Source organism: Paracoccus panacisoli, from assembly GCF_042435015.1.
GTDB lineage: Bacteria > Pseudomonadota > Alphaproteobacteria > Rhodobacterales > Rhodobacteraceae > Paracoccus > Paracoccus panacisoli.
In genome coordinates, this window is record NZ_JBHMQU010000015.1 from 57,696 (window position 1) to 99,521 (window position 41,826).

41 protein-coding genes are annotated in these 41,826 nt (G+C 70.3%); 10 read left to right on the plus strand and 31 right to left on the minus strand.

The window, feature by feature from the left end; genetic code table 11:
- The 20 genes from ACFHYO_RS03785 to uvrA form a co-directional block, all read right to left on the minus strand.
- On the minus strand, positions 1–433 hold a 433-nt coding region (locus ACFHYO_RS03785; protein ID WP_394318484.1), incomplete at its 3' end, for an NADH-quinone oxidoreductase subunit J.
- The gene (locus ACFHYO_RS03790) at positions 430–837 is read right to left on the minus strand and encodes a carboxymuconolactone decarboxylase family protein (protein ID WP_036707132.1); all 408 of its coding nucleotides are present in this window, start codon (positions 835–837) and stop codon (positions 430–432) included. The genes ACFHYO_RS03790 and ACFHYO_RS03785, both read right to left, overlap by 4 nt.
- Positions 834–1,325 (minus strand): NADH-quinone oxidoreductase subunit NuoI, encoded by a 492-nt coding sequence (gene nuoI / locus ACFHYO_RS03795; RefSeq protein ID WP_036699605.1) that lies wholly within the window; start codon positions 1,323–1,325, stop codon positions 834–836. Before nuoI ends, ACFHYO_RS03790 begins: the two co-directional genes overlap by 4 nt.
- A 1-nt stretch (position 1,326) precedes the next feature.
- On the minus strand, positions 1,327–1,503 hold the full coding sequence (locus ACFHYO_RS03800; protein WP_172645168.1) for a hypothetical protein: 177 nt from the start codon (positions 1,501–1,503) through the stop codon (positions 1,327–1,329).
- Positions 1,504–1,505: 2 nt separating this feature from the next.
- The gene (gene nuoH / locus ACFHYO_RS03805; RefSeq protein WP_394318487.1) at positions 1,506–2,570 is read right to left on the minus strand and encodes an NADH-quinone oxidoreductase subunit NuoH; all 1,065 of its coding nucleotides are present in this window, start codon (positions 2,568–2,570) and stop codon (positions 1,506–1,508) included.
- A gap of 18 nt (positions 2,571–2,588) precedes the next feature.
- Entirely contained in the window at positions 2,589–3,377 is a 789-nt protein-coding gene (locus tag ACFHYO_RS03810) for a YNQ4 family lipoprotein (protein WP_036707130.1), read from the minus strand.
- A gap of 5 nt (positions 3,378–3,382) precedes the next feature.
- Positions 3,383–5,404 carry an NADH-quinone oxidoreductase subunit NuoG gene (gene nuoG / locus ACFHYO_RS03815; protein WP_036707129.1) on the minus strand — a complete coding sequence of 674 codons (2,022 nt, stop codon included), beginning with the start codon at positions 5,402–5,404 and terminating at the stop codon, positions 3,383–3,385.
- 106 nt (positions 5,405–5,510) lie between these two features.
- On the minus strand, positions 5,511–5,966 hold the full coding sequence (locus ACFHYO_RS03820) for a hypothetical protein (protein WP_139305957.1): 456 nt from the start codon (positions 5,964–5,966) through the stop codon (positions 5,511–5,513).
- Positions 5,967–5,971: 5 nt separating this feature from the next.
- A complete protein-coding gene (locus ACFHYO_RS03825) occupies positions 5,972–6,382 on the minus strand; it encodes a DUF5333 domain-containing protein (protein WP_036699597.1) in 411 nt (136 codons plus the stop codon).
- Between the two features lie 110 nt (positions 6,383–6,492).
- Positions 6,493–7,788, minus strand: coding sequence for an NADH-quinone oxidoreductase subunit NuoF (gene nuoF, locus ACFHYO_RS03830; RefSeq protein WP_036699595.1), 1,296 nt, complete (start codon positions 7,786–7,788; stop codon positions 6,493–6,495).
- A gap of 12 nt (positions 7,789–7,800) precedes the next feature.
- The gene (locus ACFHYO_RS03835; RefSeq protein WP_394318490.1) at positions 7,801–8,124 is read right to left on the minus strand and encodes a DUF5337 domain-containing protein; all 324 of its coding nucleotides are present in this window, start codon (positions 8,122–8,124) and stop codon (positions 7,801–7,803) included.
- Positions 8,121–8,993 (minus strand): helix-hairpin-helix domain-containing protein, encoded by an 873-nt coding sequence (locus tag ACFHYO_RS03840; protein WP_394318492.1) that lies wholly within the window; start codon positions 8,991–8,993, stop codon positions 8,121–8,123. The genes ACFHYO_RS03835 and ACFHYO_RS03840 overlap by 4 nt, the downstream gene beginning before the upstream one ends.
- A 27-nt stretch (positions 8,994–9,020) precedes the next feature.
- Entirely contained in the window at positions 9,021–9,896 is an 876-nt protein-coding gene (gene nuoE, locus ACFHYO_RS03845) for an NADH-quinone oxidoreductase subunit NuoE (RefSeq protein ID WP_394318494.1), read from the minus strand.
- A 112-nt stretch (positions 9,897–10,008) separates the two neighbouring features.
- Complete coding sequence (locus ACFHYO_RS03850; protein ID WP_036699590.1) at positions 10,009–11,250, minus strand: NADH-quinone oxidoreductase subunit D; 1,242 nt, start codon at positions 11,248–11,250, stop codon at positions 10,009–10,011.
- Positions 11,247–11,894, minus strand: coding sequence for an NADH-quinone oxidoreductase subunit C (locus ACFHYO_RS03855; protein WP_394318496.1), 648 nt, complete (start codon positions 11,892–11,894; stop codon positions 11,247–11,249). Before ACFHYO_RS03855 ends, ACFHYO_RS03850 begins: the two co-directional genes overlap by 4 nt.
- Positions 11,895–11,897: 3 nt before the next feature.
- A complete protein-coding gene (locus ACFHYO_RS03860; RefSeq protein ID WP_172645167.1) occupies positions 11,898–12,431 on the minus strand; it encodes a NuoB/complex I 20 kDa subunit family protein in 534 nt (177 codons plus the stop codon).
- Positions 12,422–12,787: an NADH-quinone oxidoreductase subunit A gene (locus ACFHYO_RS03865; RefSeq protein ID WP_036699587.1), complete on the minus strand. Its 366-nt coding sequence runs from the start codon at positions 12,785–12,787 to the stop codon at positions 12,422–12,424. The genes ACFHYO_RS03860 and ACFHYO_RS03865 overlap by 10 nt, the downstream gene beginning before the upstream one ends.
- Positions 12,788–13,021: 234 nt before the next feature.
- Positions 13,022–13,363 carry a hypothetical protein gene (locus ACFHYO_RS03870; protein ID WP_394318498.1) on the minus strand — a complete coding sequence of 114 codons (342 nt, stop codon included), beginning with the start codon at positions 13,361–13,363 and terminating at the stop codon, positions 13,022–13,024.
- Between the two features lie 17 nt (positions 13,364–13,380).
- Positions 13,381–14,148 carry an alpha/beta fold hydrolase gene (locus tag ACFHYO_RS03875; protein WP_394318500.1) on the minus strand — a complete coding sequence of 256 codons (768 nt, stop codon included), beginning with the start codon at positions 14,146–14,148 and terminating at the stop codon, positions 13,381–13,383.
- Positions 14,145–17,048, minus strand: coding sequence for an excinuclease ABC subunit UvrA (uvrA, locus tag ACFHYO_RS03880; protein ID WP_052171603.1), 2,904 nt, complete (start codon positions 17,046–17,048; stop codon positions 14,145–14,147). Before uvrA ends, ACFHYO_RS03875 begins: the two co-directional genes overlap by 4 nt.
- 209 nt (positions 17,049–17,257) lie before the next feature.
- Between uvrA and ACFHYO_RS03885 the strand changes: the two genes are divergently transcribed.
- Positions 17,258–18,856: a bifunctional metallophosphatase/5'-nucleotidase gene (locus ACFHYO_RS03885; protein ID WP_394318502.1), complete on the plus strand. Its 1,599-nt coding sequence runs from the start codon at positions 17,258–17,260 to the stop codon at positions 18,854–18,856.
- A 248-nt stretch (positions 18,857–19,104) separates the two neighbouring features.
- Positions 19,105–19,584 carry a hypothetical protein gene (locus ACFHYO_RS03890; RefSeq protein ID WP_394318504.1) on the plus strand — a complete coding sequence of 160 codons (480 nt, stop codon included), beginning with the start codon at positions 19,105–19,107 and terminating at the stop codon, positions 19,582–19,584.
- Between the two features lie 5 nt (positions 19,585–19,589).
- Here the strand turns inward: ACFHYO_RS03890 and moaA are convergent, their stop codons facing one another.
- Positions 19,590–20,594, minus strand: coding sequence for a GTP 3',8-cyclase MoaA (gene moaA, locus ACFHYO_RS03895; protein ID WP_394318506.1), 1,005 nt, complete (start codon positions 20,592–20,594; stop codon positions 19,590–19,592).
- Between the two features lie 159 nt (positions 20,595–20,753).
- Here moaA and ACFHYO_RS03900 point away from each other — a divergent pair, with 159 nt between their 5' ends.
- Positions 20,754–21,290, plus strand: coding sequence for a hypothetical protein (locus tag ACFHYO_RS03900; RefSeq protein WP_394318508.1), 537 nt, complete (start codon positions 20,754–20,756; stop codon positions 21,288–21,290).
- 21 nt (positions 21,291–21,311) lie between these two features.
- Here ACFHYO_RS03900 and ACFHYO_RS03905 read toward each other — a convergent pair whose 3' ends face one another.
- The 3 genes from ACFHYO_RS03905 to ACFHYO_RS03915 form a co-directional block, all read right to left on the minus strand.
- Positions 21,312–21,674, minus strand: coding sequence for a hypothetical protein (locus ACFHYO_RS03905; protein WP_394318510.1), 363 nt, complete (start codon positions 21,672–21,674; stop codon positions 21,312–21,314).
- 29 nt (positions 21,675–21,703) lie between these two features.
- Entirely contained in the window at positions 21,704–22,870 is a 1,167-nt protein-coding gene (locus ACFHYO_RS03910) for a M20 aminoacylase family protein (protein WP_394318512.1), read from the minus strand.
- Positions 22,871–23,152: 282 nt separating this feature from the next.
- Positions 23,153–25,024, minus strand: a complete 1,872-nt coding sequence (locus ACFHYO_RS03915; protein WP_394318514.1) for an ABC transporter ATP-binding protein — start codon at positions 25,022–25,024, stop codon at positions 23,153–23,155.
- A gap of 387 nt (positions 25,025–25,411) precedes the next feature.
- Between ACFHYO_RS03915 and ACFHYO_RS03920 the strand changes: the two genes are divergently transcribed.
- From ACFHYO_RS03920 to ACFHYO_RS03930, 3 genes are all read left to right on the plus strand, one after another.
- On the plus strand, positions 25,412–27,112 hold the full coding sequence (locus ACFHYO_RS03920; protein ID WP_036699566.1) for a peptide ABC transporter substrate-binding protein: 1,701 nt from the start codon (positions 25,412–25,414) through the stop codon (positions 27,110–27,112).
- 69 nt (positions 27,113–27,181) lie between these two features.
- The gene (locus ACFHYO_RS03925; protein WP_036699563.1) at positions 27,182–28,189 is read left to right on the plus strand and encodes an ABC transporter permease; all 1,008 of its coding nucleotides are present in this window, start codon (positions 27,182–27,184) and stop codon (positions 28,187–28,189) included.
- Positions 28,182–29,216 (plus strand): ABC transporter permease, encoded by a 1,035-nt coding sequence (locus ACFHYO_RS03930; protein ID WP_081969340.1) that lies wholly within the window; start codon positions 28,182–28,184, stop codon positions 29,214–29,216. Before ACFHYO_RS03925 ends, ACFHYO_RS03930 begins: the two co-directional genes overlap by 8 nt.
- A 52-nt stretch (positions 29,217–29,268) precedes the next feature.
- Here the strand turns inward: ACFHYO_RS03930 and ACFHYO_RS03935 are convergent, their stop codons facing one another.
- From ACFHYO_RS03935 to ACFHYO_RS03950, 4 genes are read right to left on the minus strand one after another with little or no spacing between them, the layout of a single operon-like run.
- Positions 29,269–29,928 (minus strand): thiamine diphosphokinase, encoded by a 660-nt coding sequence (locus ACFHYO_RS03935; protein ID WP_394318517.1) that lies wholly within the window; start codon positions 29,926–29,928, stop codon positions 29,269–29,271.
- Positions 29,925–30,143 (minus strand): DUF2842 domain-containing protein, encoded by a 219-nt coding sequence (locus tag ACFHYO_RS03940; protein WP_036712147.1) that lies wholly within the window; start codon positions 30,141–30,143, stop codon positions 29,925–29,927. Before ACFHYO_RS03940 ends, ACFHYO_RS03935 begins: the two co-directional genes overlap by 4 nt.
- The gene (locus ACFHYO_RS03945; RefSeq protein WP_394318519.1) at positions 30,140–30,778 is read right to left on the minus strand and encodes an NAD(P)H-dependent oxidoreductase; all 639 of its coding nucleotides are present in this window, start codon (positions 30,776–30,778) and stop codon (positions 30,140–30,142) included. The genes ACFHYO_RS03940 and ACFHYO_RS03945 overlap by 4 nt, the downstream gene beginning before the upstream one ends.
- A gap of 4 nt (positions 30,779–30,782) precedes the next feature.
- Positions 30,783–32,075 (minus strand): adenylosuccinate synthase, encoded by a 1,293-nt coding sequence (locus ACFHYO_RS03950; protein WP_036734443.1) that lies wholly within the window; start codon positions 32,073–32,075, stop codon positions 30,783–30,785.
- A gap of 259 nt (positions 32,076–32,334) precedes the next feature.
- On the opposite strand from ACFHYO_RS03950, the gene ACFHYO_RS03955 reads away from it, so the two are divergent.
- The 4 genes from ACFHYO_RS03955 to ACFHYO_RS03970 all read left to right on the plus strand — a co-directional run bounded on the left by ACFHYO_RS03955 (position 32,335) and on the right by ACFHYO_RS03970 (position 36,897).
- A complete protein-coding gene (locus ACFHYO_RS03955; protein ID WP_394318521.1) occupies positions 32,335–33,381 on the plus strand; it encodes a glycosyltransferase family 2 protein in 1,047 nt (348 codons plus the stop codon).
- Positions 33,382–33,537: 156 nt separating this feature from the next.
- Positions 33,538–34,356, plus strand: coding sequence for a hypothetical protein (locus tag ACFHYO_RS03960; RefSeq protein ID WP_036734445.1), 819 nt, complete (start codon positions 33,538–33,540; stop codon positions 34,354–34,356).
- A gap of 5 nt (positions 34,357–34,361) precedes the next feature.
- Entirely contained in the window at positions 34,362–35,063 is a 702-nt protein-coding gene (locus tag ACFHYO_RS03965) for an FkbM family methyltransferase (RefSeq protein ID WP_394318523.1), read from the plus strand.
- A gap of 25 nt (positions 35,064–35,088) precedes the next feature.
- Positions 35,089–36,897 (plus strand): glycosyltransferase family 2 protein, encoded by a 1,809-nt coding sequence (locus tag ACFHYO_RS03970; protein ID WP_394318525.1) that lies wholly within the window; start codon positions 35,089–35,091, stop codon positions 36,895–36,897.
- A 479-nt stretch (positions 36,898–37,376) separates the two neighbouring features.
- Here ACFHYO_RS03970 and ACFHYO_RS03975 read toward each other — a convergent pair whose 3' ends face one another.
- The 3 genes from ACFHYO_RS03975 to ACFHYO_RS03985 all read right to left on the minus strand — a co-directional run.
- The gene (locus ACFHYO_RS03975; RefSeq protein WP_394318527.1) at positions 37,377–39,698 is read right to left on the minus strand and encodes a sulfatase-like hydrolase/transferase; all 2,322 of its coding nucleotides are present in this window, start codon (positions 39,696–39,698) and stop codon (positions 37,377–37,379) included.
- Entirely contained in the window at positions 39,698–40,468 is a 771-nt protein-coding gene (locus ACFHYO_RS03980) for a hypothetical protein (RefSeq protein WP_394318529.1), read from the minus strand. The genes ACFHYO_RS03975 and ACFHYO_RS03980 overlap by 1 nt, the downstream gene beginning before the upstream one ends.
- Positions 40,461–41,826: hypothetical protein (locus tag ACFHYO_RS03985; protein WP_394318531.1), on the minus strand; the 1,366-nt coding region annotated here is incomplete at its 5' end. The genes ACFHYO_RS03985 and ACFHYO_RS03980, both read right to left, overlap by 8 nt.

Here is a 41,826-nt window from a genome sequence, read left to right on the forward strand (position 1 = left end):
GGAAATAGCGGTCATAAAGCACCCCGCCCAGGGCGTGGGTGTTCAGCGTGTTCTCGACGATCGGCACGCTGCGGGCGGCCGCGGCGCCCGGGGCGGACTCCCACGCGCCGAAGGCGATGCCGAGCTGGGCCATCATCACCACCGCGATCAGCAGGCCGAGCGGCAGGTAGCGCGCCAGCTCGCCCTTGAGCGCGGCGAAGTCCACGTCGAGCATCATCACGACGAACAGGAACAGCACCGCGACCGCGCCGACATAGACGATGATCAGCAGCATGGCGACAAACTCGGCGCCCTGCAGGACGAAGAGCCCGGCGGCCGAGAGGAACGCCAGGATCAGCCACAGCACCGAGTGCACCGGGTTGCGCGAGATCACCACCATGAAGCCGGCGACCAGCACGGAGATGGCGAAGAGGTAGAAAGCAAAGACCATCATGCTGCGTCATCCTCCTCGGCGAACACCGCCTGCGCCAGTTCCAGCGCCTTCTGCATGGCGGGCAGCCCGCCGAACATCGACATCTGCCAGATCGTCTCGGCGATCTCGCGCTGCGTCGCCCCGGCCTTCAGCGCGTGGCGCACCGCCAGCCGCAGCTGCGGCTCGGCGACAGCGCCCTGCACCGTCAGCGCCCCGATGGTCAAGAGCAGCCGCGTCTTGGCGTCCAGCCCCTCGCGGTTGAAGGTGCGGCCGAACCACATCTCCATCATGTCGGCGGGCATGACGGGCAGCATCTTCTCGAACGCGCGGGTGTCGAAATTCTCGAGCCCCGGGTTGAAGGCGCGCGCCATCTCCTGCCCGGACTGGAGCATCTGCTGGAACAGCCTGGCGAAACCGTCGCTCATCGATAGGGCGCGTCGAGCTGGAGGTTGCGGGCGATCTCGGCCTCCCACCGCTCGCCGTTGGCGAGCAGGCGGGCCTTGTCGTAGAAAAGCTCTTCGCGGGTCTCGGTGGCGAACTCGAAGTTCGGCCCCTCGACGATGGCATCGACCGGGCAGGCTTCCTGGCAGAAGCCGCAATAGATGCACTTGGTCATGTCGATGTCGTAGCGGGTGGTGCGGCGCGAGCCGTCCTCGCGCGGTTCGGCGTCGATGGTGATCGCCTGCGCCGGGCAGATCGCCTCGCACAGCTTGCAGGCGATGCAGCGCTCTTCGCCGTTCGGATAGCGGCGCAGCGCGTGCTCGCCACGGAAGCGAGGCGAGAGCGGGCCCTTCTCGTGCGGGTAGTTCAGCGTCGCCTTGGGGGCGAAGAAGTACTTCATCCCCACGCCGAAGCCTTTGATGAAGTCCCACATGAGGAAGTATTTGGTGGCGCGGACCAGATCGAGGGCCATCTCAGACGTTCCCCTCCTCGTCGGCATAGCGGTCCATCGCGCCGACGATCAGCCGCTTGGCGGCCGAGTCGTGCGGGACGCCCGCGCGCTCGAGCGCGTCCAGCACGTATTGCGCCAGCGTCGCCTTGTCGGTTTCGGACGCCGCGGCCAGTGCTGCGGCAAGCTCATGTGCGGCCATGGTCAGCCCCCCACAATGGTGGTGCCGATCGGCACCAGATGATCCCAGCGCGCCCAGGCCCCGCCCAGCACGTCGAACCGGGCCAGGAAGGCGACCAGCACGACCCAGAACAGCGACAGGGGCAGGAAGACCTTCCAGCCGATCCGCATGAGCTGGTCGTAGCGGTAGCGCGGCACGATGGCCTTCACCATCGCGAATATGAAGAACCAGACCCACATCTTCAGGACCATCCACAGCGCCCCGTCGGGCAGGCCGGGGATGGGCGACAGCCAGCCGCCGAAGAACAGGATCGAGATCAGCGCGCACATCAGGAAGATCGCGATGTACTCGCCCGCCATGTAGAGCAGGTAGGGGGTCGAGGAGTACTCGACCATGTGCCCGGCCACGAGCTCGGATTCGGCCTCGGACAGGTCGAAGGGCGGGCGGTTGGTTTCGGCCAGCGCCGAGACGAAGAACAGCACCAGCATCGGCAGATGCGGCAGCCAGTACCAGTTGAACATCCCGTAGGCGCCGCGCTGGCTCTCGACGATGCCGCTGAGGTTCATCGTGCCGGCCGAGATGATCACCCCGATGATGATCAGGCCCAGCGACACCTCGTACGAGATCATCTGCGCGGCCGACCGCAGCGAGGCGAGGAACGGGTATTTCGAGTTCGAGGCCCAGCCGCCCATGATCACGCCGTACACCTCGAGCGAGGAGACCGCGAAGATGAACAGCACGCCCACGTTGATGTTGGCCATCACCCAGCCGGGGGCGAAGGGGATCACCACCCAGGCGAACAGCGCCAGCATCATCGACAGGAAAGGCGCGAGGAAGAAGACGAACTTGTCCGACCCCGCCGGGACGACGATTTCCTTGACGACGTATTTCAGCGCGTCGGCCACCGACTGCAGCAGACCCCAGGGGCCGACCACGTTCGGACCCCGGCGCATCTGCACCGCGGCCCAGATCTTGCGGTCGCCGTAGACGAGGAACAGCAGCGAAATCATCACGAAGGCGATGATTCCCAGACCCTGCGCCAGCAGGATCACGGCAATGCCGAGCGGGGACGCCAGAAAGTCAGCCATGCGGAACGTGCCCCCTCGTCATGCGGCCGGAATGCCGCTGTCCCTGCAGGCGCGCAGGGTGTCTTGTGTTTCCATGACCCGCAAGCCCATGGGCCGCGTGTCCGACAGCGTAAAGACCGACCCGACGACCAGCTTGCCGTCGCGCCGTTCCTGCAAGGTGCGGATGTGCCGGCCGAACGGCTTGTTCTGGCCCTTGGCCCACCCGGCCAACGCGCAGGTGGCATAGGCGAACGCCACATCGGCGTCCACCCCCGGCCTGAGGTTCGCGCTGACCTCGACGAGGTCGCCGCGCCGGTCCCCGGCCAGCGGCTGGACGCGGGCGGCCACGAAATCCTGCGGGTCGGCCTTGAAGCCCTTGGGAAAGGCGGGCAGCGCCGGCCGGGTGCGGGCGGCGAATTCCTCGAGCGCCTTTTCCTGCGCCGTCGGCAGGCGTGGCTTTTCAGGCGCAACGACGTCGAAATTCGCCACGTCCGCCGGCTTCAGCTTGAGACCGAGATTGACATTCAGCGCCTCGAGTTCCGCCTCGGTGACCTGGAACGCCTCCTGCCCGGCGGGGCTGTCGAGCGCCACTTCGGTCACCGATCCGTCGTGCTCGAGGATCAGGATGTCGCCCGACTTGGTCGAGACGCGGGCCCGGCTCAGCTTGGTGCCCGCAATGCTGCGATCGACGATCTTGACCTTGACCTCGTCCGGCTTGGCACGGGGCGGCGTCGCCAGCCCCTGCCCGCCCGACTCGCGCTGGCCGCAGCCGCTCAGCGCCCCGACCGAGACCGCGACCGCCACCAGAAGGGACAGCCCGCCGCGCACGGGGGTTACTCCGCCGCCAGAGCCGTGGCCCGCCGGGCCATGGCCATCGCCGACAGCTCGCCCATCAGCGCCGAGGCGCGGGCAATCGGGTTCGAGAGGTAGAAGTCGCCGACCGCGCCGCGGAAATCGGCCCGGCCGAGCGGCCCGGCCTCGACCGGCTGCCAGACGTTCGCCGGCACCTCGTCGATCTGCGCCAGATGCGGCACCGCGTCGATCAGCGCCCGGCGCAACTGGGCCAGGCTGTCCCACGGCTGTGTCTTGCCCAGACGGGCCGAGAGCGCCCGCAGGATCGCCCAGTTCTCCTTGGCTTCGCCGGGGGCGAAGTTCGCCCGCATCGCGAGCTGGGGACGGCCCTCGGTGTTGACGAAAAGCCCGTTCTCCTCGGTGTAGCAGGCGCCGGGCAGGATCACGTCGGCCCGGTGCGCGCCGCGGTCGCCGTGGCTGCCCTGGTAGATGACGAAGGCGCCGGGCGCCACGTCCACCTCGTCGGCGCCGAGGCTGTAGATCACCTCGGCCCCCTCGACGGCGGCCGCAAGACCGCCCTCGGTCACGGCACCCACGTCCATCGCCCCCACCCGGCTGGCCGCCGTGTGCAGGATCAGCAGCTTCGAGTTCGAGTTCTCGGCCAGACGCATGGCGTGGCCCAGCACCGCCGCCCCGTCCGCCTCGCGCAGCGCGCCCTGTCCGACGATCACCAGCGTCTCCTTGCCGCGCGTCTCGTCCGAGATCTCGCGCGAGGACAGGCTCTCGAGCGCGGCGCGGTCGCTGCCGACATGGGCGTAGTCATAGGTCAGGTCCACCGCCGGGCCGACCAGCCCGACCTGCGCGCCCCGCGCCCAGGCGCGGCGGATGCGGGCGTTGAGGACCGGCGCCTCGGTCCGCGGATCGGTGCCGATGAGCTGGATCATCTCGGCCCGGTCGATGTCGGCGATGCTCGCCGTGCCGACGTAGCCGGCGCGGTTCCCGGCCGGCAGCCGGGCGCCGTCCGTCCGGCACTCGACGGTGCCGCCGATCCCCTCGATCAGTTGCTTGAGCGCGAACACCGCCTCGACCGGGGCCAGATCACCGATCAGCCCCGCGACCTTGCGGCCCTTCATCGCCTGCGCGGCGACCGTCAGCGCCTCGTCCCACGTCGCGGGACGCAGGCGCCCGTTCTCGCGCACATAGGGCCGGTCCAGCCGCTGCCGGCGCAGCCCGTCCCAGACGAAGCGGGTCTTGTCGCTGATCCACTCTTCGTTCACGCCGTCGTTGTTGCGCGGCAGGATGCGCATGACCTCGCGGCCCTTGGTGTCGATGCGGATGTTCGACCCCAGCGCGTCCATCACGTCGATCGACTCGGTCTTGGTCAGCTCCCACGGGCGGGCGGTGAAGGCGTAGGGTTTCGAGACCAGCGCCCCCACCGGGCACAGGTCGATGATGTTGCCCTGCAGGTTCGAATCGAGCGTCAGGCCGAGATACGAGGTGATCTCGCTGTCCTCGCCGCGGCCGGTCTGGCCCATCTGGGTGATCCCCGCCACCTCGGTGGTGAACCGCACGCAGCGGGTGCACGAGATGCAGCGGGTCATGTGCGTCTCGACCAGCGGCCCGAGGTTCAGGTCGTCGGCCGCCCGCTTCGGCTCGCGGTAGCGGCTGAAATCGACGCCATAGGCCATCGCCTGGTCCTGCAGGTCGCACTCGCCGCCCTGGTCGCAGATCGGGCAGTCGAGCGGATGGTTGATGAGCAGGAACTCCATCACCCCCTCGCGGGCCTTGCGGACCATGGGCGAGTTGGTGCGGATTTCGGACGGCGCGCCGTCCGGGCCGGGGCGCAGGTCCTTGACCTGCATCGCGCAGCTTGCCGCGGGCTTGGGCGGGCCGCCCACGACCTCGACGAGGCACATCCGGCAGTTGCCGGCGATCGACAGCCGCTCGTGATAGCAGAAGCGCGGCACCTCGATCCCGGCCTGCTCGCAGGCCTGGATGAGCGTGAGGTTCGGATCGACCTCGATCAGCCGGTCGTCGATCTTGATCGTGCGGGTGTCGCTCATCTGCCTGTCTTCCTCGTCATGCCGATCCGGCAAGGTCTCATCCGCGGCGCGTCGTCCGGTCGCCTGTCACCGTCGCGCGCCGCCGGTCGTCCGTCCCACGGTCGGCTCAGTTGCCGGCCGCGAGCCTCTGTACATTACCGCGCACTGGCAGCGGGCCGCCCCGCTGGCCGGGCGATTCGACCAGCATCAGCGGCACCTGCTGCCCCTCGCGGAACAGCAGGATCGCGTCCACCTGCACGGCCAGCGGGTCGCGCGGGTCGGGCCGCGCGTCGATCAGGAACCGGCCCGCGCCGGGTCGTTCGCACAGGATCTGCATCCCCGCATAGGGGCCGTGCAGCGTCACGAGGTCGCGCCCCATCAGGTCACGCCCGGCCCGCACCTGCCCCTCGGGCGAGGTGCCCCGGCAGCGCACGTCGAGCGGCGAGAAGAGGTCGAGCCGCACCTGATAGTCCACGACATGGGTCTGGGCCGGCGCCTGCGCGGGCTGGGCCAGCACCATGTCGGCAAACACCATCGTCAGCGCCGCGGCGGCGACGATGCCCATGCCGATCCAGCGGATCACCTGCTTCATTTCGCCACCAGCAGCGAACCGCTGACGGTCCGCCCCGCGATCTCGGCCCGGCCGATGGCGCAGAAGCTCTCGGCGTTGCCCTTTTTCGCGCCGTTGCGGGCAAGGTAGTCCTCGGCCACCGCATAGATGCGCTGCTTCTCGGCCTTGTCGTCGAGGAAGGCGTCGATCTGGGCCTTGCTGTAGCCCTTGTCGAGCGCATAGCGCTGCAGCGCCCGCGCCTGGCTGTAGGCGAGCACGATCCGGCCGTCGATCGACGGGCATTCGCGCCGGATGCGGTCGGCGACACGCGCCGCGATCAGCCGGTCGTTGATGTATTTCTCTTTCGACAGCGGCTCGAGCGCCGCCGCGGGCGAGGCGAGCGTCGCCAGCGCGGTCAGCGCGAGCAGTCCGGTCCTGAGGCGTTTCATGGGCACATCCTTCTTGCAGATGCCTGCAATATAGGGTCGCCGGCGCGCGGTTTCGCCGCAAGCCCGCGTCAACCGCCCGTGATCGGCCTGCCGAGGATCGACCGCGCCGCTCATTCCGCCGCCATCGCCCCCATGCGCCCGGTCCGCTTGGCCTTGATGCGGTCCTCGATCTCTTCGCGGAAATGCCGGATCAGGCCCTGGATCGGCCAGGCGGCCGCGTCGCCCAGGGCGCAGATCGTGTGCCCCTCGACCTGCTTGGTCACGTCCAGCAGCATGTCGATCTCTTCGATCTCGGCCTCGCCGCGGACCAGCCGGTCCATGACCCGCATCATCCAGCCGGTGCCCTCGCGGCAGGGCGTGCACTGGCCGCAGCTCTCGTGCTTGAAGAAATAGCTCAGCCGCCAGATCGCCTTCACGATGTCGACCGAGTTGTCCATGACGATCATGCAGGCGGTGCCGAAGCTCGACTTGAGCTCGCGCATCCCGTCGAAGTCCATGATCGCATCCTCGCACAGATGCGCCGGCAGCACCGGGCAGGAGGCCCCGCCGGGGATGATCGCCTTGAGGTTCGACCAGCCGCCGCGGATGCCGCCGCCGTGCTTCTCGATCAGCTCGCGCATCGGGATCGACATGGCTTCCTCGACGACGCAGGGCGTGTTGACGTGCCCGGTCAGGCCGAAGAGCTTGACGCCCGCGTTGTTCGGGCGGCCGAAGCCCGCGAACCACTCGGCGCCGCGGCGCAGGATGGTCGGGACGACGGCGATGGATTCGACGTTGTTCACCGTCGTCGGGCAGCCATAAAGGCCCGCGCCGGCCGGGAACGGCGGCTTCATCCGCGGCATCCCCTTCTTGCCCTCGAGACTTTCGAGAAGCGCGGTTTCCTCGCCACAGATATAGGCGCCGGCGCCGTGGTGCAGGAACAGGTCGAAGTCCCAGCCCGACTTGGCCGCGTTCTTGCCCAGAAGACCCGCGTCATAGCATTCGTCGATCGCCGCCTGCAGCGCCTCGCGCTCGCGGATGTATTCGCCGCGGATGTAGATATAGGCCGCGTGCGCGCCCATGGCGAAGCTGGCGATCAGCGCGCCCTCGATCAGCGTGTGCGGATCGTGGCGCATGATCTCGCGGTCCTTGCAGGTCGCGGGCTCGGATTCGTCGGCGTTGATGACCAGATAGGCAGGCCGGCCGTCGCTTTCCTTGGGCATGAAGGACCACTTCATGCCCGTGGGAAAGCCGGCGCCGCCGCGGCCGCGCAGGCCGGATTTCTTCATCTCGTCGATGATCCCGTCCCGGCCGCGGGCGATGATCTCGGCGGTGCCGTCCCAATGGCCGCGCGCCCGCGCACCCTTGAGGCTGCGGTCGCCCATCCCGTAGAGGTTGGTGAAGATCCGGTCCTGATCGCTCAGCATCGCGTCGTCGTCCTATCCTTTGCGCGGGCGTGAGCCACGCGGTGCCGCCGCGCCGCCGGCGCGCCGTTTGTCCTGTGCCGGCGCCGGGCCGGTCGCCGGGCCGGTCGTCGGCGCGACCTCGGCGGCGCGCCCGCGCCGCCAGACCCGCCACGTCACCAGAAGCGCCCAGACCAGCGCCCCGATCGCCGCCAGATCGGCGAGGAACGCATACTCCGGCGCCCAGCCGAAGCGCTGCCCCGCCCAGTTCGCCGCGAGCCACAGCACCATCGCCGCGGCCATCACGCCGCCGGCGAGGCGCATCTGCCCCGCGTCATGGAAGGGGTGCTGCGCCGTCATGTCGCCTCGCCCCGGTCCACGCGGCGGGAATGCTCGGTTTCGCCGCCGGCCGCAAGGATGCGCGCCTGCCCGACCCAGTCGTCCCGCTCGATCCGCCCGCCGTTGCGGCCGAGGCGCTCGCCCCACTCCAGCACGTCCTGATCGGTCCAGGCGGCGATTTGCGCGAAGCGGGTCACGCCGTTGTCGTTCAGCCACTCGGTCAGAACCGGCCCGATCCCGAGGATGCGACCGAGGTCGTCGCGGTCGTCCGAGGCACCCGTACTGGCGGGCCGCGCCTCGCCCACCGGCCGAACCTCCGCGACCGGAGCGGACGCCGACTCACGGCCCTCCGCTGCATCATCGCGCCGCGCCTCGATGTCCTGCGCCGCACCGCCTTTGGTCGGACGGTCCCCCGCCTCGAAGGTCACGGCCTGCCGCGGATCGGTGCTCGCCCCCGCCGGTGCGCCGAGTTCGATCGGCGCCGGGGCCTCGTCGGCCACCCGCTCCTCGCGCGCCACCTCGGCCGAGGGCTCGAACGTCACCGCCTGCCGCGGGTCGGTCGTGGCGCCCTGCGGGGCCCGGCCCATCCCCTCGGGGCGCGCCGCGCGGGTGATCTCGATCTTGCCGAAGCGCGCCTGACGGGCGGCCGCGGCCTCGGCGAGCTCAGCTTCGGACAACGGCTCGGCCACGCGCAGCGGCTCGGGCTCATAGGCCTCGACCTCGCTGCCGCAGAACAGCAGCACCAGCAGGCCGCCGAGCAGCCATGCGGTGACGAACGCCAGGAACAGGCCGCCGAACACCCCCGCGCCGCCGTGGCCCATCGCCATCAGCCAGACCACCAGCCCCATCAGGGCGGCGAAGATCCAGCATTTGCGCGCGCAGTCGGTCATCGGGGCGTCCTTGAGGTTCGGGTCAGGTCAGTGGGTATCCTTCGCATCGGCGGGCTGCCCGGCGGGCTCACCCTTCGACTGGGGCTTGCCGGGCGAGGTCGCGGCGGCCTCCTGCACCGTCACCCCGGTCTTGTCGGCCGGACGCCCGGCCGAGGGCGTCGGCTCGACCTGCGGGGCGTCGGGGTCGGCCTGCTCGGGCCGCCGCCGCCACGGGGTCAGGATCGGCACTTCCGATCCGTCGATTCGCTTGACCGTGTCGCGCAGCTTGACCGCCAGCGCGGCTGAGGCGTTCAGCTCTTCGGCCTTCTCGGTCGCCTTGAGCGCCACCGGGCCGCCCAGCGGCTCGGAGGAGAACCGCCCGTTCTGCGGCCCCGGCACCGGCACTTGCCCCGCGGCCAGCGCGTCGAGCAGCGCCGAGAGCTTTTCGGCGGTCAGGTCCTCGTAGTAATCCTTGCCGATCTGGGCCATCGGCGCGTTCGAGCAGGCGCCGAGGCACTCGACCTCTTCCCAGCTGAAATTGCCGTCGGCCGAGACGGTGTGCGGCGCCGGCGCGATCCGCGCCCGGCACACGTCGATCAGCTCACCCGCCCCGCAGATCATGCAGGTGGTGGTGCCGCAGATCTGGATATGTGCAATCCGGCCAACGGGATGCAGCTGGAACATGAAGTAGAATGTAGCGACCTCGAGCACCCGGATGTAGGGCATCCCCAGCAGGTCGGCGCAGGCCTCGATGGCCGGCCGCGAGAGCCAGCCCTCCTGCTCCTGCGCGCGCCACAGGACCGGGATCACCGCCGACTGCTGGCGACCCTCGGGGTACTTGGTCATCTGCGCCTTGGCCCACGCCAGGTTCTCGGGCGTGAAGGCGAACGAGTCCGGCTGGACGAGAGACAGGCGGCGCAGCATCAGGCGAGGCTTCCCAGAACGAGGATGGCGGCAAGGCAGAGCACCACGGCCGGATGCTGCCCGAGGGCGGTCGAGGCCGTGGCGGCCGAAGCGGTGAGGGCGGCGGGGTCGATCACCGGTCCACCTCGCCGAACACGATGTCCATCGTGGCGATGATGGCGGGGACGTCCGAGAGCAGGTGCCCGCCCGCCATCCAGTCCATCGACTGGAGATGCAGGAAGCCCGGCGCGCGCAGCTTGGCGCGATAGGGCTTGTTGGTGCCGTCGCTGACCAGATAGACGCCGAACTCTCCCTTGGGCGCCTCGACCGCGGCATAGACCTCGCCCGCCGGCACCTTGAAGCCCTCGGTGTAGAGCTTGAAGTGGTGGATGAGGCTTTCCATGTCGCGCTTCATGTCAGCGCGGCGCGGCGGGGTCAGCTTGCCGCGCGCGAGCACGTCGCCCGCAGGCTCGGCCCTGAGCTTCGCCACCGCCTGCTGCATGATCTTGCAGGACTGCCGCATCTCCTCGACCCGGCAGAGATAGCGGTCGTAGCAATCGCCGTTGGTGCCGACCGGCACTTCGAACTCGAACTCGTCGTAGCACTCATAAGGCTGGCTGCGGCGCAGGTCCCAGGCGAGGCCCGAGCCGCGCACCATGATCCCCGAATAGCCCCAGTCGAGCGCGTCCTGCTCGGTCACGATGCCGATGTCGACGAGGCGCTGCTTGAAGATGCGGTTCTCGGTCAGCAGCGTGCCGAGGTCGTCGACCAGCCGCGGGAAGCGCTCGCACCACGCCTCGATGTCGTCGAGCAGCGCAGGCGGCAGGTCCTGGTGGACGCCGCCGGGGCGGAAATAGGCCGCGTGCAGCCGCGCGCCCGAGGCACGCTCGTAGAACACCATCAGCTCTTCGCGGGCCTCGAACCCCCAGAGCGGCGGGGTCAGCGCGCCCACGTCCAGCGCCCCGGTGGTCAGGCCGAGCAGGTGGTTGAGGATGCGCCCGATCTCGCAGAACAGCACCCGGATCAGGCTCGCCCGCCGCGGCACCACGGTGCCAGTCAGCCGCTCGATGGCCAGGCACCACGCGTGCTCCTGGTTCATCGGGGCAACGTAGTCGAGCCGGTCCAGATAGGGCAGGTTCTGCAGGTAGGTGCGGCTCTCCATCAGCTTCTCGGTGCCGCGGTGCAGCAGGCCGATATGCGGGTCGGCGCGCTCTACCACTTCGCCGTCCAGCTCGAGCACCATGCGCAGAACGCCATGCGCTGCAGGGTGTTGCGGGCCGAAGTTGATGTTGAAGTTGCGCAGCCGCTGCTCGCCGGTCACGGCATCGACCGAACCGTCGTCATAGTGGTTGTCGCGGAAATCGCCGTCCATCATTTCTTGCCCTCCGCGGTCACGCCGGTCGTGGCCGGGGCCTTCTCGTCGCCGGGCAGGACGTACTTCGCGCCCTCCCACGGCGAGAGGAAGTCGAACTGCCGGTATTCCTGCGTCAGCTTCACCGGCTCATAGACCACGCGCTTCTCGCTGTCGTCCCAGCGCACTTCGACATAGCCGGTGGTGGGGAAGTCCTTGCGCAGCGGGTGACCCTGAAAGCCGTAGTCGGTCAGGATGCGGCGCAGGTCCGGGTGGCCCGAGAAGGCGATCCCGAACATGTCGAATACCTCGCGCTCGAACCAGTTGGCCGAGGGGATCACCGACACGAGCGAGGGCACCAGCTCGTCCTCGCGCACTGCGGCCTTGAGCCGGATGCGCTGGTTGGTGTGCATCGAGAGCAGGTGCCAGACCACGTCGAAGCGCGCCGCCCGGTCGGGATGGTCCACAGCGGTGATGTCGACGAGGGTCGCGAACCGCGCGGCCGGGTTGTCGATCAGCGCCTTGACCAGCCCCACGATGCCCTTGGCATGGATGGTCAGCGTCAGCTCGCCGAAGACCACGTCGGCCGACAGGATCTCGTTGCCATGCCGCGCGGCCAGAAGCTCGCCCAGCTCGGCCAGCGCCTGCGGATCGGGATAGACGGCCATGACTTACCTCACCAGCGTGCCGGTGCGGCGGATGCGCCGCTGGAGTTGCAGGATCCCGTAGAGCAGCGCCTCGGCGGTGGGCGGGCAGCCGGGCACGTAGATGTCCACCGGCACGATCCGGTCGCAGCCGCGCACGACGCTGTAGCTGTAGTGGTAGTAGCCGCCGCCGTTCGCGCAGGACCCCATCGAGATCACATAGCGCGGTTCGGGCATCTGGTCATAGACCTTGCGCAGCGCCGGGGCCATCTTGTTGGTCAGCGTGCCCGCGACGATCATCAGGTCCGACTGCCGGGGCGAGGCGCGCGGCGCGGTCCCGAAGCGCTCGAGGTCGTAGCGCGGCATCGAGGTCTGCATCATCTCGACCGCGCAGCAGGCCAGCCCGAAGGTCATCCAGTGCAGCGAGCCGTTGCGCGCCCAGTTGATGATGTCCTCGGTCGTGGTCAGCAGGAAGCCCTTGTCCTGCAGCTCGCGGTTCAGCTCGGCGGTGGCGAACTCGCGGTCGGCCCCGGCGGTATTGGCACCCGTCATCACGCCCATTCCAAGGCCCCTTTCCGCCATTCATAGGCGAATCCGATGGTCAGCACGCCAAGGAACAGCATCATCGACCAGAAGGCCACGTCCGACAGCGTCGGGAAGCTGACCGCCCACGGGAACAGGAAGGCCACTTCGAGGTCGAAGATGATGAACAGGATCGACACGAGGTAGAAGCGCACGTCGAACTTCATCCGGGCGTCGTCGAAGGCGTTGAAGCCGCACTCGTAGGCCGAGACCTTCTCGGGGTCGGGATTGCGCACCGCGACGATCCAGGCGGCGAGCACGAGGATGATCGCCAGCGCCGAGGCCATCCCCAGAAAGACGAGGATCGGCAGGTATTCGGACAGCAGATAGTCCACGGATGACGCTCCCTGACATCGCGACGGTCACGCCCGTGCGAGTGGCTTGGCTGCGATCGGGTTTAGCTGCGCCGCCGCAAAGGGTCAATGCGATGCGCCGGGGTTTACGGGGGGTCGGCGGCGCCGGTGCGCGGCATTTTCGCCGCACCCATTCAGGACGCAGCCCCGTGCCGCGCGGCGCCCCGCCGCGCTTCTCGGGCAAGGCACGCGCGCCCTGCCCCGTGCGTCAGTCCGTCACGCGAGCCGGCCGTCCATCGTCTCGTCCAGCCACGCCTGCAGTCCGGGCTCGTCCAGCGCCGCGATCTCGCGGGCCGAGGCGGGCTCCTCGAGGTGGACAAGCAGGACATAGTTGCCCGCCCGGTCCTGCCCGGCGATGAACTCGCCATCCTCGCTGCCCGCCCCGTCGATCGAGGGCGTCAGCCCGCGCGCGGCGACGGCGCGCATCACCCGCTCGGCCTGCGCCTCGTAGGCGGGCGAGAAGCGTTCCCACACCTCGGCCGGCGTCTCGCCGTCGAGGCCCCAGGCCCAGCCCGCGCCGTCGTCGGTGCGGGGGAATTGCGGTATCTCGGCGGTCATATCGTGTCCTTTCGGCGTCAGGGCAGCGGGGCGAGAAAGCCCGCGATGCGGTCCACCACGGCGGCCTCGGCCTCGCGGTGGGGGAAATGGCCAAGCCCCGGCATCACGTCAAGCACCCCGTCCGGCCCGGCGATGGCGCGTGCGTGATCGGGGGTGCCGTATTCGTCGGCCGCGCCGTGCAGGGCCAGCACGGGGCACCGCACAGCGGCGCGGCACGGGGCGAGGGTGAACTCGGCGAACGCGGGCGAAAGCCACGTCTCGGTCCAGCTGTCGAGCACCCAGCGCGCCTTGTCGCCGTGGTGCCGCGCCAGCCGGTCAAGCGCGCCCGGCGCCGCGAACCCCGCCTTTGCGGCGCGGATGCCGTCGCGGATGCGGTCGTCGTTGCGATGCTGGGCCGAGATCGAGATGACCGCCACGCAGTCCTCGGGCCAGGCCGCCGCGGCGCAGACCGCCATGCCGCCGCCGACGCTGTGACCCAGCGCGACGAAGCGCCCGATCCCCAGCGCCGCCCGCACTGCCTCGAAGCCCTGCGTCGCCTCGGTGGCGACGAAATCCGGCGCGAGCCGCCCCGTGGCCGGGTCCGAGTCGCCGAAACCGAGCCGGTCATAGGCGATGACGCCCCGCCCTGTGGCCGCCGCCAGCCGACCGGGAAAATCCCGCCACAGGCTGACGCTGCCCAGCGAATCGTGAAACAGGACCAGCGGCGCGCGGTCGCCCTGCCCCGGCCAGAGCGCCGCCGCGATCCGGCCTGCCGGCGTCCCGATCATCCGCCGGTCGGGGGTCATGCCGCCGACTTGCGCTTTCTCGCCGCGGGTTTGGCGGTCGCCACCCGCCGACCCTCGGCCGCCGCCAGCATCGGCGCGAGATAGCGCCCGGTGTGGCTCGCCTCGATCCCCGCGACCTCTTCGGGCGTGCCCTCGGCCACGATCTCGCCGCCGCCGTCGCCCCCCTCGGGGCCGATGTCGATGATCCAGTCGGCGGTCTTGATGACGTCGAGGTTGTGCTCGATCACGACCACCGTATTGCCCTGATCGACGAGGGAGTGCAGCACCTCGAGCAGCTTGCGGGTGTCGTCGAAATGCAGCCCCGTGGTCGGCTCGTCGAGGATATAGAGCGTCTTGCCCGTCGAGGCCCGCGCCAGCTCCTTGGCGAGCTTCACCCGCTGCGCCTCGCCGCCCGAGAGCGTCGTGGCCTGCTGCCCGACCTTGACGTAGCCCAGCCCCACCTCGAGCAGCGCGTCCATCTTGGACCGGATCGAGGGCACCGCCTTGAAGAAGGCCTGCGCGTCCTCGATCGTCATGTCCAGCACGTCGGCGATGGACTTGCCCTTGAACTCCACCTCGAGCGTCTCGCGGTTGTAGCGCTTGCCCTTGCAGGTCTCGCAGGTGACGTAGACGTCGGGCAGGAAGTGCATCTCGATCTTGATGACCCCGTCGCCCTGACAGGCCTCGCAGCGCCCGCCCTTGACGTTGAAGCTGAAGCGCCCGGGCTTGTAGCCGCGCGCCTTCGACTCGGGCAGCCCGGCAAACCAGTCGCGGATATGGGTGTAGGCGCCGGTATAGGTCGCCGGGTTCGACCGCGGGGTGCGGCCGATGGGCCGCTGGTCGATGTCGATGACCTTGTCGAGATGCTCCAGCCCCTTGATCGCCCGCGCGGGCGCCGGGGTCTGGCGGGCCCCGTTCAGCCGCATCGAGGCGGTCTTGAACAGCGTCTCGATGGTCAGCGTGGACTTGCCGCCGCCCGAGACGCCGGTGATGCAGGTGAAGGTGCCGAGCGGGAAGCCCACCGTCACGTCCTTGAGGTTGTTGCCTGTCGCGCCCTCGACCACGACCTTCTTGCCGTTGCCCTTGCGGCGCTCGGCTGGGACCGGGATCTCCCGCGCGCCGGCGAGATACTGGCCGGTCAGGCTTTCGGGGTTGGCCTCGATCTCGGCGGGCGTGCCCTTGGCGACCACCTGCCCGCCATGCGCCCCCGCCCCCGGCCCCATGTCGAACACATAGTCGGCGTGGCGGATCGCATCCTCGTCATGCTCGACCACGATCACCGAGTTGCCCTGATCGCGGAGCCCCTTCAACGCATCGAGCAGCCGGTCGTTGTCGCGCTGGTGCAGGCCGATGCTGGGCTCATCCAGCACATAGAGCACGCCCGTCAGGCCCGAGCCGATCTGGCTTGCCAACCGGATACGCTGGCTTTCGCCGCCCGACAGCGTCCCGGCGGCGCGGGAGAGCGTCAGGTAGTCCAGCCCCACGTTGACGAGGAACCCCAGCCGCTCGCGGATCTCCTTGAGGATGGCGCGGGCGATCTCGTTCTTCTGCGCCGTCAGGCTCTCCGGCGCGGCCTCGACCCAGGCCAGCGCCTCGCGGATCGAGAGGTCGGTGACCTGTCCGATATGCGTGCCCGCGATCTTGACCGCCAGCGCCTCTGGCTTCAGCCGCCAGCCGTTGCAGACATGGCAGGGGCGGTTGTTCTGATAGCGCTCCATCTCCTCGCGCGACCAGGCGCTGTCGGTCTCGCGGTAGCGCCGCTCCATGTTCGGGATCACGCCCTCGAAGGTGCGGCTGACCTCATAGACCCGCCCGGCGTCGTCGAAGCGGAAGCGGATCTCGTCCTTGCCCGAGCCGTGCATGAACAGGTTGCGGGTCTCGTCCGACAGGTCGCGCCACGGCGTCTTGCGGTCGAACCCGTAGTGCTTGGCGAGCGCGTTGATCGTCTGCGTCAGATAGGCCGATTTCGACTTGGCCCACGGCGCGATGGCGCCCTGCGCCACGGACAGGCCGGTGTCGGGGACGATCAGCCGCTCGTCGAAGAAAAGCTCGACCCCCAGACCGTCGCAGGCCGGGCAGGCGCCATAGGGGGCGTTGAAGGAAAACAGCCGCGGCTCGATCTCGGCGATGGTGAAGCCGCTGACCGGGCAGGCGAATTTCTCGCTGAAGGTGATCCGCTCGGGCTCGCCCTCGCCCTCGGCCGGCGCGGTTTCCAGCACCGCGATCCCGTCGGCGAGGTCCAGCGCGGTGCGGAAGCTGTCGGCGAGCCGCGTGGCGATGTCGCCGCGCACCACGATCCGGTCCACGACCACGTCGATGTCGTGGCGCAGCTTCTTGTCCAGCGCCGGCGGCGCGTCGAGTTCGTGGAACGCCCCGTCGATGCGGACCCGCTGGAAGCCCCGCTTGCGCAGGTCCAGCAGCTCCTTCTCATAGGCGCCCTTGCGGTCGCGGATCATCGGGGCGAGCAGATAGGCGCGCGTCCCCTCGGGCATCGCCAGCACCCGGTCGACCATGTCCTGCACCTGCTGCGCCTCGATCGGCAGGCCCGTCGCCGGCGAATAGGGCGTGCCGGCCCGCGCGAACAACAGCCGCAGGTAGTCGTAGATTTCCGTGACCGTGCCGACCGTCGAGCGCGGGTTCTTCGAGGTCGTCTTCTGCTCGATCGAGATCGCCGGCGAGAGGCCCGAGATATGGTCCACGTCCGGCTTGCCCATCATGTCGAGGAACTGCCGCGCATAGGCCGACAGGCTCTCGACATAGCGGCGCTGGCCCTCGGCGTAGATGGTGTCGAAGGCAAGGCTGGACTTGCCCGACCCGCTCAGCCCGGTGATCACCACCAGGCTGTCGCGCGGAATGTCCATGTCCACGCCCTTGAGGTTGTGTTCGCGCGCGCCGCGAACCTCGATGAACTTCTGTTCCATACGGACCTCGATCGGGGACAAGCGCATGAGATAGGCACGGGATGGCGGAACGCAACCCGGGCGGCCAACGCCCAACACCCGGAACATAGCGCGAACTCGGGCGCGGGGAAAGGGTCGCGGGCGGCGGGCGTTCGCAACTGGACTGTCACCGGGGGGTCGTGTTCTTCTGGTCCCACCACCCGCGACAGACCAGCGAAAAAGGGACCCCGATGAAACGCATTCTCCTGGCCTCGGCCGGCTGCCTCGCCCTCAGCGTCGGTGCGGCGCAGGCCGAGTACGTCCTGCACATCCTGCACAGCAACGACTTTCACAGCCGCATCGAGCCGATCAACAAGTACGATTCGACCTGCGACGCCGAGACGCTCGAGAAGAAGGAATGCTTCGGCGGCGTGGCCCGGATGGCCGCGGCCATCGCCGCCAAGCGCGACGAGATCAAGGCGGCAGGCGGCAACGTGATCGTGCTGGACGCGGGCGACCAGTACCAGGGCTCGCTGTTCTACACGACCTACAAGGGCAAGGACACGGTCGAGTTCATGAATGCCATCGGTTACGACGCGATGGCGCTCGGCAACCACGAGTTCGACGACGGCCCCGACGGCGCGCTTATCCTGCTCGACGGGGCGAAGTTCCCGGTGATGTCCGGCAACCTCGACGTGTCGCAGTCGAACCAGCTCAAGGGCAAGCTGCAGGACACGCTGACGCTGGACGTGGGCGGCGAGAAGATCGGGCTGGTCTCGACGCTGGCGATGGACACGCCCGAGACGGCGGCGCCGGGGCCGGCGGTGATCTTCAAGGACGACCTTGAGAGCCTCAAGGGCGACGTGGCCGCGCTGAAGGAGGCGGGGGTCACCAAGGTCATCGCGCTGACCCACGTGGGCTATCACCGCGACCTCGACTATGCGGCGCAGGTGCCGGGGCTCGACGCGGTGATCGGCGGGCACTCGCACACGCTGCTGGGCGACATGGAGGGGGCGGCGGGCGCCTATCCCACCATGGTCAAGGGCGCGGACGGCGCCGAGGTGCCGGTGGCGACCGCCTATGCCTACGGCAAGTACCTGGGCCACCTGACCCTGACCTTCGATGACGCCGGCAAGCTGACCAAGGCCGAGGGCGCGCCGATCCTGCTCGACCAGTCGCTGCCCGAGGACGAGGCCATCGCCGCCCGCGTCAAGGAGATGGCCGGCCCGATCGACGAGCTGCGCCAGCGCCAGGTGGCCGAGATCGCCGCCCCCATCGACGGCGCGCGCGAAAGCTGCCGGGCGAAGGAATGCGAGATGGGCAACGTCGTGGCCGAGGCGATGCTGGCCCGCGTGGCCGGCCAGGGTGTGACCATCGCGATCCAGAACGGCGGCGGCCTGCGCGCCTCGATCGACGCCGGGCCGGTGACGATGGGCGAGGTCTATTCGGTGCTGCCGTTCCAGAACACGCTCGCCACCTTCGAGGCGACGGGCGAGACGCTGGTCAAGGCGCTTGAGAACGGCGCCAGCCAGTATGAAGACGCCGCGGGCCGCTTTGCCCAGGTGGCGGGGCTGAAATACACCCTCGATCCCAAGGCCGAGGTCGGCCACCGCATCAGCGCGGTCGAGGTGAAGTCGGGCGACGGCTGGGCGCCGATCGACCCGGCGGCGACCTATAAGGTGGTGACCAACAACTACGTCCGGGGCGGCGGCGACGGCTACAAGATGTTCGCGGACGCCGCCAACGCCTATGACTTCGGCCCCGATCTGGCCGACGTGCTGGCCGAGTGGCTGGCCCAGCAGGGCGCCGGCTTCAAGCCCGCGGTGGACGGCCGGATCACCGTGAAATGACGCGCGGACGCCCCGCGGACGGCGATCCGCGGGGCGTCCGACTCCGGGCCGGGTGGTTTTGGCCAGAACGACGCGGAGCGGCGCAGCGCGTGGCCGTAAGGCACCGCGCCGTAGTGCCTCCGCGCTCGCATTATCCTCTTATTTCAGATCGCTGTCGCGCCGCCGATGCGGCGTGCATCCGACGCGCTTGCGCCACGACCGGCGCGCTGGTTATGTTTGGTCGAACATAACCGATTCGAGTCGCGCCGATGTCCCGTCTGTCTGTCGCCTTTGCCCTTGCGCTCCTCGCCCTGCCCGCGTCACCCGGCCTTGCCGAGACCCCGCACCCGGCACTCGCGGCCGGTGCGCAGGCGACCAGCGCCGCCATCACCGCGGACATCCTCGCCGGCCTGCCGGTCGAAGAGGTGGACGTGCGCTACGAGACCTCCAAGGGGCCGCGCGCCGAGCATTACAGCGGCCCGCGCCTCTGGGCCGTGCTCGGTCAACTGGGTCTCGCGCCCGCCGACCCCAAGCCCGCCTTGCGGCAGTCGGTGATCGTCACGGGGCGTGACGGCCATGCGGTCGCGTTCTCGATGGGTGAGCTGATGCCGGACTTCGGCAATCGCCCGGTGCTGCTGTCGGTCACGGTCGACGGCCAACCCACGCAGGACGGCGTCCGCGCGGTCTCGCCCGGCGACGGGCGCGGGGCGCGGTATGTCAAGGACGTGGTCTCGGTCGAGATCCGGTGAGGGCGTCAGCCGCCGGTGTGGCTCATGTGGCGGCTCATGGTGCCGGCCACCCCGCGGGAGTAATCGAAGTCGTGCCCCTTGGGCTTGCGGGCGATGGCAGCGCGGATCGCGGCCTTGAGCGGCGCCTCGTCCAGGCTTGCGCGCAGGGGCGCGCGCAGGTCGGCGCGGTCCTCTTGCCCGAGGCACATGAACAGCTCGCCCGTGCAGGTCACCCGCACCCGGTTGCAGCTTTCGCAGAAGTTATGCGTAAGCGGGGTGATGAAGCCGATCTTCGCCCCGGTCTCCTCGACCCGGACATAGCGGGCCGGGCCGCCGGTGCGCTCGGCCAGGGGCGTCAGCGTCAGCCGCTCGGCCAGCCGGGCGCGCAGGTCCGACAGCGCCCAGTACTGGTCAAGCCGCAGCTCATCGCCCATCTCGCCCATCGGCATGACCTCAATGAAGGTCAGGTCATGGCCCTCGGCGGCGCACCAGTCCACCAGCGTGAACAGCTCGTCCTCGTTGAAGCCCTTGAGCGCCACCGTGTTAATCTTGACCCGCAGCCCGGCGTCCTGTGCGGCGCGGATGCCGTCGAGGACCTGCGGCAGCCGCCCCCAGCGGGTGATCGCGGCGAAGCGGTCGGGGTCGAGCGTGTCGAGCGAGACGTTCACCCGCCGCACCCCCAGCGCCGCCAGCGGCGCGGCGAAGCGGGCGAGCTGGCTGCCGTTGGTGGTCAGGGTGAGTTCGTCGAGTCCCTGCCCCAGCCGCCCGGCCATCGCCTCGAAGAACGACAGGATGTTGCGCCGCACCAGCGGCTCGCCGCCGGTGATCCGCAGCTTGCGGACGCCCAGATCGACGAAGGCGCCGCACAGCCGCTCGAGCTCTTCCAGCGTCAGCAGCTCGGCCTTGGGCAGGAACTGCATGTGCTCGGCCATGCAGTAGGTGCAGCGGAAATCGCAGCGGTCGGTGACCGACACCCGCAGATAGGTGATGGGCCGGGCGAAGGGGTCGATCAGCGGGGTGGTTTCGGCCATGCCGCCAACATAGGGCCGTGGCGCCAGCCACACAAGAACGGCGGAAAAACGCCCAGCACACGCGCTGGTGCGTGGACAGGCGCGCGCCCCGCGGCCACGCTGTCGCAATAGCGAGGGTCGCGCGACGGGCGCGGCCCCGACACCGAGGGACGTCCGACCATGACCATCGCCCGCCTTGCCCTGATCCTTCCCGCGCTGGCCCTCGCGGCCTGCCAGACGACCATGACCGACCCGACGCCCACGCCCGCGCCGCGCACCCCCGGCGCGACGGTCGGCGCCACCGCGGTCGATGCCGCCGCCGCGGCCGCCGCCGAGGCGCGCACCGGCACCATTCCCGACACGCTGACGGTGGGCACGCTGCAGCGCCCGGCCGGCTCGCGCAGCGTGGCCCAGCTGGACGCCTCGGCCGCCGAAAAGGCCGCGGCCACCGCGCCCGCCGCCAAAGGCGGGCGGCTGGGGACTACGGTCGCCTCGCTCGGCGATGCGACGCAGGGCGGGTTCTGGATGCGCACACCGCTGGTCAAGGCCGCCGGCAAGGGGCGGATCGTCAACCCGGCCAACGGCAAGTCGGTGAACGTGGACCTGATCCCGCTCGGCGGTCCGGCCTCGGCCGGCAGCCAGGTCTCGCTGCCCGCGCTGACCACGCTGGGGATCGGCCTGACCGACCTGCCGACGGTCGAGGTCTTCAGCGCCTGACGCGCACGGCGGGGGCGGCGGTCAGCCCCACTCGGGGCGCAGCCGCTCGACCCAGTCGCGGCCGGCGTCGCCGCCCCACAATTCCCACGCGATGCGGCCGGTCGAGGGGCTCGCCGCATCGTCCCAGCCGCGCCCGCCGCGCAGATAGGCAAAGCGGGCGAACCAGCCGGCGATCACCCGCATCTCGCGCGCGGAGTGCGGACGGCGGGCCGCCAACGCCTCCGCCCGCGCCAGCCCGACTTCGGTGCCGCCGCGACCGTGCCGGGCGCGCAGGGCGAGGCCCGCGCGGGCGGCGGCGGCCACCGCCTCGGGCGGGACGAAGCCCGCGCCGAGGCCCAGCGCCTCGAGTTCCGCGGCGAGCGCGGCGGGCAGGCGGTCGGCCACCGTCAGGCGAGACCCCGCACGAGGCCGCCTCAGGCCGCCGGCATCCGCGCCTCGACCATGCCCGCGAACCAGCTCGCCCCGAACGGGATCGCATCGTCGTCGAAGTCATAGGCCGGGTGGTGGACCATCGCCGTGTCGCCATTGCCGACGAAGATATACGCCCCCGGCCGCGCCTCGAGCATGTAGCTGAAATCCTCGCCGCCCATCATCGGGGCGACGTCGGTGTCCACGTCGGCCGAGATCATCCGCGCCACCTCGATGGCATGGCCGGTCTCGTCGGGGTGGTTCACCGTCACCGGATAGCCGCGGTTATAGGCGACCTCGGCCACCGCGCCGAACGCCGTCGCCACGCTCGTCGCCACGCGGGTGATCCCCTCCTGCAGCTGGTCGCGGACATGGGGGTCAAGGCTGCGGGCCGTGCCCTTCAGCCGCACCACCTGCGGGATCACGTTGTAGGCGGTCGAGTCGGTCTGCACGACCGTGGCCGACACCACGCCGTTCTTCAGCGGATCGACATTGCGCGAGACGATGGACTGCAGCGCGGTGATGATGTGGGCGCTGACCAGCACCGGGTCGATCCCCTCGTGGGGCTTGGCGGCGTGGCCGCCCTTGCCGGTCACGGTGATCTCGAACTGGTCGGCGGCGGCCATGATGCCGCCCTCGCGGATGGCGAAGGTGCCGACCGGGATGCCTGGCATGTTGTGCATCCCGTAGAACTCCTGGATGCCCCAGCGCTCGGCCAGCCCGTCCTCGATCATCGCCAGCCCGCCGCCGCCGCCCTCTTCGGCGGGCTGGAAGATCACGACCGCGGTGCCGTCGAAGTTGCGCGTCTCGGCCAGGTATTTCGCCGCGCCCAGCAGCATCGCGGTGTGGCCGTCATGGCCGCAGGCGTGCATGACGCCCGGGGTCTTCGAGGCGTAGGCGGCGCCGGTCTGCTCGACAATGGGCAACGCGTCCATGTCGGCGCGCAGTCCGATGACCCGGCCGCTGGTGTCGCTCTTGCCGCGGATCACGCCGACGACGCCGGTGCGGCCGATCCCCTCGACCACCTCATCCACGCCGAACTCGCGCAGCAGCTCGGCCACCCGGCCGGCGGTGCGGTGCACCTCGTAGAGCAGCTCGGGGTTCTCGTGGAACTCGCGCCGCCAGGCGGTGATCTCGGGCAGCATCTCGGCGAAGCGGTTCTTGACGGGCATGGCGTGACTCCTTTTCGGCGCACAGGGTGGCGCGGCGGATCGGCGGGCGCAAGGGTCATGCCGGCGTCGCACCAGCGGTGCACGGCGCTGCGCGAGGCACAGCGGGAGCTGACCATGAGGCGTGCCGTTCCCCTGACCGCGCTGGCGGCGGCGCTCGCCGGGCAGGCGGGCCACCGGCGGGCGGGGGTGGCTGGCGGCGGCGGCGCTGGCCAATATAGGAGGCGCGCTTCTGCTGTGCGGGCTGGGCCTGCTGTCGCTGCCGCGGCTGGTCCCCCGCCCGCCCTAGCCGTGGGTCACCGGCTGGACCAGCACCCGGTGCCCCGGCGCGACCTCGCGGTAGACCGAGCGCGGCGGGACGTGGCCGACCGGGTGGATCGGTGACGGGATCGGCTTGAAGTTCAGGTCCTCGCTGATCTTCTTCTGCCGCGGATCGGCCACCGGGACCGCCGACATGAGCTGGCGGGTGTAGCTGTGCTGCGGGTTCTCGAAGACCTGCCGCCGGGTGCCGATCTCGACGATCCGGCCCAGATACATCACCGCGACATGGTGGCTGACGCGCTCGACCACGGCCATGTCGTGGCTGATGAACAGCATCGAGATGCCCATGTCCTGCTGCAGTTCCATCAGCAGGTTCAGCACCTGCGCCTGCACCGAGACGTCGAGCGCCGACACCGCCTCGTCGGCGATGATCAGCTTGGGGTTCAGCGCGAGGGCCCGGGCGATGGCGATGCGCTGGCGCTGGCCGCCCGACATCTCGTGCGGATAGCGGCGCATGAAGCTGCGCGGCAGCTCCACCCGGTCAAAGAGCCCCGCGATCCGGTCCTGCCGTTCCGACCGCGAGCTGATGCCGAAGTTCAGCATCGGCTCCTCGATCTGGTCGTAGAGCTTCATCTGCGGGTCGAGCGAGGCGAACGGATCCTGGAAGATCATCTGCATGTCCTGCCGCGCCCGCCGCAGCTGCGAGGGGCTGAGCGCCAGAACATCGGTACCGCCGAGATGAACCGACCCCGAGGTCGGCTCGACCAGCCGCAGGATCGAGCGTCCGGCGGTGGACTTGCCGCAGCCCGATTCGCCGACCAGCGACAGCGTCTCGCCGGCGTTGAGCGTGAAGGAGACGTCCTCGACCGCGTGGACCTGCGCCACGGTGCGGCGCAGAAGCCCGCCCTTGACGGCGAAGCGGGTGCAGAGGTCGCGCACCTCCAAGAGCGGCTGCGGGTTCTCGACCACGATCGGGCGCGGCTCGACCACCTGCCCGGCCCGCATCAGCCGCAGCGGGATCGGCGCGTCGGTGCCCGCCATCTCGCCCAGCCGCGGGACGGCGGCGAGTAGCGCCTTGGTGTAATCCTCCTGCGGGGCCTCGAAGATCTGCTCGACCGGCCCCTCCTCGACCTTGTTGCCGCGGAACATCACCACCACGCGGTCGGCCATCTGCGCCACCACCGCCATGTCGTGGGTGATGAACAGCACCGCCATCTGCTTTTCGCGCTTCAGCCGGTTGATGAGGGCCAGGATCTCGGCCTGGATCGTCACGTCGAGCGCGGTCGTCGGCTCGTCGCAGATCAGCAGCCGCGGCTCGCAGGCCATCGCCATGGCGATCACGACGCGCTGGCGCATCCCGCCCGAGAGTTCGTGCGGATACTGGTTCAGCCGCCGCTCGGGCTCGGGGATGCGCACCTCGCGCAGCAGCGCGAGCGCGCGGGCCTTGGCCTGTGCCTTGGTCATCCCCCGATGCACGATCAGCGATTCGCTTAGCTGGTCGCCCACGGTGAAGACCGGGTTGAGCGAGGTCATCGGCTCCTGGAAGATCATCCCGATCTTGTCGCCGCGGATGCGGCGCATGGCGGCGTCGGACTGGCGCGCCAGATCGACGGGCTTCGCCCCGCCCGCGTCGAACAGCATCACCCCGCCGTCGATCCGGCCGCCGCCGTATTCCACCAGCCGCATCAGCGAGAGCGAAGTGACCGACTTGCCCGACCCCGATTCCCCCACCACGCAGACGCATTCGCCGGGGCGGATGTCGAAGCCGATCTCCTCGACCCCGGTCACGCGGCCCTCGCGGGTCTGGAAGCTGACCCTCAGCCCGTCGATCGAGACGAGCGGCGCGTCCTGCGCCGCAGGTCCGGCGCCGTGGCGGTTGCGCGGAGTGTCGAGCATGGCAGTCTCCCTGAGGCGCGGCCTCTGGCGGGCCGTCGAATTGGCGAAAGTTGCCGCCGGCGGTCGGCGTTTGCAAGCCTTGGCGCGCAGGGCCCCCGCCCGGACGTGGGGGCGTGCGGGGCGGCGGGGCGGTGCGGGACGGCGCGCGCCGGCCCCGCCCCCGCCCGCCCTGCCCCGCCCGCGCCGGCCCGATGCCGTGCCGATGGCGACCCCGCGTCGTCCTCACGGGGCCGCGATCTTTGCCCTTGCAATTCGGCCTGAGCGGCGATGAAACTGCGTCCATTCCGCGGGCGCGCCCGCCGAAAGGCAGCGAGACGCGCCGGCCGTCGGACCGGCGCGCCGTCAAAAAAGAGGCCCCGCGGCCCAAACCAACACGGGAGACTTTGCATGAAACTGACCACCCTGATGATGGGCGCCGCAGCGACGATGGCGCTGGCCACCGCCGCCCACGCCGAGCGCGGCGCGGACGGCCAGGTGAACATCCTCTACTCGCAGGCCGTCTCGACCATGAACGGCTACATGTCGGGCGGCACCAAGGACATCGAGGTCGGCTCGATGGTGCTCGAGCCGCTGGCCGGCTTCGACGAGAAGGGCAACATCTTCCCGCGCCTCGCCGCCGAGATCCCCTCGCGCGAGAATGGCGGCATCTCCGAGGACATGACCTCGATCACCTGGAAGATCAAACCGGACCTCAAGTGGTCGGACGGCACCGACTTCACCGCCGAGGACGTCAAGTTCACCGCCGACTACTGCATGCACCCCGAGGGGGGCTGCGCGCAGCTGTCGCGCTATGAGGGCGTCAAGACCGTCGAGGTCGTGGACCCGCTGACCGTCAAGGTCACCTTCGAGGGCCCGCAGCCCAACCCGTTCAGCGCCTTCGTCGGCGCCACCTCGCCGATCCTGCAGAAGGCGCAGTTCCAGAACTGCCTCGGCACCGCTGCCTCGACCTGCACCGAGCAGAACACCAAGCCGATCGGCACCGGCCCGTTCCGCGTCACCGACTTCAAGGTGAACGACGTGGTGATGCTGGAAGCGAACCCCAACTACCGCGACCCCGCCAAGCCCGCGTTCGCGACCGCGATGGTCAAGGGCGGCGGCGACGCCGAGTCGGCCACCCGCGCGGTGATGGAGACGGGCGAGTTCGACTATGCCTGGAACACCCAGGTGAACCCCGAAGTGCAAGAGCAGATGAAGGCCGGCGGCAAGGGCGAGTTCATCGTGGACTTCGGCACCCTGGTCGAGCGGATCGAGCTGAACCAGACCGACCCGTCCTCGGACCTGCCGGCCGACGAGCGCTCGACCACCAAGCACCCGCACCCGTTCCTGAGCGACCCCAAGGTCCGCAAGGCGCTGTCGATGGCGCTTGACCGGCAGGCGCTGGTGGACATCGGCTACGGCGACGCCGGCCGCCCGAGCTGCGACCTCGTGCCCGCGCCCGAGATGTACGCCGCCAAGAACGACAGCTGCTTCAAGCAGGACATCGAGGGCGCCAAGAAGCTGCTCGACGAGGCCGGCTGGGTCCCGGGTGCCGACGGCATCCGCGAGAAGGACGGCAAGAAGATGAAGATCCTGTTCCAGACCTCGGTGAACCCGGTCCGGCAGGAATTCCAGTCGATCATCAAGCAGTGGTGGTCGGAAATTGGGATCGAGACCGAGCTGAAGCAGGTCGACGGTTCGGTGTTCTTCGGCGCCGACGCGGGCTCGCCCGACACGCTGCAGAAGTTCTATGCCGACGTGCAGATGTACGCCAACAACTTCGACGGCACCGACCCGCAGCCCTACCTCGCGCAGTGGACCTGCGAGAAGGCGCCGTCGCCGGCGAACCAGTGGCAGGGCGAGAACTACAACCGCTACTGCGACCCGGCCTATGACGAGAAGGTCAAGCAGATGGTGGTCGAGATCGACCCGGCCAAGCGCGCCCAGCTGGCCAAGGACCTGAACAACATGATCACGGTCGAATCGAACGTGACCCTGCCGCTGATCGACCGCGGCCGGTTCTCGGCCAAGTCGAACACGCTCGGCGGCGTGATCATGAACGTCTGGGACACCGAGATGTGGAACGTCCAGGACTGGACCCGGGTGAAGTAAGCCCATCCCCATCAACCCGGCCGCCCTGCCCCCGAGGCGGGGCGGCCCCTTTCGTTCCGGGGCAGGCTCATGCTGACCTATGCTTTGCGGCGATTGCTGCTCGCGATCCCGACTCTCCTGTTCATTTCGCTGGTGATCTTCCTTCTGCTCGAGCTGTCGCCCGGCGACCCCTTGGGCGACGTTCCCCTGACCGTCCCGCCCGAGGTGAAAGAGCGGATGCGCGAGGCGCTCGGCCTCGGCCAGGCGTGGTACATCCGCTACGTACTGTGGCTGAAGCAGTTCTTCTGGATCGAGCCGATGCACTGGATCGACCAGGCGTTCGGCACCTCGATCGTCGAGGGGCAGCAGCGCATCATCAGCTTCCAGTCGCGCGTGCCGGTGTTTGACGTGATCGCCCAGCGCATCCCGCAGACGCTGATCGTCGTCGGCTTCAGCTATCTCGTGGGCGTGCTGATCGCGATCCCGATCGGAATCATCTCGGCCTACAAGCAGTATTCGTGGTTCGACCAGCTCGGGACGTTCGTCTCGATGGTCGGGTTCTCGATGCCGACCTTCTTCACCGGGGTGGTGCTCATCATCATCTTCGCGGTGAACCTGCAGTGGTTCCCCTCGGTCTATGACACCACGCTGCGGGTGACGGACTGGGCGAGCTTCTGGCAGCAGGTGCGGCAGATGATCATGCCGGTGACGGTGCTGGCGCTCTACAACGCCGCGCAGATCAGCCGCTTCATGCGCGCCTCGATGCTCGACAACCTGCGCCAGGACTATGTCCGCACGGCCCGCGCCAAGGGGCTGTCGGAGAAGACCGTGGTCCTCAAGCACGTGCTGCGCAACAGCCTGATCCCGGTCGTGACCGTGATCGCGCTGGGGCTGCCGGCGGTCTTCGGCGGCGCCATCATCACCGAGCAGGTGTTCCGCGTGAACGGTCTGGGGCAGTTGCTGATCTCGGCCATCCACGCCAACGACATCCCGATGGTGCTGACGCTCACCTTCATCTTTGCCATCCTGATCGTGGTGTTCACGCTGATCGCCGATCTGCTCTATGGCATCCTCGACCCGCGGATCCGCTATGACTGAGCCCACCCCCTCCACCGCCGCCGCCCGCGCGGCCGAGCCCGCCCGCGACCGCGCCGAACTGCTGCGCGAGACCGCGTCCAACGCGGCGGCGCCGGCGGCCTCGACCCTGCCGCCCGACGATCCGGTCAGCGCGACGCCCGCGACTCCGGCGACGCGCAGCCAGTGGCGCGACGTCTGGGCGCAGTTCCGCAGCCACACCGGCGCGATGATCGCGCTGGTGCTGTTCGTGGCGATCCTGCTGTTCGTGCTGGTGGGCCCCTGGATCTGGACCATCGACCCGACTTTCGTGGACATCCGCAACCGCAACACCGGGCCGAGCTGGGCGCACCCGCTGGGCACCGACCAGCTCGGGCGCGACACGCTGTCGCGGCTGATGGCGGGCGGCCAGACCTCGATCGCGGTCGGCATGACGGCGATGGTCATCGCGGTCACGCTCGGCAGTCTGATCGGCATCCTCGCCGGCTACTACCGCCGGCTGGACGCGCCGCTGTCGCGGCTGATCGAGCTGTTTCTCGCGCTGCCGCTGCTGCCATTGCTGCTGCTGATGGTGACGCTGTTCCGCGAGCCGCTGTCGAAGAACCTCGGCACCGGGACCGGGACGTTCCTGCTGATCGTCGTCGCCATCGGCGCGACCTCGTGGATGCAGGCGGCGCGGATCGTGCGCGGCGACGTGCTGGGCCTGAAAGAGCGCGAGTTCATCCTCGCCGCCCGCTCGATCGGCACGCCGAACCGCCGGATGGTGATGCGGCACATCCTGCCCAACGTGCTGTCGCCGATCATGGTCGCGGCCACGCTGGGGATCGCCAGCGCCATCATCACCGAATCGGCGCTGTCCTTCCTCGGGCTCGGCTTCCCGCCGGACTTCCCGACCTGGGGGCGGCTGCTGTTCGACGCGATCCCGCAGATGCAGACCTATCCGATGCGGGTGGTGCTGCCGGGGCTGCTGATCTCGCTGACCGTGCTGACTGTGAACTACATCGGCGACGGCCTGCGCGACGCGATGGACCCGCGGATTCGCGGGCGGTGAGGCCGGACCGGGGCGCTGCCCCGGACCCCGGGATATTTGCGCAAGAGAGAACTCAGGCGGCGCGGGCGATGGTCCGCGCCGTTTCCAGTTCCGCAAGCGGGAGGATCAGCAGCATCTGGCCCTCGACCGCGAGCCGCAGCGGGCCGCTGACCTCGTTCGAGGTGCCGATGCGGCCGCCGGGGGCGAAGCCGATCCCCTCGACCGGCCAGCGCAGCCCTTGGGCCTCGGCCCGCGCCGGGCCCATCGGGAAGAGCGAGAGCCGTGTGCCCGTCGGCAGGTCGGCCGTCACGCGCGCAGGGCAGGCGAGCACGGCGTCCGCCTCGGTCAGCAGGATCGTCGGCGGGCCGACGCGGCGGGCGAGGATGTTCAGCGCCGCCAACGCGTGATCGAGCCGCGGCCCGGCGAAGCCCACAGCGAGGACGAAGGGCGCGGCGATGCGCGCCAAGGCCTTCTCGAAGTCGGTGGTGTCCTGCTCGGGGACGTGGTGCAGCACCGGGGCAAGCCGGGCGCGGGCGTCGTCCGAGAGGCTGTCGAGATCGCCGATCACCGCCCGCGGCACCAGCCCGTGCGCCAGCGCCGCATCGGCCCCGCTGTCAGCGGCCGCCACGACCGGGGCCAGCGCCAAGGCCGCGGCGAGCGCCTGCCGCCCGACCTCGCCACCGCCGATCAGCGTCACCCCCTCGGCCACCGAGAGGGCGGGCGCGTGGCTCATTCGTCGCCCCGGCCGATGCCCGAGAACACCCGCCGGAACGGGATCGCCCAGGCGAAGGCCAGCACGAGGTAGAGCGGTAGCTCCAGCCACGCCGGCGGCCGCCCGCCGAACTGGTCCGAGACCCACGCCAGCAGCCACCACGCGAAGGCGAGGTAGAGCGGCAGCCAGACCAGCAGCAGCACCAGCGACCAGCGTTTGCGTTGCGCGAGGTTCATGGCGACTGCTCCGCCTCGGCCTCGAGCGCCTGTTCGCGCGCCACGTCCCGGCGCCGCAGCCGGTGCGCCGTCCGCGCCGCATGGCCCAGCCGCGCCGCCCAGCGGTCGAAGTTCCGCTCGGCCCCGCCGTCGCGGACCATGCCGAAGTAATAACGCCGCACCGGGTCGATGCCGCAGTAGCCGAACACCTGCCAGCCGATCCGCTGCCCGACCGGGTCGCGCATCAGCCAGCGATAGACGGCGGGCGGCGTGTCCATCGTCACCACCAGATCGGCCGAGCGCCCGCGCAGCAGCGGGTCCTGCAGCAGCGCCCCCTCTTCGACCTGAAAGGCCTTGGTCGGCACCAGCAGCCGGTCCCACAGCCCCTTGGTCCTCGACGGCTCGGCCCCCCACCACAGCGGGAAGCCCAGCACCACGTGATCGGCGCCGAGGATCGCCTGCCAGACGAGATGCAGGTCCGGCTCCCACTCCTGCACGGTCTCGTAGCCCTCGCGCAGGTTGGGATCGAAGTCGAGATCGCGGACGGCGAGCCGCGCGACCGAGGTGCCGGGGGGCAGCGCGGCCTCATAGGCGTCGAGCAGCGCGCCTGTCAGGCGGTTCTCGTCCGGGTGGCCGTCGAGGATCAGGACCCGCATCGGCTCAGTCCGCGAAGGGGTCGGTGACGAGGATGGTGTCGTCGCGCTCGGGGCTGGTCGAGAGCAGCGCAACGGGGCACTGGATCAGCTCTTCGATGCGGCGGACGTACTTGATCGCCGCCGCCGGCAGGTCGGCCCAGCTGCGCGCGCCCTCGGTCGACTGCGACCAGCCTTCGATCTCCTCATAGACCGGCTCGGCGCGGGCCTGCAGCGCGGCGGCGGTGGGCAGGTAGTCGTAGTGCCGCCCGTCCACCGTGTAGCCGGTGCAGATCTTCAGCGTCTCGAACCCGTCGAGCACGTCGAGCTTGGTCAGCGCGATGCCGTTCACGCCCGAGATGGCGCAGGTCTGGCGCACGAGCGCCGCGTCGAACCAGCCGCAGCGGCGCTTGCGGCCGGTGACGGTGCCGAACTCGCGCCCACGCTCGCCCAGGCGCTGGCCAATCTCGTCCTCAAGCTCTGTCGGGAACGGGCCCGAGCCGACACGGGTCGTGTAAGCCTTCACGATTCCCAGCACATAGCCGATCGCGCCGGGCCCCATGCCGGTGCCCGAGGCCGCCATGCCGGACATTGTGGTCGACGAGGTGACGTAAGGGTAGGTGCCGAAGTCGATGTCGAGCAGCGAGCCCTGCGCGCCCTCGAACAGGATGCGTTTGCCCGATTTGCGGGCGTCCGCCATGATCCGCCACACCGGCTGCGCATAGGGCAGCAGCTTCGGCGCGATCTCGAGCAGTTTCGCCTTGAGCTCGGCGCGGTCGATGGGCGTGGCCCCCAGCCCCGCGCGCAGCGCATCGTGGTGCGCGAGCAGCCGGTCGAGGCGGCTGTCGAGCGTCTCTTCGTCGCCCAGATCGGCCACGCGGATGGTGCGGCGGCCGACCTTGTCCTCATAGGCCGGGCCGATGCCGCGGCCGGTGGTGCCGATCTTGGCCGCGCCCGCGGCCTCCTCGCGCAGGCGGTCGAGGTCCTGGTGCAGCGGCAGGATCAGCGGCGTGTTCTCGGCGATGACGAGGTTTTCCGTCGAAATCTGAACGCCTTGGCCGGAGAGCTTGTCGATCTCCGAGAACAGCGCCCAGGGGTCGAGCACGACGCCGTTGCCGATCACGGCAAGCTTGCCCTGCCGCACGATCCCCGAGGGCAGCAGCGACAGCTTGAACACCTGGTTGCCGATGACGAGCGTATGCCCGGCGTTGTGGCCGCCCTGGAACCGGGCGATCACGTCGGCGCGCTCGCTCAGCCAATCGACGATCTTGCCCTTGCCCTCGTCGCCCCACTGGGCGCCGACCACCACCACGTTCGCCATCCGCGAGTCCTTTCGTCCGGTCCGCAGGCGGTATAGCGGCGGCGCCGCCCGCGTGAAAGCAGGGATTCGGCACGGTCGGCACAGGGCGATGCACGATCCGTCCGATGTTCGTGCAAGGTTCATGCAGCGTTCATGCACAGTTCATGCGAACGATCCGGCCTGCGCCGGGCCGTGGGGGACTGGCCGGCCGAGACTGGCCGCGCGCCCCGCCCCGCGCTAGTCTGCGGCGCCGGCCGGGGGCCGTGACCGAGGGACGCTCATGCGGCTGATGATCTCGACCATGCGCGACGAGGCGCCCTTCGTGCTCGAATGGATCGCCTATCACCGGCTGATCGGTTTCACCGCTTTCCTGATCTACTCGAACGACTGCACCGACGGGACCGACGCGATGCTGGACCGGCTGGCGGCGCTGGGGATCGTCACACATGTCCCGAACCCGCGGCAGGGGAAGAAGGCGATCCAGTGGCAGGCGCTGACGCGGGCCAAGGACCACCCGCTGTTCCGCGCCGCCGACTGGGCGATGGTCGCGGACGTGGACGAGTTCCTGGTGATCCACGCGGGCGACGGGCGGCTGGACGACCTCTTCGCGGCCGTGCCCGAGGCCGAGGGGTTCGTGGTCACCTGGCGGATGTTCGGCTCGGGCGGCATCCTGCGCTTCGACCCGGCGCCGGTGACCTCCCAGTTCCGCCGGGCCGCGCCTGACCGGATGATCTGGCCGCTGAGGGCGAGCCAGGTGAAGACGCTGTTCCGCGTCACCCCCGACGTGCGGCGGCTGGGCGTGCACCTGCCGCAGGGCAAGGCGGGGGCGGCGATCGGCGCGGCCTGGGTGGACGGCAACGGCGCGCGGGTGCGGCGGCGGTTCGGGTCGTTCACCATCTCGACCGAGCCGAAATACGCGCTCGCGCAGGTCAACCATTATGCGCTGGGGTCGGCCGAGAGCTTCCTCGTCAAGACCCGCCGCGGCCGGCCGAACCGCAGCGACATGGCCATCGACCTCGCCTATTGGGTCGAGCGCAACTTCAACGCCGTCGAGGACCTCTCGATCCAGCGCCACCTGCCCGGCATCGAGGCGGGGATCGCGGCGCTGCGGGCCGACCCCGAGGTGGCGCGGCTGCACGACGCGGGCATCGCCCACCGCCGCGCCCGGATCGCGGCGCTGTTGCGCGAGCACGAGAGCTTCCTGCTCTACTCGCATCTCGTGCAGGTCCCCGACACCCCGGTGCTGCCGATGGACCAGCAGCTCGCGCTGTGCGAGCTCCGCCGCCACGCCCAGCCGGACGCGAAGGGGCGCGCCGACGAGGGGTGAGGCACGGCGCAGGTCCGGTGCCGCTGTCCCCCGGACAGCCCACCGCCTCTGGAAAGGCCCGCGCCGGACGGCTAAAAGACGCCCGACCGTCGCGCGGCGCCCGCCGCCGACGACCTGCCGCACCCGTCCCCCGTCCGCCGCCACCCCGAGGACCAGATGACCCAGACCCGCCGCCCCGTCGCCTCGCTGTGGATCGGAGAGAAGCTGCACTACCTCAACCAGCTCTGCCTCAAGTCGCATCTCGATCACGGGCATCCGGTCACGCTCTACTGCACCGACGCGGTGGACAATGCCCCCGAGGGGGTGGTGATCCGCCCGGCATCCGAGATCATGGCGCTGGACATGGACCTGGTCGAGGCGACCTCGGCCTCGTTCCTGTCGAACGTCTTCCGCTACAAGATGATCGCGCAGACCGGGGCGCTGTGGATCGACTGCGACGCCTTCTGCCACAAGCCCTTCCCCGACGAGTGGGACTATTTGTTCGCGGGCCACGGGATGCGCGGGGCGCTGAACTGCGGCGTGGTCGGCCTGCCGCAGCAGTGCGAGCTGATGGACCGGCTGATCGACTATTACGACAACCTGCCCGACTATCCCGCCTGGTGGAGCCGCAAGCAGCGCCGGCAGATGGACAAGCTGACCGAAAAGGGCGGGCTCACCCACGCCGCGGCGATCTACAAGACCGAGCGGACGGCGTTCGGGCCGCAGGCGTTCACCTGGTTCGCGCAGCAGACCGGGGACATCGCGCGGGCGATGACGCCGGACGTGCTCTACCCGGTGCCGTTCCAGCTGAATGACGTGTTCTTCGACCCCTACGGCCGGGTCGAGGGGCATTTCACCGACCAGACGGTGTCGGTGCATCTCTACACCAACGGGACCAAGCCCTATTGGCGCAAGAACCCGCCGCTGGCGAACAGCTACGCGGCGCGGATGTGCGAGCAGGTGGGGATCGACCCGGCCGGCGCGCTGGAGGCGTGAGCGGGATGGCGGACGCGGGCACCGAACGGGACGCCGTGACGGCGCTGCAGGACAAGCTCGACAAGCTGCGCCGGCGGCAGAAGCGCAACGAGCGGGCGGCCTGGGCCTCGGGGTTTTTGACCGCGGTGGCGGGGATGCTGAAGCCGGGCGACCTTGCCATCGACTGCGGGGCCAACGCGGGCGACATCTCGGCCCGGCTGCTCGAGCGGGGGGCCGAGGTGATCGCGTTCGATCCCGAGCCTTGGGCGGTAGCCCAGCTCGAGCGCCGCTTTGCCAAAGAGCCGCGGTTCAGGCTGGTCAACGCGGCCGTGGGTACATCGGCGGGCGAGGTCAGGCTGATGCGCGCCAGCAACTTCGCCGCGAACGAGGCGCAGGGCTCGGTCAAGAGCACGGTGGTCAGCGGCGGGCGGATGATCGACGAGGCCGAGGGCCAGACGATCCCGGTGCCGCAGATCGATTTCAACGACTTCCTGCGCCAAGAGATCGCGGCGCGCGGCGAGATCGCCTTTCTCAAGATGGACATCGAGGGCGCCGAGCTGGACCTGATCCCGGCAATCGACGCGGCCGGGCTCTTCGCCTCGATCCGCTGCACCGTGGTCGAGACCCACGAGCGCAAGTTCCGCGACCGGCGCGAGGACTTTGCCCGGATGCGGGCCGAGATCGCGGCGCGCCATAGCCCGAGCCACGTCAATCTGGACTGGATTTGAAGATGGCCGAGGCATCGGAGCCGGTGTGCTGACCGTCAAACCCACCTCCCCCCACGGCACCATCCTCGCCGTGTCGATGATGAAGGACGAGGCGCCCTATCTGCTCGAGTGGGTGGCCCATCACCTGGCCGTCGGGTTCACCGATCTTCTCGTCTACACCAACGACTGCACCGACGGGACCGTCGAGATGCTGCAGCGGCTCGAGGCGCTGGGGCTGGCCCATCACCGCGAGAACGCCATCCCCGAGGGGGTCAAGCCGCAGCCCTCGGCGCTGAACTATGCGCAGGATGAGCCGCTGGTGGCGGCGGCGGACTGGGTGATGGTGTTCGACGCCGACGAATTCCTGTCGGTGAACCACCCCTCGGGGACCGTCTCGGGGATGCTCGACGACGCCGTGGCCAACGGCGCCAACGGGATCGTCGTGACCTGGCGCATCTTCGGCTCGAACGGGGTCACGGACTGGTCGCGGGCGCCTGTGACCGAGCAGTACACGCGCGCCGCGCCGCCGCTCTGGAACAAGGGCTGGGGGGTCAAGACGCTGTTCCGCTTCGACCCCGAGTACTGGAAGCTTGGCATCCACCGGCCCTCGATCCGCAACAAGCACCTCGAGGACGGGTTCCCGGACACGGTGCGCTGGCTCAACGGCTCGGGCCAGCCGATGGAGGATTACTTCAAGTTCCGCGGCTGGCGGTCGATCCGGCGGACGCTGGGCTATGACTGGGCACAGATGAACCATTATGCGGTCAAGTCGATCGACGCCTATGCGATCCGGCGGTTGCGCGGCAATGTGAACAACAAGAAGGACAAGTACAACGCCGACTACTGGTCGCTGCAGGACCGCAACGAGGTCGAGGATCGCCGCATCCTGCGCCATGCCCCCGAGCGGGCGCGGATCATGGCGGCGCTGCTGACCGACTCCGAGCTTTCGCGGCTGCACGAGGCGGCGCTGGCCCGCGTCGAGGCGCGACTGGGCGAGCTGCGCGAGACGGCGGCCTATCAGGGGCTCAGGGCCTCGCTGATCGAGGCCGGGCGGGTGCCGATCACGGATGTGGAGGCCAAGCCCCCGCAGGCCCGCGACCCGGCCAAGATCGCCGCGATGATGAGCCGGGTCGAGCGGCGCACCGCCGACGAGGTGGCCGCGCGCCGGGCCGAGGCCGGCGACAGGGCGGCCGCGCCCGCCCCCGCCGCGGACGCCTATCTGGCCGGGACCGCGGCGCCCTCGCCCGAGGGCTCGGTTGAGTGGGTGGCGAACCAGGAGATCCTGTTGCCCGCCGACCCGCAGGTGTTCTCGGGCGAGGCGGTGATGGCGATCCTCGCGGGCAAGTTCGACCGCCGCGCGGCGCGCAACATCGTGGCACAGATCGGCGGGGCGGCGCGGCTGCTGGACCTCGGCGCGGGGGTGGGGCTGCCGGTGCTCAAGGCGCTGAAGGCCGACCCGGCGCTGGTGGCGATGAGCCACGAGACGCGCGCGGGTGTGGCGGCGTCGGCGCAGGCGATCCAGCGCCGCAACGGGCTGGACGACACGGCGCGGCTGCGGATGGTCTCGGGGCCGTTGCAGCTGCCGGGCGAGACGGGGGCGGCGGCGGGCGGGCTCGCGGCCTATCTGCGCGACTTCCGGCCCGACGCGCTGCGGGTCTCGCCCGCCGCCGGGGTGACGCCGGCGATGCTGGCGGCGGCGCCGCTCGAGACGGTGCGGCGGATCGTCCTGCCGTTCGAGAGCGCCGCCGACCGCGATCGGATGCGGGTGGAGTATGGCCCGGCGCTCGCCGCCGTGGGGTTCGAGGAGGAGGTGGCGCAGGCCGAGGGCGGATCGCTCGTCTGGCGCCGGCGCTGAGGCGGTTGGCCGCCGCGTGGGCGGCTGGCGTCGTCGTGCCTCCGGCGGGGATATTTTTGTCAAGAAGAAGCGCGGCGGCGTGCGGGCGCGGGGACGGCGGTGGCGGGGCCGGGCGGGCGGCGGGGGCTGGAACATGCCCTTGAAGCGTTCGTCCAGGAGCACCGTATAGTCGGTGCTGTCGAACACCCGCAGGTTGCCGACGCTGAACTTGCTGGCCGCGGTCAGGCGGTTGCCGGCGGCGTCGAAGCTCAGCTCGATCTGCACCCGGTCGTCGCAATAGGCCTTGAAGGCCCCCTCCCGGTCCGCGGCGAGGCGCGGCAGGGTGCGATCCGTCCCGTACAGACGCTGAGGCGCAGCATGGTGGTGCTGGTGCTGATGTGCACGGGCGAGGCGCTGGCCCGGGGACAGCCGGCGTTGACCGTGACTTCGGCGGCGAAGGCCTTAGGCCCGACGAGGTTCACCGCGGGATCGAGCGGGCACTACGCCTCGCGCCCCCCGGCCTTCCCCTCGGGCCTGACCACCTGCCCCGCCACCGCGGCCGGGTCGCCGACCTCGCGCAGCTCGACCCACGACAGCCCGAGGTTCAGCCGCACCACGCCCGCGCCGCAGTCGGTCAGCGCGGGGGGCGCGGGCCAGGCGGTCAGGTCGTAGATCTGGCCCGGGCGCCAGGTCTCGATCACCGTCACACCGCCGTAGCCAATGGTGAAGCGGACGTTGCCGGGGCCCGGCGAGATGAGGTTGACGCCGGTGCCGACGAACACCTCGTCGTCGCCCGAGCCCAGCACCACGCGGTTGCGGCCCGGACCGGTGTCGATGCGCGAGCTGCCGTCGCCGTCGGTGATCAGGTCGTTGCCGTGGCCGCCGAAGATCGTGTTGCGCCCGCGCCGCCCGTGGATCACGTCGTCGCCGGTCCCGCCGTCGAGCGTGTCCGCCCCCGGCCCGCCCATCAGGGTGTCCGACCCCGCCCCGCCGTAGAAGCGGTGGTGGCTCGAGGGCAGCGTGGCGATCGCCTTGAGCAGGTCGTTGCCCGCCCCGCCATGGAAGGTCGCGCCGCCGTATTTCGGCCCCAGCATGATGTCGTCGCCGTCCGAGCCGGTCACGTCCACTTCGACCCGCTCCGAGGTCTCGAAGTGGATCGGGCTTTCGGGGTGGGCGACGATGCGCAGCACCTTGCCCTCGGTCAGGTCGGTTTCCTTGCGGGTCAGCACCGTGGCGATGCGGATGCGCTCGACATAGGGCGGGCAGTGCAGGACGTAGTCGTCCGGCCCGGCCATGAACCACAGCGTGTCCATCCCGCCCTCACGGGTCTCGCGGATGCGCTCGGCGGCCGGGCCGTAGGCCCAGTAGTCGGTGTCGCCGCGCCCGCCGGCCATCACCACGCTGCCGTCCACGGCCATCATCGCGTTGACCCCGCGGGCCGGGTTCTCGAACCCGCGCAGGTCCAGCCCGAGGTCGAGCGCGCCCGCCACCAGCTCGGCGCGCAGCGTGTCGACCGGCGCGGTGGCGGCGATGTTGGTCGTCTCGCCGGGGTCGGCGGCGAGGTCGTAAACGTGCTCCTCTCCGTTCGGGTAGCGGAAATAGCGCAGATGCGTCAGCCCCTCGGTCGAGGGGCGCACCGACAGTGTGCCGAAGACGCTGGTGACGGGGGATTTCGTCCGGTCATACGTCCCGAACACCGGGTCGATCAGCGGCAGCAGGCTCTGCCCCGAGGTCCAGTCGGGGCGCGGAGGCAGCCCCGCGAGCTGCATCAGCGTCTTGGGCAGGTTGTGCAGCGAGACCGGCAGGTCGACCGTGCGCCCCTCCAACTCCGCGTGCCAGATCGCCAGCGGGACGTGGGCCGCGCTGTCCCACTGGCTCATCTTGTGGAAGCTGTCGTGGGTGCCGAGGTTGAAGCCGTTGTCCGAGAGGAACACCACCGTTGTGTCGCGGCCGAGCGGCGAGGCCTCGAGCGCGCGCATGAAGCGGCCGATCTCGTGGTCGGCGTGGCTGGTGGCGGCGAAATAGGCGCGCACCACCTGCCGCCAGGCCTCGTCGCCGGATTTCTCCGGCGTCCAGCGGCCGTTGGCGATATAGGCGGCCTCATAGACGGCAAACCCGGGCTGGGGGCCGAAGTAGTCCTCGGGCGCGGCCGAGGACGGCCAGACGATCGCCGCCGGGTCATACTGGGCGTAGAAGCGGTCGGGCGATTCCAGATTGTAATGCGGGTGCTTGAAGCCGAGCTGGATCAGGTTGCGCCGCGACGGGTCGGCGCGGTCGAGGAAGCGGATGGCGTTCTCGGCCACCGTCCAGTCGTAGAAGCGGTCGTCCTGCGCCCCGTCGTCGTCGGGGTGGTTGACGCCGCGGATGCCGGGGCCGCGGTCGAGGTATTCCTTGACCCGCAGCCGGTTCGAGTCGTCGGCCGCAGGCAGGTCCTCGTGAAACAGCATCCGCCGGTAGGGTTCGGGCATCGGCTTGTAGTTGGCGTCCACCTTGCCGGTGGTGAAATTGTGCCAGCCCGCCCGGCGCAGGTCGTGCGCCCAGGCCTTTTCGGGGCGCATCACGTCGCGCCAGAAGCGGTTGAGGTCCACCAGCCCGCTGCGGAACGGCGAGATCCCGGTGGCGATCTCGGCCCGGCAGGGGGCGCAGAGCGGCACGGTCGCGTAGGCGTTCGAAAAGCGCACCGCGCGGGTCATCATCGCGTCGAGGTTCGGCGTCTCGATGCGCAGCCCGAAGGCCTCGCGCCACGTCCAGACGTCGATCATGTCGTCGACCCAGATGACGCAGAGGTTCCCCTCGGCGAGCCGCTCGGGCCGGAACGCCATCAGAGGCCCCAGCGGAAATGCGCGGCGAGCGCGGCGAGCGCCGGGCCGGTCTCGTCCGACAGGGCCTGCTGGCCGGGCAGGACGATGACCTCGCGGATGAGGCTGGCGCCGAGGGTCTTGGCCAGCCCGCGGCGCTGGCTGCGGCAGCCGATGAAGAGATCGGCGCGGGCGGGCAGCGGGTCCATCTCGGCCGGCGCGCGCATCACGCTGCCGCCGTCCTGCCAGAGCGAGAGGCCCGAGGGCCCGGCGCTGACGACCAGCATCCGCGCGGTGGCGCCGTCGCGGCGGGCGTCGGGGACGGTCAGCACCGCCTGCTCGGCGGTGTCCTTGAGGGTGAAGCCGTCCTCGCCGTGCGAGAGGAAGAGATAGGCCCCGCCCGCCGCGCTGGGGTTGAGGCAGAGGAGCGTGCGCGCGGGCTCGGTCCGGTGCGGGTGCCACACCACCGCGAGCGTGATGGCGCGGCCGGGGGCGAGGTCGGTCAGGACCATCCCGCCGTGCAGCCCGGTGCGGCAGACGAGGCCCGCCTGCCCCTCGGCCTCGGCGACGATCACCTGCCCCTGCGCGGGGTCGGTCGGAACCGCGCGCCGGTCGTCGCCCGCCGACCAGCCCTCGGGGGCGCCGTCGGGGGCGCGCGGGAAGTCCTCGGGGCGGCCGCGAAGCCAGACGCCGCCGGAGGCCCGGACCAGCGCCGCCACGGCGGCGGCGGGGGCGTCGGCGAGGATCGCCTCGGGCAGGTCGCGGTCGATCTGGATCGGGGCGGGATCAGTCATGGCGCGCCCCCCGGCCGGGGTGGACCGGCAGCACGCAGGGCAGCGCCCAGCGGTGCAGCGTGCCGCCATCCGCGGCGGCGAGTTCCCAGCCGTCGCGCACCGCCTGGCCCGCGTCCGCATCGGGCGCGCCCCAGCCATAGGCGACGCTGACCGCCTCGCCCTCGGGCGCGCGGTCGAGGTGCAGGCGTACGGTCTGCGGGTCGGCGGGGTCGATCGAGACGCCGGTGATCCGCGCCCCGTTCGTGGCACCGCGCAGGGTGAAGCCGACCGGATGCCCGCCCCCCGGCGCCTCGGCCGCATCGAGCACCAGCGGCGCCAGCGCCTGCGCGATCATGCGGATCACCGGCCCGCCGTCGCCGCCCTCCGCGTCGGCCTCGATCTCGGCGAGGTGGAAGATCGGGCAGCGCCAGCCGTCCGTCAGCGGGTCCGGCTCACGCGGGCGGGGGGTGGCGGCGGTGACGGCGGCGGCGGTCATCTCGGCCATGCGCCGGCGGGCGGCTGGGGTCGGGCGGTCGTAGGCGTCGGTCTCGAACATGTAGCCCGGGGCCGAGGTGATCAGCCGGTGGTCGCCGTGGTTCCAGGCGAGTTCCCACTGGCCCGCGACCTGCGCCTCGGTGGCGCGGCCGGGGGCGCCGGCGTCAAGGCGGGTGACGAAGAGCGGCCGGTCATAGCCCTGCGCGGCCAGCCCCGCCTCGATCCGCGCCATCAGGGCGATCATCGCGTCGCGGTAGGCGGTGGCGCTGCCCGACAGCTCCTCGAGCGCGAAGTCGAGCGCGACGCAGAAGATCCGCGGCTCCTTGCCCAGCGCGGTGGCGGCGCGGCGCAGGTTGGCGGCGGCGATCATCAGGTTGTCGAAGGCGGGCCCCTGGGCGAGTTCCGCGGCGCTGGCGGCGCGGTCGGTCTCGGCCCGGGCGACGAAGAGCGGCAGGGGGCCGTGCGTCTCGATCTGCCAGCCGAGGCAGGCGTCGGCGACCAGCGCCTCGTGCGTCACCTCGCGCAGCTGGTCGAGCCCGTCGGTTTCGGCGGCGGCATCGACGCCGGACTGGCCGACCGCGCCGATGTCGTCGTCGGCCCCGAGGACGTGGAAGGGAAAGCCGGGCCGCTCGGCCGAGGCCAGCGCCGCCCGCGCCCCGCCGAGGCCGAGGATGCCCATGAGCGGGCCGGGCGCGTCGGCGATGATCCCGCCGGTGCTGCCGCCCTCGGCCCGGGGCAGGCGCTTGCGGAAGCCGCGCGCCCCCTGCCGGCCGGGCAGCCGGGCGGAGAAGCGCAGCCACTCGCCCTCGATGCGGATGTCCCAGGCGTCCACCGCCTCGAGCGCCGCCTCGGCCGCGGCGAGGTCGCCCGCGCTGGCGGGCGCG

Coding starts and splice junctions, on each gene's coding strand:
- ACFHYO_RS03790 (WP_036707132.1), bottom strand. CDS start 837: ATGAGCGACGGTTTCGCCAGGCTGTTCCAGCAGATGCTCCAGTCCGGG.
- nuoI (WP_036699605.1), bottom strand. CDS start 1,325: ATGGCCCTCGATCTGGTCCGCGCCACCAAATACTTCCTCATGTGGGAC.
- ACFHYO_RS03800 (WP_172645168.1), bottom strand. CDS start 1,503: ATGGCCGCACATGAGCTTGCCGCAGCACTGGCCGCGGCGTCCGAAACC.
- nuoH (WP_394318487.1), bottom strand. CDS start 2,570: ATGGCTGACTTTCTGGCGTCCCCGCTCGGCATTGCCGTGATCCTGCTG.
- nuoG (WP_036707129.1), bottom strand. CDS start 5,404: ATGAGCGACACCCGCACGATCAAGATCGACGACCGGCTGATCGAGGTC.
- ACFHYO_RS03825 (WP_036699597.1), bottom strand. CDS start 6,382: ATGAAACGCCTCAGGACCGGACTGCTCGCGCTGACCGCGCTGGCGACG.
- nuoF (WP_036699595.1), bottom strand. CDS start 7,788: ATGCTGAGCGATCAGGACCGGATCTTCACCAACCTCTACGGGATGGGC.
- ACFHYO_RS03835 (WP_394318490.1), bottom strand. CDS start 8,124: ATGACGGCGCAGCACCCCTTCCATGACGCGGGGCAGATGCGCCTCGCC.
- ACFHYO_RS03840 (WP_394318492.1), bottom strand. CDS start 8,993: ATGACCGACTGCGCGCGCAAATGCTGGATCTTCGCCGCCCTGATGGGG.
- nuoE (WP_394318494.1), bottom strand. CDS start 9,896: ATGCTGCGCCGCCTGTCTCTCGTCCAGCCGGACTCGTTCGCCTTCACG.
- ACFHYO_RS03850 (WP_036699590.1), bottom strand. CDS start 11,250: ATGATGGACGGCGATTTCCGCGACAACCACTATGACGACGGTTCGGTC.
- ACFHYO_RS03855 (WP_394318496.1), bottom strand. CDS start 11,894: ATGGCCGTCTATCCCGATCCGCAGGCGCTGGCCGAGCTGGGCGAGCTT.
- ACFHYO_RS03860 (WP_172645167.1), bottom strand. CDS start 12,431: ATGGGCGTGATGACGGGTGCCAATACCGCCGGGGCCGACCGCGAGTTC.
- ACFHYO_RS03870 (WP_394318498.1), bottom strand. CDS start 13,363: ATGACCGCCGAGATACCGCAATTCCCCCGCACCGACGACGGCGCGGGC.
- ACFHYO_RS03875 (WP_394318500.1), bottom strand. CDS start 14,148: ATGACCCCCGACCGGCGGATGATCGGGACGCCGGCAGGCCGGATCGCG.
- uvrA (WP_052171603.1), bottom strand. CDS start 17,048: ATGGAACAGAAGTTCATCGAGGTTCGCGGCGCGCGCGAACACAACCTC.
- ACFHYO_RS03885 (WP_394318502.1), top strand. CDS start 17,258: ATGAAACGCATTCTCCTGGCCTCGGCCGGCTGCCTCGCCCTCAGCGTC.
- ACFHYO_RS03890 (WP_394318504.1), top strand. CDS start 19,105: ATGTCCCGTCTGTCTGTCGCCTTTGCCCTTGCGCTCCTCGCCCTGCCC.
- moaA (WP_394318506.1), bottom strand. CDS start 20,594: ATGGCCGAAACCACCCCGCTGATCGACCCCTTCGCCCGGCCCATCACC.
- ACFHYO_RS03900 (WP_394318508.1), top strand. CDS start 20,754: ATGACCATCGCCCGCCTTGCCCTGATCCTTCCCGCGCTGGCCCTCGCG.
- ACFHYO_RS03910 (WP_394318512.1), bottom strand. CDS start 22,870: ATGCCCGTCAAGAACCGCTTCGCCGAGATGCTGCCCGAGATCACCGCC.
- ACFHYO_RS03915 (WP_394318514.1), bottom strand. CDS start 25,024: ATGCTCGACACTCCGCGCAACCGCCACGGCGCCGGACCTGCGGCGCAG.
- ACFHYO_RS03920 (WP_036699566.1), top strand. CDS start 25,412: ATGAAACTGACCACCCTGATGATGGGCGCCGCAGCGACGATGGCGCTG.
- ACFHYO_RS03925 (WP_036699563.1), top strand. CDS start 27,182: ATGCTGACCTATGCTTTGCGGCGATTGCTGCTCGCGATCCCGACTCTC.
- ACFHYO_RS03930 (WP_081969340.1), top strand. CDS start 28,182: ATGACTGAGCCCACCCCCTCCACCGCCGCCGCCCGCGCGGCCGAGCCC.
- ACFHYO_RS03935 (WP_394318517.1), bottom strand. CDS start 29,928: ATGAGCCACGCGCCCGCCCTCTCGGTGGCCGAGGGGGTGACGCTGATC.
- ACFHYO_RS03940 (WP_036712147.1), bottom strand. CDS start 30,143: ATGAACCTCGCGCAACGCAAACGCTGGTCGCTGGTGCTGCTGCTGGTC.
- ACFHYO_RS03945 (WP_394318519.1), bottom strand. CDS start 30,778: ATGCGGGTCCTGATCCTCGACGGCCACCCGGACGAGAACCGCCTGACA.
- ACFHYO_RS03950 (WP_036734443.1), bottom strand. CDS start 32,075: ATGGCGAACGTGGTGGTGGTCGGCGCCCAGTGGGGCGACGAGGGCAAG.
- ACFHYO_RS03955 (WP_394318521.1), top strand. CDS start 32,335: ATGCGGCTGATGATCTCGACCATGCGCGACGAGGCGCCCTTCGTGCTC.
- ACFHYO_RS03960 (WP_036734445.1), top strand. CDS start 33,538: ATGACCCAGACCCGCCGCCCCGTCGCCTCGCTGTGGATCGGAGAGAAG.
- ACFHYO_RS03965 (WP_394318523.1), top strand. CDS start 34,362: ATGGCGGACGCGGGCACCGAACGGGACGCCGTGACGGCGCTGCAGGAC.
- ACFHYO_RS03975 (WP_394318527.1), bottom strand. CDS start 39,698: ATGGCGTTCCGGCCCGAGCGGCTCGCCGAGGGGAACCTCTGCGTCATC.
- ACFHYO_RS03980 (WP_394318529.1), bottom strand. CDS start 40,468: ATGACTGATCCCGCCCCGATCCAGATCGACCGCGACCTGCCCGAGGCG.